At 65.2% G+C, this 55,792-nt stretch carries 56 protein-coding genes and 1 tRNA gene (2 of these 57 running past the window's edge); 33 read left to right on the top strand and 24 right to left on the bottom strand.

Annotated features, from left to right (window positions below; translation table 11 throughout):
• Positions 1-132: the beginning of a bifunctional DNA-formamidopyrimidine glycosylase/DNA-(apurinic or apyrimidinic site) lyase gene (gene mutM / locus U1707_RS07715; protein ID WP_332799494.1), read on the bottom strand. Its footprint begins 684 nt before the window's first position; the window shows 132 of its 816 coding nt (coding positions 1-132); it begins with the start codon at positions 130-132; its stop codon lies beyond the left edge, outside the window.
• A 56-nt stretch (positions 133-188) separates the two neighbouring features.
• Between mutM and U1707_RS07710 the strand changes: the two genes are divergently transcribed.
• From U1707_RS07710 to U1707_RS07680, 7 genes are read left to right on the top strand one after another with little or no spacing between them, the layout of a single operon-like run.
• Positions 189-953: a class I SAM-dependent methyltransferase gene (locus U1707_RS07710; RefSeq protein ID WP_332799493.1), complete on the top strand. Its 765-nt coding sequence runs from the start codon at positions 189-191 to the stop codon at positions 951-953.
• 22 nt (positions 954-975) lie between these two features.
• Positions 976-2,511 (top strand): 2-polyprenylphenol 6-hydroxylase, encoded by a 1,536-nt coding sequence (ubiB, locus tag U1707_RS07705; RefSeq protein WP_332799492.1) that lies wholly within the window; start codon positions 976-978, stop codon positions 2,509-2,511.
• Between the two features lie 22 nt (positions 2,512-2,533).
• A complete protein-coding gene (locus U1707_RS07700; RefSeq protein ID WP_332799491.1) occupies positions 2,534-3,634 on the top strand; it encodes a hypothetical protein in 1,101 nt (366 codons plus the stop codon).
• A gap of 10 nt (positions 3,635-3,644) precedes the next feature.
• Positions 3,645-4,844 (top strand): bifunctional phosphopantothenoylcysteine decarboxylase/phosphopantothenate--cysteine ligase CoaBC, encoded by a 1,200-nt coding sequence (gene coaBC, locus U1707_RS07695; RefSeq protein WP_332799490.1) that lies wholly within the window; start codon positions 3,645-3,647, stop codon positions 4,842-4,844.
• On the top strand, positions 4,841-5,278 hold the full coding sequence (dut, locus tag U1707_RS07690) for a dUTP diphosphatase (protein WP_332799489.1): 438 nt from the start codon (positions 4,841-4,843) through the stop codon (positions 5,276-5,278). The genes coaBC and dut overlap by 4 nt, the downstream gene beginning before the upstream one ends.
• Positions 5,275-5,739, top strand: a complete 465-nt coding sequence (locus tag U1707_RS07685; protein WP_332799488.1) for a hypothetical protein — start codon at positions 5,275-5,277, stop codon at positions 5,737-5,739. Before dut ends, U1707_RS07685 begins: the two co-directional genes overlap by 4 nt.
• Entirely contained in the window at positions 5,736-6,509 is a 774-nt protein-coding gene (locus U1707_RS07680; RefSeq protein ID WP_332799487.1) for a HesA/MoeB/ThiF family protein, read from the top strand. Before U1707_RS07685 ends, U1707_RS07680 begins: the two co-directional genes overlap by 4 nt.
• Positions 6,510-6,564: 55 nt before the next feature.
• Here U1707_RS07680 and galU read toward each other — a convergent pair whose 3' ends face one another.
• A complete protein-coding gene (gene galU, locus U1707_RS07675) occupies positions 6,565-7,437 on the bottom strand; it encodes a UTP--glucose-1-phosphate uridylyltransferase GalU (protein WP_332799486.1) in 873 nt (290 codons plus the stop codon).
• A 145-nt stretch (positions 7,438-7,582) separates the two neighbouring features.
• Between galU and wecB the strand changes: the two genes are divergently transcribed.
• Both wecB and wecC read left to right on the top strand, forming a co-directional pair.
• A complete protein-coding gene (wecB, locus tag U1707_RS07670) occupies positions 7,583-8,731 on the top strand; it encodes a non-hydrolyzing UDP-N-acetylglucosamine 2-epimerase (protein ID WP_332799485.1) in 1,149 nt (382 codons plus the stop codon).
• Positions 8,721-10,004, top strand: a complete 1,284-nt coding sequence (wecC, locus tag U1707_RS07665; RefSeq protein ID WP_332799484.1) for a UDP-N-acetyl-D-mannosamine dehydrogenase — start codon at positions 8,721-8,723, stop codon at positions 10,002-10,004. Before wecB ends, wecC begins: the two co-directional genes overlap by 11 nt.
• A gap of 88 nt (positions 10,005-10,092) precedes the next feature.
• On the opposite strand, the gene U1707_RS07660 is transcribed toward wecC, so the two are convergent.
• Both U1707_RS07660 and rpsU read right to left on the bottom strand, forming a co-directional pair.
• Entirely contained in the window at positions 10,093-10,689 is a 597-nt protein-coding gene (locus U1707_RS07660) for an FKBP-type peptidyl-prolyl cis-trans isomerase (RefSeq protein WP_332799483.1), read from the bottom strand.
• A gap of 130 nt (positions 10,690-10,819) precedes the next feature.
• Positions 10,820-11,026: a 30S ribosomal protein S21 gene (rpsU, locus tag U1707_RS07655; protein ID WP_055878578.1), complete on the bottom strand. Its 207-nt coding sequence runs from the start codon at positions 11,024-11,026 to the stop codon at positions 10,820-10,822.
• A gap of 180 nt (positions 11,027-11,206) precedes the next feature.
• Between rpsU and cysS the strand changes: the two genes are divergently transcribed.
• The 4 genes from cysS (at position 11,207) to U1707_RS07635 (ending at position 15,472) form a co-directional block, all read left to right on the top strand.
• The gene (gene cysS, locus U1707_RS07650) at positions 11,207-12,640 is read left to right on the top strand and encodes a cysteine--tRNA ligase (protein ID WP_332799482.1); all 1,434 of its coding nucleotides are present in this window, start codon (positions 11,207-11,209) and stop codon (positions 12,638-12,640) included.
• A 262-nt stretch (positions 12,641-12,902) separates the two neighbouring features.
• Positions 12,903-13,841: a D-2-hydroxyacid dehydrogenase gene (locus tag U1707_RS07645; protein WP_332799481.1), complete on the top strand. Its 939-nt coding sequence runs from the start codon at positions 12,903-12,905 to the stop codon at positions 13,839-13,841.
• Positions 13,842-13,939: 98 nt separating this feature from the next.
• A complete protein-coding gene (locus tag U1707_RS07640) occupies positions 13,940-15,313 on the top strand; it encodes a class II 3-deoxy-7-phosphoheptulonate synthase (RefSeq protein WP_332799480.1) in 1,374 nt (457 codons plus the stop codon).
• Positions 15,314-15,397: 84 nt separating this feature from the next.
• Positions 15,398-15,472, top strand: a tRNA-Glu gene (locus U1707_RS07635).
• Between the two features lie 269 nt (positions 15,473-15,741).
• On the opposite strand, the gene U1707_RS07630 is transcribed toward U1707_RS07635, so the two are convergent.
• On the bottom strand, positions 15,742-15,960 hold the full coding sequence (locus tag U1707_RS07630; RefSeq protein WP_332799479.1) for a hypothetical protein: 219 nt from the start codon (positions 15,958-15,960) through the stop codon (positions 15,742-15,744).
• Between the two features lie 320 nt (positions 15,961-16,280).
• Between U1707_RS07630 and U1707_RS07625 the strand changes: the two genes are divergently transcribed.
• The 6 genes from U1707_RS07625 to U1707_RS07600 all read left to right on the top strand — a co-directional run bounded on the left by U1707_RS07625 (position 16,281) and on the right by U1707_RS07600 (position 21,104).
• Positions 16,281-16,766 carry a TIGR02594 family protein gene (locus U1707_RS07625; RefSeq protein WP_332799793.1) on the top strand — a complete coding sequence of 162 codons (486 nt, stop codon included), beginning with the start codon at positions 16,281-16,283 and terminating at the stop codon, positions 16,764-16,766.
• Positions 16,767-16,908: 142 nt separating this feature from the next.
• Positions 16,909-17,427, top strand: coding sequence for a hypothetical protein (locus U1707_RS07620; protein ID WP_332799478.1), 519 nt, complete (start codon positions 16,909-16,911; stop codon positions 17,425-17,427).
• A 197-nt stretch (positions 17,428-17,624) separates the two neighbouring features.
• Positions 17,625-18,350 (top strand): DUF2490 domain-containing protein, encoded by a 726-nt coding sequence (locus U1707_RS07615; protein WP_332799477.1) that lies wholly within the window; start codon positions 17,625-17,627, stop codon positions 18,348-18,350.
• A gap of 280 nt (positions 18,351-18,630) precedes the next feature.
• A complete protein-coding gene (gene asd / locus U1707_RS07610; RefSeq protein WP_332799476.1) occupies positions 18,631-19,497 on the top strand; it encodes an archaetidylserine decarboxylase in 867 nt (288 codons plus the stop codon).
• Between the two features lie 106 nt (positions 19,498-19,603).
• Complete coding sequence (locus tag U1707_RS07605; protein ID WP_332799475.1) at positions 19,604-20,368, top strand: NUDIX hydrolase; 765 nt, start codon at positions 19,604-19,606, stop codon at positions 20,366-20,368.
• A gap of 4 nt (positions 20,369-20,372) precedes the next feature.
• Complete coding sequence (locus tag U1707_RS07600; protein ID WP_332799474.1) at positions 20,373-21,104, top strand: extensin-like domain-containing protein; 732 nt, start codon at positions 20,373-20,375, stop codon at positions 21,102-21,104.
• 12 nt (positions 21,105-21,116) lie between these two features.
• Here U1707_RS07600 and U1707_RS07595 read toward each other — a convergent pair whose 3' ends face one another.
• The 4 genes from U1707_RS07595 to U1707_RS07580 all read right to left on the bottom strand — a co-directional run bounded on the left by U1707_RS07595 (position 21,117) and on the right by U1707_RS07580 (position 23,924).
• On the bottom strand, positions 21,117-21,671 hold the full coding sequence (locus U1707_RS07595) for a hypothetical protein (RefSeq protein WP_443025665.1): 555 nt from the start codon (positions 21,669-21,671) through the stop codon (positions 21,117-21,119).
• Between the two features lie 236 nt (positions 21,672-21,907).
• Positions 21,908-22,207: a hypothetical protein gene (locus tag U1707_RS07590; RefSeq protein ID WP_332799472.1), complete on the bottom strand. Its 300-nt coding sequence runs from the start codon at positions 22,205-22,207 to the stop codon at positions 21,908-21,910.
• Positions 22,208-22,305: 98 nt separating this feature from the next.
• Positions 22,306-23,085: a transglutaminase-like domain-containing protein gene (locus U1707_RS07585; RefSeq protein ID WP_332799471.1), complete on the bottom strand. Its 780-nt coding sequence runs from the start codon at positions 23,083-23,085 to the stop codon at positions 22,306-22,308.
• A gap of 89 nt (positions 23,086-23,174) precedes the next feature.
• Positions 23,175-23,924: a Bax inhibitor-1/YccA family protein gene (locus U1707_RS07580; protein ID WP_332799470.1), complete on the bottom strand. Its 750-nt coding sequence runs from the start codon at positions 23,922-23,924 to the stop codon at positions 23,175-23,177.
• 122 nt (positions 23,925-24,046) lie between these two features.
• Between U1707_RS07580 and thpR the strand changes: the two genes are divergently transcribed.
• On the top strand, positions 24,047-24,589 hold the full coding sequence (gene thpR, locus U1707_RS07575) for an RNA 2',3'-cyclic phosphodiesterase (RefSeq protein ID WP_332799469.1): 543 nt from the start codon (positions 24,047-24,049) through the stop codon (positions 24,587-24,589).
• Positions 24,590-24,647: 58 nt separating this feature from the next.
• Positions 24,648-25,184: a superoxide dismutase family protein gene (locus U1707_RS07570; protein WP_332799468.1), complete on the top strand. Its 537-nt coding sequence runs from the start codon at positions 24,648-24,650 to the stop codon at positions 25,182-25,184.
• A gap of 109 nt (positions 25,185-25,293) precedes the next feature.
• Here U1707_RS07570 and U1707_RS07565 read toward each other — a convergent pair whose 3' ends face one another.
• The 3 genes from U1707_RS07565 to U1707_RS07555 form a co-directional block, all read right to left on the bottom strand.
• Positions 25,294-26,823 carry a spinster family MFS transporter gene (locus U1707_RS07565; RefSeq protein ID WP_332799792.1) on the bottom strand — a complete coding sequence of 510 codons (1,530 nt, stop codon included), beginning with the start codon at positions 26,821-26,823 and terminating at the stop codon, positions 25,294-25,296.
• A gap of 174 nt (positions 26,824-26,997) precedes the next feature.
• On the bottom strand, positions 26,998-27,816 hold the full coding sequence (locus U1707_RS07560; protein ID WP_332799467.1) for a hypothetical protein: 819 nt from the start codon (positions 27,814-27,816) through the stop codon (positions 26,998-27,000).
• Positions 27,789-29,036, bottom strand: coding sequence for a TIGR04063 family PEP-CTERM/XrtA system glycosyltransferase (locus U1707_RS07555; RefSeq protein ID WP_332799466.1), 1,248 nt, complete (start codon positions 29,034-29,036; stop codon positions 27,789-27,791). Before U1707_RS07555 ends, U1707_RS07560 begins: the two co-directional genes overlap by 28 nt.
• A gap of 103 nt (positions 29,037-29,139) precedes the next feature.
• On the opposite strand from U1707_RS07555, the gene U1707_RS07550 reads away from it, so the two are divergent.
• Genes U1707_RS07550 through U1707_RS07540 form a run of 3 tightly spaced genes read left to right on the top strand, consistent with a single transcriptional unit; the run spans position 29,140 to position 31,739 of the window.
• Positions 29,140-29,277: a hypothetical protein gene (locus U1707_RS07550; RefSeq protein WP_332799465.1), complete on the top strand. Its 138-nt coding sequence runs from the start codon at positions 29,140-29,142 to the stop codon at positions 29,275-29,277.
• On the top strand, positions 29,270-30,625 hold the full coding sequence (locus tag U1707_RS07545; protein ID WP_332799464.1) for a putative O-glycosylation ligase, exosortase A system-associated: 1,356 nt from the start codon (positions 29,270-29,272) through the stop codon (positions 30,623-30,625). Before U1707_RS07550 ends, U1707_RS07545 begins: the two co-directional genes overlap by 8 nt.
• A gap of 10 nt (positions 30,626-30,635) precedes the next feature.
• On the top strand, positions 30,636-31,739 hold the full coding sequence (locus U1707_RS07540) for an acyltransferase family protein (protein ID WP_332799463.1): 1,104 nt from the start codon (positions 30,636-30,638) through the stop codon (positions 31,737-31,739).
• A 27-nt stretch (positions 31,740-31,766) separates the two neighbouring features.
• Here the strand turns inward: U1707_RS07540 and U1707_RS07535 are convergent, their stop codons facing one another.
• Entirely contained in the window at positions 31,767-32,330 is a 564-nt protein-coding gene (locus tag U1707_RS07535) for a type 1 glutamine amidotransferase domain-containing protein (protein WP_332799462.1), read from the bottom strand.
• A 179-nt stretch (positions 32,331-32,509) separates the two neighbouring features.
• On the opposite strand from U1707_RS07535, the gene U1707_RS07530 reads away from it, so the two are divergent.
• The 5 genes from U1707_RS07530 (at position 32,510) to U1707_RS07510 (ending at position 37,432) form a co-directional block, all read left to right on the top strand.
• Entirely contained in the window at positions 32,510-33,466 is a 957-nt protein-coding gene (locus U1707_RS07530) for a DNA topoisomerase IB (RefSeq protein ID WP_332799791.1), read from the top strand.
• An 11-nt stretch (positions 33,467-33,477) separates the two neighbouring features.
• A complete protein-coding gene (locus U1707_RS07525) occupies positions 33,478-34,641 on the top strand; it encodes a mechanosensitive ion channel family protein (RefSeq protein WP_332799461.1) in 1,164 nt (387 codons plus the stop codon).
• Positions 34,642-34,774: 133 nt separating this feature from the next.
• The gene (locus U1707_RS07520) at positions 34,775-35,233 is read left to right on the top strand and encodes a MaoC family dehydratase (RefSeq protein WP_332799460.1); all 459 of its coding nucleotides are present in this window, start codon (positions 34,775-34,777) and stop codon (positions 35,231-35,233) included.
• 137 nt (positions 35,234-35,370) lie between these two features.
• Entirely contained in the window at positions 35,371-36,549 is a 1,179-nt protein-coding gene (locus tag U1707_RS07515) for an acetyl-CoA C-acyltransferase (RefSeq protein WP_332799459.1), read from the top strand.
• A 400-nt stretch (positions 36,550-36,949) separates the two neighbouring features.
• Positions 36,950-37,432: a pyridoxamine 5'-phosphate oxidase family protein gene (locus U1707_RS07510; protein WP_332799458.1), complete on the top strand. Its 483-nt coding sequence runs from the start codon at positions 36,950-36,952 to the stop codon at positions 37,430-37,432.
• 39 nt (positions 37,433-37,471) lie between these two features.
• Here the strand turns inward: U1707_RS07510 and U1707_RS07505 are convergent, their stop codons facing one another.
• Positions 37,472-38,704: a polyhydroxyalkanoate depolymerase gene (locus U1707_RS07505; protein WP_332799457.1), complete on the bottom strand. Its 1,233-nt coding sequence runs from the start codon at positions 38,702-38,704 to the stop codon at positions 37,472-37,474.
• A 163-nt stretch (positions 38,705-38,867) separates the two neighbouring features.
• Here U1707_RS07505 and U1707_RS07500 point away from each other — a divergent pair, with 163 nt between their 5' ends.
• Positions 38,868-40,643, top strand: a complete 1,776-nt coding sequence (locus U1707_RS07500) for an ABC transporter transmembrane domain-containing protein (RefSeq protein ID WP_332799456.1) — start codon at positions 38,868-38,870, stop codon at positions 40,641-40,643.
• On the opposite strand, the gene U1707_RS07495 is transcribed toward U1707_RS07500, so the two are convergent.
• Positions 40,640-40,978 carry a TfoX/Sxy family protein gene (locus U1707_RS07495; protein ID WP_332799455.1) on the bottom strand — a complete coding sequence of 113 codons (339 nt, stop codon included), beginning with the start codon at positions 40,976-40,978 and terminating at the stop codon, positions 40,640-40,642. The two genes, U1707_RS07500 and U1707_RS07495, sit on opposite strands and share 4 nt — an antisense overlap.
• Before the next feature lie 111 nt (positions 40,979-41,089).
• On the opposite strand from U1707_RS07495, the gene U1707_RS07490 reads away from it, so the two are divergent.
• A complete protein-coding gene (locus tag U1707_RS07490; protein ID WP_332799454.1) occupies positions 41,090-42,247 on the top strand; it encodes a saccharopine dehydrogenase family protein in 1,158 nt (385 codons plus the stop codon).
• A gap of 326 nt (positions 42,248-42,573) precedes the next feature.
• On the opposite strand, the gene U1707_RS07485 is transcribed toward U1707_RS07490, so the two are convergent.
• Positions 42,574-42,870 (bottom strand): hypothetical protein, encoded by a 297-nt coding sequence (locus tag U1707_RS07485; protein WP_332799453.1) that lies wholly within the window; start codon positions 42,868-42,870, stop codon positions 42,574-42,576.
• 51 nt (positions 42,871-42,921) lie between these two features.
• Positions 42,922-45,234: a ribonuclease R family protein gene (locus tag U1707_RS07480; protein ID WP_332799452.1), complete on the bottom strand. Its 2,313-nt coding sequence runs from the start codon at positions 45,232-45,234 to the stop codon at positions 42,922-42,924.
• Between the two features lie 271 nt (positions 45,235-45,505).
• On the opposite strand from U1707_RS07480, the gene U1707_RS07475 reads away from it, so the two are divergent.
• Positions 45,506-45,775, top strand: a complete 270-nt coding sequence (locus tag U1707_RS07475; RefSeq protein ID WP_332799451.1) for a hypothetical protein — start codon at positions 45,506-45,508, stop codon at positions 45,773-45,775.
• A 340-nt stretch (positions 45,776-46,115) separates the two neighbouring features.
• Here the strand turns inward: U1707_RS07475 and U1707_RS07470 are convergent, their stop codons facing one another.
• The 4 genes from U1707_RS07470 to U1707_RS07455 all read right to left on the bottom strand — a co-directional run bounded on the left by U1707_RS07470 (position 46,116) and on the right by U1707_RS07455 (position 51,370).
• Positions 46,116-46,835, bottom strand: a complete 720-nt coding sequence (locus tag U1707_RS07470; protein ID WP_332799450.1) for an SPOR domain-containing protein — start codon at positions 46,833-46,835, stop codon at positions 46,116-46,118.
• On the bottom strand, positions 46,835-48,559 hold the full coding sequence (argS, locus tag U1707_RS07465; protein ID WP_332799449.1) for an arginine--tRNA ligase: 1,725 nt from the start codon (positions 48,557-48,559) through the stop codon (positions 46,835-46,837). Before argS ends, U1707_RS07470 begins: the two co-directional genes overlap by 1 nt.
• Positions 48,560-48,671: 112 nt before the next feature.
• Positions 48,672-49,826, bottom strand: coding sequence for a DUF1501 domain-containing protein (locus tag U1707_RS07460; protein ID WP_332799448.1), 1,155 nt, complete (start codon positions 49,824-49,826; stop codon positions 48,672-48,674).
• Between the two features lie 2 nt (positions 49,827-49,828).
• Positions 49,829-51,370 (bottom strand): DUF1800 domain-containing protein, encoded by a 1,542-nt coding sequence (locus U1707_RS07455; protein WP_332799447.1) that lies wholly within the window; start codon positions 51,368-51,370, stop codon positions 49,829-49,831.
• Between the two features lie 216 nt (positions 51,371-51,586).
• Between U1707_RS07455 and U1707_RS07450 the strand changes: the two genes are divergently transcribed.
• The gene (locus U1707_RS07450) at positions 51,587-51,880 is read left to right on the top strand and encodes a hypothetical protein (protein ID WP_332799446.1); all 294 of its coding nucleotides are present in this window, start codon (positions 51,587-51,589) and stop codon (positions 51,878-51,880) included.
• A 193-nt stretch (positions 51,881-52,073) separates the two neighbouring features.
• Here U1707_RS07450 and U1707_RS07445 read toward each other — a convergent pair whose 3' ends face one another.
• The 3 genes from U1707_RS07445 to ftsZ form a co-directional block, all read right to left on the bottom strand.
• Complete coding sequence (locus U1707_RS07445) at positions 52,074-53,240, bottom strand: deoxyguanosinetriphosphate triphosphohydrolase (RefSeq protein ID WP_332799445.1); 1,167 nt, start codon at positions 53,238-53,240, stop codon at positions 52,074-52,076.
• Between the two features lie 25 nt (positions 53,241-53,265).
• The gene (locus U1707_RS07440; RefSeq protein ID WP_332799444.1) at positions 53,266-55,467 is read right to left on the bottom strand and encodes an SPOR domain-containing protein; all 2,202 of its coding nucleotides are present in this window, start codon (positions 55,465-55,467) and stop codon (positions 53,266-53,268) included.
• A 242-nt stretch (positions 55,468-55,709) separates the two neighbouring features.
• Positions 55,710-55,792, bottom strand: partial view of a cell division protein FtsZ gene (gene ftsZ, locus U1707_RS07435; protein WP_332799443.1) — the 3' end only. The gene runs 1,495 nt beyond the window's last position; only the last 83 of its 1,578 coding nucleotides appear in the window; its start codon lies beyond the right edge, outside the window; it ends in the stop codon at positions 55,710-55,712.

Here is a 55,792-nt window from a genome sequence, read left to right as displayed (position 1 = left end):
CCGCTGGCGCAGGTCGACCGGGATCGCTTTCCGCAGGTCGGCACGACGCGGCTCGACCGAGGTCAGGCGCTGGCCCTTCAACACGGGCTCCAGCCCGCGCACGGTGGTTTCGACTTCTGGTAATTCTGGCACGGTTTGCAGCTAGGTTGCGTTTGCTCGCGCCACAAGGCGCGGCTAGAGCGCAGGATATGAACGACTTGATCGCGCCCTCGGCTGCTCTCACGCCCGATACCGTCTCCTTCGGTTACGAAGATATCCCCGCGACCGAAAAGACCGCCCGTGTCGGTGGCGTCTTCTCGAACGTCGCGGGCAAATACGACCTGATGAACGATGCGATGTCGGGCGGCATGCATCGCCTGTGGAAGGACCGCTTTGTCCGTCGCGTGAAGCCGCGCGACGGCGAGCAGATCCTCGACATGGCCGGCGGCACCGGCGACATCGCCTTTCGTATGGCGCCGTCGGGCGCATCGATAACGGTCGCCGACATCAACCCGCAGATGCTCGACGTCGGCATGCAGCGCGCGCAGAAACGTGGCCTAGACGGCCTCGTCTGGACTGAAGCGAATGCCGAGACGCTCGCCTTCCCCGACAAGTTCTTCGATGCGTACACGATCGCGTTCGGCATCCGTAACGTGACCGATATTCCGAAGGCGTTGCGGGAGGCCCACCGCGTCCTGCGGCGTGGCGGACGTTTCTACTGCCTCGAATTCTCGACCACCGTGTGGCCGGGATTCGCCGAAGTGTACGACGCCTATTCGCACAAGATGGTCCCCAAGCTCGGCCAGTTGCTTGCACAGGATGCCGACAGCTACCGCTACCTGATCGAATCGATTCGCCGTTTCCCGGACATGCCAAAATTCAAAGGCATGATCGCGGACGCCGGGTTCGTGCAGACGAAGGTCGAGCCGCTACTGGGCGGTCTGGTCGCGATCCACAGCGGCTGGAAGATCTAGTGACCATGCGCAGGCGCGCCCAGTGACCGCCTCCACCACGCATGTCTGGCGTCTCTTGAAATGGGGCCGCATCCTTGCCCGCCACGGCGCCTTGCGGGGGATTGAGCGCGATCCGAACACGCCAGCCCCCGTTCGCCGCCTCGCGCGGATCGCTAGGTTCGGTGCACGCGTGCCTGCGGTGCCGCGCTATGCGGATGCGTTCCAGGCGATCGGACCGGCCGCGATCAAGCTCGGGCAGACGCTGGCCACGCGCCCTGATCTCGTCGGTGAGGATGCCGCGAACGACCTGCTGCGGCTACAGGACCAGCTGTCCCCCGTCCCCTACGAGACGATCGAAGCGGCGATGCTGGCGAGTTTCGGCAAGCCGCTGGAGACGCTGTTCTCGCGCATCGAACCGATCCCCGTCGGGGCCGCCTCGATCGCGCAGGTCCACCGCGCCGTCACCACCGACGGCCGCCAGGTCGCGGTCAAGGTCCTAAGACCGGGCGTCGAGGACGACTTCGCCCGCGCGCTCGACACGTATGGCTGGGCAGCAGCGCAACTCGAGGCGCTCAGCCCCGAGGCGATGCGTCTGCGCCCGCGCCTCACGATCGAGACGTTCAAGCGCTGGACCCTGCGCGAGTTGAACTTCCGCCGCGAAGCCGCGTCGGCCTCCGAACTCGCGGAGGGCATGACCGCCGAGCCCGATTTCGTCATCCCCGCGATCGACTGGGCGCGCTCAACCGCGAAGGTCATGACGATCGAATGGATCGACGGCATCAAGCTGTCGAACCGAACGGCGCTGGTCGAGGCCGGCTACGACCTCCCCGCACTTGCCCAGACCCTGGTCCGCGCGTTCCTGCGCCAGGCGATCGCCGACGGGTTCTTTCACGCCGACATGCATCAGGGCAACCTGTTCGCGCTGCCCGGCAACCGCATCGCCGCGATCGATTTCGGCATCATGGGCCGGATCGACCGCCGTGCGCGCGTCTGGCTGGCCGAGATTCTCTACGGCCTGATTACCGGCAATTATAAGCGCGTCTCCGAAATCCATTTCGAGGCGGGCTATGTCCCCGCGCATCACGACGTCGCCGAGTTCGCGACAGCGCTGCGTGCGGTCGGCGAGCCGATGCGCGGATTGCCGGTCAAGGACATGTCGATCGGCATGATGCTCGACAGCCTGTTCTCGATTACGCGCGATTTCGACATGGTGACGCAGCCGCATCTGCTGCTGCTCCAGAAGACGATGGTGATGGTCGAGGGTGTCGCGACCAGCCTCAATCCCGATATCAACCTGTGGGAAACGGCCGAGCCGTTCGTGCGCGACTGGATTCGCGGCGAGCTCGGGCCGGAGGCGATGCTCGCCGACCGCCTGATCACCGACTTCCAGACCCTCGCCCGCCTGCCCGAACTCGTCCGCCGGATCGAAGCGCAGTACCCGGCGCCCGCGGGTGCACCCCCGACCATTCCGCTGCGCGAGATCGAAGTGGTCCGGATCGGCGGCGGCTGGCGGTACATGGCCGTCATGCTGGCGACCGCGCTGGCCAGCGTGGGCGCGACCTGGCTCTTGCTGCGGTGATCGTCGCCTGCCGGACTTGACGATGCGCCGTCCAATAGCGCCTTTGTGGCTGACGACGCCGTCGCGGTTCACGGCGATTTCGCAGTCGGGCGCACGCGCGACGCTGGCACTGTTCGTCGCGATCATCGTGGCGACGTGGCTTGCGCTCGCCGTGCCCCCCGCCCTCCACTGGCCCGGCGCCGATCATGGAAGGGACATGGCGCTTTACGCCGGTATCGTCGATGGCGTTCGTCACGGGGGGACCTATTATGCGGTCGCAGCCGATGCGATGCGCGCGGGCGACTATCCGATGAAGCCGTTCGTCACGATGCGGCTACCGACGCTGGCGGTGACCACTGCTGCGATGCCCTCCTTCGCCGTGGTCACCATGCTGTACGCCTTGGCGATCGCGACGATGATAGCATGGTATGGCCGCTTGCAGGCTGTGTTGACACGGCCGGCGCTGGCGATTGCAATGATCCTGCTGCTCGGCGGGATGCTGGCGTTCTTCCAGTCGGGTCTGATGCTGTTTCACGAGATATGGGCCGGGCTGCTGATCGCGCTTTCGCTTGCTATGCATCGTCCCGGTCGATGGATCGAGGCGGTTGCGTTCGGCCTTGCCGCCGTGCTCATTCGCGAGACCGCCGCGCCGTATCTCGCGCTGATGGCCGCGTTTGCGTTTGTCGAGGGAAGTCGCCGGGAGGCCGCGGCCTGGATGGTCTCGCTCGTCATCATCGCGATCGTTTTGGTGCTTCACGCGCATGCCGTATCGCTCGTCGTCCGTCCTCTGGATCCCGCGTCGCAAGGCTGGGCCGGCATGCTGGGGTTCGGGTTCGTGATACGCGCGATCGTCGATGCCACCGCGCTCAGCCTGTTCCCGCTCGCGATCGCAGCCCCCCTGGTCGGCGTCGCGTTGTTCGGCTGGACGACGTGGCACGATCCGCTTGCCACGCGAATGGCGGCGCTGCTTGCGGGCTATAGCGTGATGCTCGGTCTCTTCGGTCGACTCGACACCTTCTACTGGGCTTTGCTGATCGCCCCCGTGTCGCTCGTCGGGATGGTGTTCGCGGTGGACGGGTTGCGCGATCTGGTGCGTGCCGCGCGCGACAGCCGACGCATTACCGTGACGCGGATTATCCGCTAGAGACGATCCCATGACGCGCATTCTCCTGATCGTCGGTGGCGGCATCGCCGCCTATAAAGCCGCAGAACTCATTCGCCTGCTCAAGACGAGCGGCCACGCGGTGCGGTGCGTCATGACCGAGGCCGCGCATCATTTCGTGACGCCGATGACCCTCGCGGCACTTAGCGAGGACAAGGTCTACACGACACTGTGGGACCTGAAGGACGAAGCGGAAATGGGCCATATCCAGCTCAGCCGGGAAGCTGACCTGATCGTCGTTGCGCCCGCAACCGCGGACCTGATCGCGCGTATGGCGACCGGCATGGCGAACGATCTTGCGACGACGCTGCTGCTGGCGACCGACACGCGCGTACTGGTCGCGCCGGCGATGAATGTCCGCATGTGGCAGCATGCGGCGACCGTGCGCAACGTGGCCCAGTTGCGTGCCGACGGCATCACCGTCCTTCAACCGGACGAGGGCATGATGGCCTGCGGGGAATATGGCCCCGGCCGATTGCCCGAACCGCCGGCAATCGTCGCCGCGATCACCGCGATGCTGACGCCTGTCGTGGCGCAGTCGACGACGGGGCGTCTGGCCGGTCGCCATATCCTCGTCACCGCCGGCCCCACCCATGAGCCGATCGACCCGGTTCGCTACATCGCCAACCGATCCTCCGGCAAACAGGGCTTCGCGATCGCGGCGGCGCTGGCGGACCGCGGCGCGCGCGTCACGCTGGTCGCCGGCCCGGTCATGCTCCCCACCCCCGCCGGAGTCGATCGGATCGACGTCGAGACCGCACGCGAGATGGCCAGCGCCGTCGATCGTGCGCTGCCCGTCGACGTCGCGGTGATGGTGGCAGCGGTGGCCGACTGGTACGTCGACGCCGCGGATCAGAAGATCAAGAAGAACGGCGCCTCGCCGCTGCTCTCGCTCTCGGAGAATCCGGATATCCTGGCAACGCTCGCACACGGGCCGCACCGGCCGCGCCTGGTGATCGGTTTTGCGGCGGAAACCGAGCGCGTGATCGAGCATGCGACCGCCAAGCGCGCCCGCAAGTCGGCGGACTGGATCGTTGCGAACGACGTATCGGGCGATGTGATGGGCGGTGCCGACAACAGCGTTCACCTGGTTACCGCGACCGGCGTGGAGAGTTGGGAGCAGCTGCCGAAGGATGTCGTCGCCGCCCGACTGGCGGAGCGCATCGCCGATGCGCTAGAAATGGCGTCATGATCCAGATCGAACTCAAACGCCTGCCGCACGGCGAAGGCCTGCCCCTGCCCGCCTACGTTACGGAGGGCGCCGCGGGGATGGACGTGGTCGCCGCCGAAGCCTTGACGCTCGCGCCCGGCGACCGTGCCGCGGTCGCGACCGGTTTCGCGATCGCGATCCCATCCGGGTACGAAGTCCAGGTCCGCCCGCGCTCCGGCCTCGCGCTCAAGCACGGCGTCACCTGCCTCAACACGCCCGGCACGATCGACAGCGACTATCGGGGCGAGGTTAAGGTCATTCTCGCCAATCTCGGTCGGGATCCGTTTCCCATCGCCCGTGGCGACCGCATCGCGCAGCTCGTTCCCGCGGTCGTCCTGCGCGCGACGCTGCACGAAGTCGCGACGCTGGACGAGACGGCGCGCGGCGCAGGCGGCTTCGGATCGACCGGCCAATGATCGGCGCCCTGCTCGCACTTCTCCAGGTTATTGCGCCCCCCGGCGCGGTCATATCGCCCCCGCCGGCGGCGCCGACCTCCCCAAAATCGCTATCAGGCGGGGGCAGTTCCGCTAGCGCACCGCTTGCGCCGCAGGATTGGAGTGCGCTGCCGGTTCTGCGCATCCGCCAACGCTCGACGACGCTGGCCAACACCTCCGCCTATGTGCACGGCGAAGTCGTGGCGGGGCGTTGCGCAAAGGCGATCCGGACGACGCAGGGCTGGACGCTGAGCATCGATCTTGCGGTGCTGATGACCCCCGACGGCCGCGTCCGCCGGATCACGCCGCGCGCGATAGACTGCCCCACGGTCGAGCAATATGCGGCCGGCGTCATCCTAGGCGCGCGCGATGCGATCGACGTGGTCGATGCGGACACCGACACCTGGTATCGTACCAGCCTGACATTCGCGTGGGGCGGATGATCCTCTCCGACGACGAACTCACAAGGTACGCCCGGCACATCGTTCTGAAGGAATTCGGCGGGACGGGCCAGGCGCGACTGAAAGCCGCGACCGTCGCGATCGTCGGTGCCGGCGGTATCGGCTCGCCTGCGCTGCAGTATCTCGGCGCTGCCGGGGTTGGACGCCTGATCCTGATCGACGACGACGTGGTCGAACCGTCCAATCTCCAGCGCCAGACCATTTTCACGACCGCCGATACGGGCATCGCCAAGGTGACGGCGGCGGCGGCGGCGATCGGGCGCATCAACCCCTATGTGACGGTCGATAGCCATCGCACGCGCATCGGGCCGAACAACGTGGCGGCGCTGTTGGCGGGCGCCGACCTCGTCCTCGACGGATGCGACAATTTCGCGACCCGGTTCTGCGTTGCGGACGCCGCCTATGCCCTGCGCATTCCGCTCGTGTCCGCCGCTGTCGGTCAGTTCGAAGGGCAGCTCGCCACCTATCGCGGGTGGGAAATCGACAAGCCGTGCTACCGCTGCTTCGTCGGCGAAGATCCCGAGCGCGCCGAGACAAGTTGCGCCGAGGATGGCGTGCTTGGCCCCGTCACCGGCGTGCTGGGAAGCCTTGCGGCGCTCGAAACGTTGCGGGCGATCGCACCGTTCGGCGACGATCAGGCGGGCAAGTTGTTGCTGGTCGATTTGCTGGGGCTGCGGTTCCGCACGATCCGCCTCCCCAAGGATCCCGGATGCCGCGGCTGTGGGCGAAACGCTTCGCAGCCGGGCGATTAGCCAGCTGACCGCCCCGCCCTATCCACCGAACGGGATAGGGCGGGGCGGGTGGGCATCAGCCTTGCAGCAGCCCCTTGGCGAAGTCGCGAACCGCCGGACCGATATCGGCACGCGACAGCGCGATCGCGAGATTGGCCTGGATGTACCCGGCCTTGTCGCCGCAATCATAGCGCTGGCCGTCGAACGTGAAGCCGTGGAACGGCTGGTTGCCGATCAGCTGCGCCATCGCGTCGGTCAGCTGGATTTCGCCACCGGCACCCTTTTCCTGCGTCTCCAAGATCCGCATCACGTCGGGCTGGAGGATGTAGCGGCCGGGGATCATCAGGTTCGACGGCGCAGTCCCCTGCTTGGGCTTTTCGATCAGCGCCTTCACTTCGGTCAGACGGCCATCGATCGCGCCCGGCGAGATGATGCCGTATTTGTCGGTCTCCGAATCGGCGACTTCGAGCGCACCGATGACGTTGCCGCCGACCTGGTTATAAGCTTCGACCATCTGCTTCATGAAGCCCGGCTTGCCCACCATCAGCTCGTCGGGGAGCAGGACGGCGAACGGCTCGTCGCCGACGATCTCGCGCGCGCACCACACTGCATGGCCCAGTCCCAGCGGCTCCTGCTGGCGTACATAGACCGGCGAACCCGGCTTCATCCGGATATGGCTGATCGCATCCAGCGACTTGCCACGCGCCTTCATCGTCGCTTCGAGCTCGTACGAGATATCGAAATGATCCTCGAGCGCGCCCTTGCCGCGGCCGGTCACGAAGATGATCTGCTCGATCCCCGCCTCCAGCGCTTCCTCGACAGCGTACTGGATCAGCGGCTTGTCGACCACGGTCAGCATTTCCTTGGGCATCGACTTGGTCGCCGGCAGGAAGCGCGTGCCGAGCCCGGCGACAGGGAATACGGCCTTGCGAAGCGGCTTGATCGTCATTGAAAGCTCCAATTATGTCTTCGGGTCGTCGGGTGCACCGCACCATTTACCGGTCGTTACGGACCCGCGCAATTCAGATCGCCCGAACAAAGAAACGCTGTAACCGGTTAGCGCGTCCTTAAATATCGTCAGCTAGAGAGGTTCCATGTCCAAGATCCTCGTCATTTTCGGGACCCGCCCCGAAGCGATCAAACTTTTCCCGGTCATCCGCGCTCTAGCGACAAAGCCCGGCCTGACGGTGAGAACGTGCGTGACCGCGCAGCATCGCGGCCTGCTCGATCAGGTGCTCGCGGTCGCCGGGCTTGCGCCCGACATCGATCTCGACCTGATGGAGCCGGGGCAGACGCTCGACCGCCTGACCGCGCGCCTGCTGACCGGGCTGGGTGAAGTCATGGACGCCGAACGTCCCGATCTGGTCGTCGTGCAGGGCGACACCGCTACTGCCATGACGGGCGCGCTGGCCGCCTATTACCGCAAGGTACCGGTCGCGCATGTCGAGGCCGGCCTGCGCTCGGGTGACATCTACCAACCCTGGCCGGAGGAAGTGAACCGTCGCATCGTCGCACCGATCGCTGCGCTGCACTTTGCGCCGACCGATACTGCGGCAGAGGCGCTGCGCCGCGAGACGATCGCCGCCGAGACGATCCACGTGACCGGAAACACCGTCATCGACGCCTTGCACTGGACCGCCGACCGGGTCGTCGCCGACGCGTCGCTGGCCGCCGGACTCGACGACATTGCACGGCGGTTCGCCGGCAAACGCCTGATCCTGGTGACGACGCACCGGCGCGAGAATTTCGGCGACGGCATGGCCGCCATCGCGCGCGCGATCGGCCGGATTGCGGAGCGCGAGGATGTCGCCGTCCTGTTCCCGGTCCACCCGAATCCGAACGTCGTCTCCGTCATGGACGCGATTCTCGGCGCACGGGCCAACGTCGCGCGGATCGAACCGCTCGATTATCCGCATTTCGTCCGCGCGCTCGGCATGGCCGACATCGTCCTGACCGATTCGGGCGGCGTGCAGGAGGAGGCACCCGCGCTGGGCAAACCCGTGCTGGTGATGCGCGAGACGACCGAGCGGCCTGAAGGCATAGCCGCCGGCACCGCCAAGCTGATCGGCACCGACGAACACCGGATCGTGTCTGAAATCTTCGCGCTACTCGACGATCCGACCGCCTATGCCGCGATGGCGCGCGCGCACAACCCGTTTGGCGACGGTCATGCCGCCGCGCGAATCGCCGACGTCATTGCCAGAACCCTCGCCCCAAAGGACGCCGCCGCGCATGCTCTCTGATACCGAACTCTCCGTCGTCGTCATGGGCCTCGGCTATATCGGCCTCCCGACCGCGGCGGTGATCGCCCGCACGGGCGCCCGCGTGCTCGGCGTCGACGTCACCGAATCGGTCGTCGAGACGGTGAATTCGGGTCGCGTGCACATCGAGGAGGTCGATCTCGACGGACTCGTGTCGGGCGTCGTCGCACGCGGCACCTTGCGCGCGTCGATGACGATCGAGCCCGCCGACGTGTTCGTGATCGCCGTCCCGACCCCGTTCGACGAGGATCATGCGCCCAACATCGGCTATGTGCTCGACGCTGCGAGGACAATCGCGACCGTGCTGAAACCCGGCGATACGATCATCCTCGAATCGACCTCCCCCGTGGGCACCACCGAACAGGTGCGCGACGTGCTGGCCAAGCTGCGTCCCGACATCCGCGTTCCGGGACGCGCCGGCGAACAGGCCGACATCGCGATCGCCTATTGCCCCGAACGCGTGTTGCCCGGTCGCATCCTGGTCGAGCTCATCGACAACGACCGCGTGATCGGCGGAATCACACCGCGCTGTGCGCGCAAGGCGCTGACCTTCTATCGCCGGTTCGTCCGCGGCGCCTGCGTCACCACCACCGCGCGCGCCGCGGAAATGACCAAGCTGACCGAGAATGCGTTTCGCGACGTAAATATCGCGTTCGCCAACGAACTGTCGCTGATCGCGGACACGATGGGGGTCGACGTCTGGGAGGTGATCCGCCTCGCCAACCGCCATCCCCGCGTGAACATTCTGCAGCCCGGCCCCGGTGTCGGCGGACATTGCATCGCGGTCGACCCGTGGTTTCTGGTCCACGCAGCCCCCGAGCAGACGCCGCTGATCCGGACGGCGCGCGAAGTGAACGACGGTAAGACCGACCATGTGATCGCGCAAGTCGCGGCGCTGGTCGAATCGATGCCCGACGCGGTGGTCGCCTGCCTTGGGCTGGCGTTCAAGGCGAACATCGACGACTTCCGCGAGAGTCCCGCGCTCAAGGTGGCGCAGGCCGTTGCGGACGCGTTCGGCGACCGCGTGAGGATCGTCGAGCCCTATGCGAAGGCGTTGCCGATCGCGCTGGCCGATACGGGCGCGACGCTGATCGACGTGGACAGTGCGATCGAGACCTGCGCGATCATGGTCGTGCTGGTCGACCACGACGTCTTCAAATCGATCCCGCTGGAGGAACGCGCGGACAAGACCGTGCTCGATACGCGCGGCATCTGGCCGGACCAGCCCCGCCCCCTACTTCCGACCCGCCACTGATCTGAGGACATAGAAAAAGCGCCCGACGGCAAGGCCGCGGGCGCTTTTTCTATGTGTAATGCGTGGCGACCCTTCCGGCCGCCATCGATTATGGCTGTGGCTGAACCTGGGGCTGACCCTGGGGCTGCATCTGTGCGCCGCCTGGTACGCCGCCCGGTGCGCCTCGACCCATCTGGGCCTGCGCCTGCATCTGCTGCACCACGCTCTGCGGCAGGAAGTCGAGCAGCTCGACATCGAACACCAGCGTCGAATTGGCCGGGATCGGGCCGGCGGCCTTATCGCCGTAACCGAGCGCCGGCTTCATCCAGAAGCGATACTTCGAACCCTTCGGCATCAGCTTCAGCGCCTCCGAGAAACCGGGGACGACGCCGGTCACCGGCATCGGGGTCGGCTGCTGCGACTTGTCGAAGGTCGTGCCGTTGAGCAGCTTGCCCTCGTAGTTCACGAGTGCGACGTCCGCGTCGGTAGGCTTGGCCGCACCGGGCTTGCCGGGCGCGATCACCTTGTACTGCAAGCCGGACGCGGTCACGACGACACCGCGCGCGCGGGCATTGCGCGCCAACGGATCGTCGCCCTGACGCGCCAAAGCCACCGCGCCGATCAGCGCTAGCGCGATGCCGATCCAGAGATAGACGAGATAGCTGCGCTTGGTGGGCTGCAGCGGCACTGCGGTGACGGTCGACATCGGATCAGGCCCCGGTCATCTGGTCACGCCGGAGCGCCGCGCGTGCCGTTGGAAAGCAAAACGGGGGCGCCGATCACGACACCCCCCGAAAATATCGGCCTACCCGTTCGCCGGGCTGGCCGACCAAATCTTACCGTGCGCCGTCGCGCTCAGCGCGCTTGCGGTCGAGCTTGCGCGAACGACGAATCGCCGCTGCACGCTCGCGCGCACGCTTCTCGGACGGCTTTTCGTAATGCCGGCGCAACTTCATCTCGCGATATACGCCTTCGCGCTGCAGCTTCTTCTTGAGCGCGCGAAGGGCCTGGTCGACGTTGTTGTCGCGTACGATGATCTGCATAAACCCGTTAAGCTCCGGTCGAATAGATTTTTGCCGTCGCGAATAGGTCCGCGCCGCATGAACTGGGGCCCATATCAGGGGACCGCAGGCGTTTCAAGCCAAACCGCGCGTTCGGCTGCGAGCATGCACCCGAAGTCGACGCCTTTGCGGGAGCGCCCATGCATCGCTAAGAGCAGCCGCATGACCCGCATCCCCCTGACACTGTATAACAGCCTCACGCGAGAGCTCGAGACGTTCCAGCCGATCGATCCGACCGATGTCGGGCTCTACACCTGCGGGCCGACCGTCTATAACTACCAGCACATCGGTAACATGCGCGCCTTTCTGTTCGCCGACACGCTGGGCCGCGTGCTCCGGTGGAAGGGGTGGCCGACCACGCACATCATCAACATCACCGATGTCGGGCACCTGACGTCCGATGCCGATGTCGGCGACGACAAGATGGAGAAGGCCGCAGCCGCCCAAGGCCGCTCGATATGGGAGATCGCGGCCTATTATACCGATGTCTTCAAGCGCGACGTCGCCCGCCTGAACATTGTGCCGCCGGCACGCTGGGCGGTCGCGACCGATCATATCGCCGAGATGATCGCATTCGCCGAACAGATCGCGCCCAAGCACTGCTACGTGCTCGACAACGGCCTGTACTTCGACGTGACGACGGTGCCCGACTATGGGCGCCTTGCACGGTCAGGCAATGACGACATCGAAAGCCGGATCGAGCCGGTCGCGGGCAAGCGCAACCCCCAGGACTTCGCGATCTGGCGCACGTCGACACCGGGCGAGAACCGCCAGATGGAATGGGATTCGCCCTGGGGCCGCGGTGCGCCGGGCTGGCATCTCGAATGCTCGGTGATGAGCAAGCACTATCTCGGCGCGCATTTCGATATCCATACTGGCGGGATCGATCACCGCGAGATCCACCATCCTAACGAGATCGCGCAGAATCAGGCGCACTGCGATTGCGCGGATACCGGCGCCAGCATCTGGATGCACAACAACTTCCTGGTCGAACGCGCTGGCAAGATGTCGAAGTCGACCGGTCAGTTCACGACGATGCAGACGATCGTCGACCGCGGCTTCCACCCCCTCGCCTATCGCCTGATGTGCCTTCAGGCGCATTATCGCAGCGAACTCGAATTTTCCTGGGAGAACCTCGCCGCCGCCTCGATTCGCTTGAAGCGCATGGTCCAGGCGGTCGAAACCTTGCGCGCCCGCCCACCCGGCGGGCCGTCGGGCCGTGCCGATGCCTATGGCGACCGGCTGGAAGAGGCTGTCTCGGACGATCTCGCAACACCCCGCGCGCTGCCGATCCTCGACGAACTGCTTGCCGACAAACGGGTCGCACCGGCCGACCGGATTGCCGCGCTCGACGATTTCGACGCGGTGCTGGGGCTCGATCTCGCGACGATCAGCCGGGAGGACCTGCGTATCCGCCCGGTATCGGCCACGATCGACGAAGCGACGATCGCCGCGCGCCTGTCGGATCGACGCGACGCGCGGGCAGCCAAGGACTTCGACCGCTCGGACGCGATTCGTGACGAACTCGCCGGCGCCGGTGTCGAAGTGATGGACGGCGACTCCTTAGGCTGGGACTGGAAGATCGCGGCAGTGTAAGCCCGTCCCGGGAGGCCGAAGAGTCGGGTAGCGCGATGAACAAGGCCATCATTGAGAATGGTCGTCATTCCATCGGAGGCGCGAACCCATACGGCTAGCTTCACGATCAGATCGGGAACCTCAGAGTATATGGATCCCCGCCTGCCCGGGGATGACGAAAATGGGTCGTAGCGGCCCAACCCGGCCAAACACGCGGCACGATCCCATCCGCCAATACTTCCGACGACTTGAACATGCCACGCTGCCGGGCGATGCTCTCGACATGAAAGCCGTCTTACCCGCCGCTGCCCGCCCGCTCCTGGAACCGCATCTGCCCGCGGACCTCGACGTCGCGTGGTTCGCCAAGCCTGCGGAAGCCAACGCGATGATCGCCGATGCGGACATCGCCTGGGTCGACATGCAGCCGACCGAACTGGTTGCCGACGCGATCCGCCATGCCGGGCCGAACCTGAAATGGGTCTCGACGATCTACGCCGGGCTCGACGCGTTTCCGCTCGACGTGCTTCGCGGCAACGGCGTCACGCTGACCAACGGTGCCGGGATCAACGCCGTCGCCGTCGCCGAATACGCCGTAATGGCGGTGCTGGTCGCCGCGAAGCGCTTCGACACCGTCTTACGCGCGCAAGACCGCCACGAATGGCTGAAGGACGCCCCCGGCAAAACCGAACTCGCCGGCACGAAGGCGCTCGTCATCGGCTATGGCACGATCGGTCGGATGATCGGCGACCGGCTGGCGGCGTTCGGCGTCGACGTCACCGGCGTCACCCGCACCGGCCGCGACGGCACGATCACGCCCGATGCGTGGCGCGACCGGCTCGGCGAGTTCGACTGGATCGTCCTTGCCGCCCCTTCGACCGGCGCCACGCACGCGTTGATCGGCCGCGACGAACTCTCGGCGATGAAGCCGTCCGCCTGGCTGATCAATATCGCCCGCGGCGATATGATCGACGACGACGCGCTGATCACCGCGCTAACCGACGGCGGCATAGCAGGCGCAGTGCTCGATCCGACCAACCCCGAACCCCTGCCCGCCGCGCACCCGCTCTGGTCGACGCCCAACGCGATCGTCACGATGCACCTGTCGGGCCGCAGCCAAACGACGATGTTCGCGCGCAGCGCTGCCCTGTTCCTCGAAAACCTCGCCGCGTTCCTCGCCGGCGCGCCGATGAAGAACGTTGCGGACCTCGAAGCTGGCTATTGAAACCAACTGCCAAACCCGCCCCAAAGCTTTACTTCATTGCGTGAAAAGGCATTTTCCCGCATGGCCAGCCTCACAATTCACCAATCGGACGACATGATATGGCCGCGAACTGGGCCCCCGACAGCTGGACGCGTCACGAAGCACGACAACTCCCCACCTATCCCGACGCCGCCGCGCTGACCGCCGCAACCGACCAGCTGGCGACCTTCCCACCGCTGGTCTTCGCGGGCGAAGCGCGCAACCTGACCGCGTCGCTCGCCGAAGTCGCGGCCGGCAAGGCGTTCCTGCTCCAGGGCGGCGACTGCGCCGAGAGCTTCGCCGAGCATAGCGCGAACAACATCCGCGACACGTTCCGCGTCATCCTCCAGATGGCCGTCGTGCTCACCTACGCGTCGAAGCTTCCGGTCGTGAAGCTCGGTCGCATGGCGGGCCAGTTCGCCAAGCCGCGCTCGACGGACACCGAGACGATCGGCGGCGTCGAGCTGCCGTCGTACCGCGGCGACAACGTCAACGATATCGCCTTCACCGCGGAATCGCGCGCACCTGATCCGCAGCGGATGATCCGCGCCTATTCTCAATCGGCCGCCACGCTCAATCTCCTGCGCGCGTTCGCCCAAGGCGGCTACGCGAACCTGCACCAGGTCCACCGCTGGACGCACGACTTCATGGGCCGCAGCCCCTGGTCGAAGAAATATGCCGAGACCGCGGACCGGATCGGCGAGGCACTCGAGTTCATGGCAGCATGTGGCATAGATCCCGAGACCGTGCCGCAGCTCGCGCAGACGCATTTCTACACCAGCCACGAGGCGCTTCTGCTCCAGTACGAGCAGGCGCTCACACGGCAGGATTCGCTGACCGGCGACTGGTACGACACCAGCGCGCACTTCCTGTGGATCGGTGACCGGACGCGCTTCGAGGGGTCTTCGCATGTCGAATACCTCCGCGGCATCGGCAACCCGATCGGCATCAAATGTGGACCAAGCCTAGAGCCCGACGCATTGTTGAGGATGCTAGACACGCTCAACCCCGGCCGTGTGCCCGGCCGAATGACGCTGATCACGCGCTATGGCTATGACAAGATCGAGGCGAACCTGCCCCGCCTCGTCCGCGCCGTTACGCGCGAAGGCCATCCAGTGGTGTGGAGCTGCGACCCGATGCACGGCAACGTCGTCAAGGCTGCCAACGGCTACAAGACGCGGCCCTTCGACCGCATCCTGGCCGAAGTCCGCGGCTTCTTCGCGGTCCACCGTGCGGAGGGCACACACGCTGGCGGCATCCATGCCGAGATGACCGGGCAGAACGTGACCGAATGCACCGGCGGCGCAATCGACGTGACCGAACAGTCGCTGGCGGATCGTTACCACACGCATTGCGACCCGCGGCTTAACGCCAGCCAGAGCCTCGAGCTTGCGTTCCTGCTGGCCGAGATGCTCAACGAGGAAATGGCCGAGCGCAAGAAGGTCGCCGCCTGACGAATATCGCGGGCGTCCTCAGGAATGTGCGGTAACCGTCTTGACGGCCGCCGGCCCATTCCGTAGACGCCCGCTTCTGCTAACGGCCCCTTCGTCTAGCGGTTAGGACGACGCCCTCTCACGGCGTAAGCACGAGTTCGATTCTCGTAGGGGTCACCAGCTGGTCATAGAATTTACGAACTCAAGTCATTCGTTAAGCGATTAACTTTGGCTATGGATGGGTGCGTCGATGCCATTCGCCATGCCTCTTGCAATCTTTCACGCAAAATTAACTACGCGAGGTTAGTGCCGGACTCGAGGCTTTCGCTTCCAGTGTAGAGTACCTCAGCGCCCCGCCTGCTTCAGTCACACGGACATGCGGGGCGCTTATAACCGAGGTATATGAACGTCGTAGTCGTTAAGGCCGACGCCATCGGTGCGGACCAAATCTAGCGAACGTCGAAGCCTGCCCTGCTATTCGCGCCATCGTCGGTGCGCTCTCGACCAGCCAGGACGTTCTCCAGCTCCGACAATGAATGGGGCACATCAATGTGTTGAGCCCCGATGAATAGGCGTGACCCGTCACCCTCGGGCACCGCATGGGTCAGCTTTTCGATGTCCACCAGCGCCTTGCCCGTTGGCAACATCTCGATCTGAACAAACCGCATCATCGTCTCCTGTTTTGCATACCGCGGCACCGCGGCCTGCCTTGGATAACGGATAATGGCCCCCGAAAGCTGCGCCGCGCGTTGAACAGGCGAGGAGAAGATGATGATCGATGATCCAAAAACCGACGACGTGTCCGAAGACGAAAAAGCCAAGGAAATGGAAAAGGTGCAGAAAGACGCCGCAGAAGAGCGTGAGGATGAAGGCGGTTATCAGTAGGCAGCGCTATGTGGCCACCGCCACGCGAGCGCTCGCGTGGTGTGGTCAACACCGCCGCGATCTCTGCAGTACAAGGGTGCACGGACGTGGCGAATGACCCGGCCTGGCTGAAGGCAGCAAGGAAGAAACTGGGTACCAGGGAGGCGGCGGGATTTGCGAACAGCCAGCCATTCTCGCATGGGCCAAACGGCTTGGTACGAAAGTGCTGGGTATCATCTACAATGCGGATAGCGTCCCCTGGTGCGGCGTATTCGTTGCGTACTGCCTTCAGGAAGACGACATCGAACCGGCAAGCATCGCTGTTCGCGCGACGTCATGGTCGACCTGGGGACAGGCACTGAGGCCGGAGCGTTTGGCGCCCGGCGCGGTGTTGACGTTCGAGCGACCGGGCGGGGGCCATGTCGGGTTTTATGTCGGCGAAGATGCGGAGGCGTATCACATTCTCGGCGGCAACCAGGGCAATGCGGTCACGATCGCCAGGATCGCAAAGCAACGATGCATTGCGCGGCGATGGCCAACCGGTCGCCCGGTCATTGGCAAGCCAGTGCAGTTGGGATCCAGCAAGCCGATTTCCGTCAACGAGGCGTAGCATGACTTATGCTTCTGCCCGCCAGATGGCCGTTGGTATGCCGATTATGGGTTACGCCGTTGCTAACCCTCATTCTCGGGAACCAGCGACGGTGGGTGCGGCTTTTAGGAACATCTGCAACCCTGCCTCGACTGGATTGATCATGAGCACGAACTTAGTATCCGCCGTCTTTGACAACCACGCCGATGCGGAGCGCGCCGTATCTCAGCTTCGTAGCGCGGGTGTCGCCGACAGTGCGATTTCCATCGTCGCGCAGCACGACGGCAAGAACACCACCACCGACGGCAATGGCGATACGCAGGAGTTCGTCGGCAAGGTCGCAGCGGGCGCCGGGATCGGTACCCTGCTCGGCATAGCGGCGCTGGCGATCCCAGGCGTCGGCCCACTTGTAGCCGCAGGTGCAATCGCATCGGCTGCCATTCCCGCTGCGGCCGTCACCGGCGCAGCGCTCGGCGGCGCGGTCGGAGGCCTGGAGAAGGTGATGACGGACCACGGCGTCAGCCGCGTCGATGCGAGCTACTATGAGGGCCGTATCAACGAGGGCGGCGTGTTCGTGTCGGTCGATACCAGCGCTACGAGCGTCACCGCGGACGAGGCGGCCGAATTCCTGTATCGCTCGGGCGGCCATAGCTCGACCCGCACCAAGGTTGCTCTCGCGTAATCGGGACCGTGGTTTAGCGCTCGCGACGGGGGACACGCAGTTCGTGTTCCTCGTCGTCTATCCAATCATATCCGCTGGCAAATGCGTCTGGATATGCAGTCCGCATGTCCAGCACCGTGATGCAGCCCGCGACGCGGTTCTCGCCACCGTCTGTCTTGCCAGCAATAGAGTTGGCCGCTGAACCAGCAGCGTAGTCATTGCATGACATCGCCAAGCCGTGCGAACCTGACGGAATGCCGCGCTCGTCATTCGTATTAGCCTCGCCGCTGCTTTTCGCCGCGACCCCGGCATTGGCGCAGCAACAGGATGCGCAGGCATGGGAGCAGATCAACCTCGTACTGCCTGTCGCGCCACAGTGGCGGGTGACATTGGAAGAGATTGCGCGGATCAGCGACCGACAGCGCGGACTATATACGACCGAATTTGGCGCGCTCGTCGGCTGGCAGGTGGCGAAGGGTGTCGAACTTGGTTTCGGATACCGCCACGTCGGATTTTACAACGGCAACACGGCACCGGACGAGGAACGCCTCCGCCAGCAAGTAGTGTTTACGCAAGGACGCTTCGCGGGTCGCTTGCGCCTGGACGAACGCTTCAATCCCGACGGCAGCGAGATCGGTTTCCGTGTCCGCCCGCTGCTACGCTACAATCTGCCACTCGGGCCGAAGGATGTGGCCCTGTTCGTAAGCCATGAGAGCTTCTTCTTGCCGAACAGCACAAGCTGGGGCCAGCGGGCCGGATACGAGCGCATGCGCAACATCGTCGGGTTCGCGTTTCCGCTCAGCAAGGCGGTGACGGCTGATATCGGCTATCTCAACCAATACCGCTTCGCACGAGGCGGCGCACGCGCCCAGATGGATCATGCGCTGAACGTACAAATGACCTTGAACCTTGGGACGCTCGGAGTGGCAGGTCTTCACGACTGAGCGCTCACGCTAAGCCACATCGCCCGGTTTGCGACGCCCATATCTGACGTCAAAGCAGCGCGACCCATATCCGGCCAGAGCCAGTTTTCTGACCCGCTGCCCCCAAGTAGAGCATGCTCGACGCGAGTGCTCGAACCTGCAGCCAAAAGTTTCTACATCGTCACGTCCGGGCGGCGTAAATCTAGGTGCATCGGCACATTTAAATTATCGAACGCGGCGATCCCAAACGTCGACCTGCCTGTTATGACAGTAGAAAATACGTCCAGGGTTTAGAGGGTCTATGTCTGATCGCCTTACGATAATGCTCCAGTACATGCTGCCGAAGCGGGGCCTGACTGCCTTTGCCGGCCGCATTGCCGGCGCGCGGGGCGGTTCGATGACAACCGGCCTGATCCGCTGGTTTGTCGGCAGATACGCCGTCGACATGACCGAAGCCGCAAATCCCGACATCGCTAGCTACAAGAGTTTCAACGACTTTTTCAGCCGCCCGCTCAAGCCCGGCATTCGCCCATTGGCAGCGGCAGATTTCGTCTGTCCGGTCGATGGCGCGATCAGCCAGTTCGGCGCCATCGACGACCACCACATGCTGCAGGCCAAGGGGCACAGATTTACCACCACGGAACTGGTCGGCGGAGACAGCACGTTGGCGGCACAGTTCCGCCATGGGAGCTTTGCCAATCTGTACCTCTCCCCAAAGGATTATCACCGCCTGCACATGCCCTGCGATGGCAAACTCATGCGCATGATCTACGTGCCGGGGGCGCTGTTCTCGGTAAATCCGACCACGGCGCGTGGCGTACCGAATCTGTTCGCGCGAAACGAGCGGGTTGTGTGCGTCTTTTCATCGCCGGACCACGGCCCGTTCGTGATGGTGCTCGTCGGTGCGACTATCGTCGGAAGCATGGCGACCGTGTGGCACGGCGTGGTCAATTCACGCCGCGCCAACACGGCGTCCGAATGGACCTATGGCGATCAGGACATCGTGCTGAAGAAGGGTGAGGAGATGGGCCGCTTCCTGCTCGGGTCCACGATCGTGATGCTGTTCAGACAGGGCGCCATTGCCTTTAACGAACTCTGGGCGCCAGAGCGGCCGGTGCGCCTCGGCGAGCGGATGGGCAATCGTGCCGCACGAGCCATGCCAGGTTGATGGCCTTTACCCGCGACCCTTCTGCCGACGTGTATCTAACCAGGGAACTAGTAGTGAATTTTCGGCGTCCGCTACCGGTTCGGGACGTCGCGCGTTGTCGCAAGCGATGACCGATCCAGCCCCGACGCCGTCGATTCCCGCGGCAACGCTAATCTTGCTCCGCGCTGCATCGGCTGGTCCACCCGAAATCCTGATGGTCGAACGCGCGAAGGCCATGGCGTTCGCCGGCGGTGCACTCGTGTTTCCCGGCGGGCGGGTCGATCCCGGCGATCACGCCCTGGCATCGTTGATGGGGCGCGACGACGACGATACTGCCGCACGCATCGCCGCAATCCGCGAGACGATCGAAGAGGTGGGGCTGGCGATCGGCCTGTCGCCTGCGCCATCGACCACGGTGCTTGCGACGCTGAGAACTGCTCTCCACGCCGGCATGCCGTTCGCGCAGGTGCTGGCGGACGCAAACTTGCAGATTGACGTCGATGCGCTTGCATATTTCGCACGCTGGCTGCCTGCGCATGCCGCCGCCCGGGTCTTCGACACGCGGTTCTATATGGCGCGTCTGCCTGACGACGCGCCTGCGCCACGTGTCGATGCGACGGAGAATGTCCGCCTCTTCTGGTCGACTGCAGCGGACGTTCTGGCGGACGCCGATGCGGGTAGGGTGACGATCATCTTCCCAACCCGCCGCAACCTGGAACGCCTTGCCCAGTTCGCCGATGTCGATGCCGCGTTCGCGCATGTGGATCGGTATCCGGTCCGCACGGTCACGCCGTGGATCGAAACGCGCGATGGCATCGACCACCTCTGCATTCCCGACGATCTCGGCTATCCAATAACCACGGAGCGGCTGACCGACGCCGTGCGCGGCTGATCACATGCGCGGGGTTCGCCGGGCGATCGGTTGGCTTTTCGGCGTCGCGATAGTCACTATGCTTTCCGTCATGCTGTGGGCTGGGCTGCGCGGGCGTCCGCAGGATCTGCCTTGGACGCCGCTGGACCTGGGTGAGTCACTCGGCGCGTTCACCGGGCGCAAGCTTACCGCACTTACCGGCGATTTTCCGGCCTGCCGAGCGCTCCTGGAACAAGCAGGCGTTCGCTATACGATAGCGCCGCCCCGTCGCGGCAAAGGGCAATGCGGCTATGCCGATGGCGTACGGTTAGTGAATGGCGGCGTCCGGCAGATCGTTTTCAGCCCGGCAGGACTAAGCGTCTCCTGTCCGATCGCAGCGGCGCTATCGGTGTGGGAATGGACCGTGGTGCAGCCCGCAGCCCAGCGGCATTTCGGCGCGCACGTGGTCGGCATCGATCACTTCGGCAGCTATAGCTGCCGGCCCATCGCCGGCAGCACCGCGTCTACCTTGAGTGAGCATGCCACAGCGGATGCCATCGATATCGCCGGATTTCGCCTGGACGACGACACGCGCATCACGGTCACGCGCGACTGGAAAGGCGGCTCAGCCAAAGCGGCGTTTCTGCGCGACGTTCGGGACGGCGCCTGCCAACTGTTCGCGACGACATTGTCCCCAGATTACAATGCCGCCCACGCCGACCACCTCCACCTAGATCAGGCCGAACGCGGGTCGACCGGTTGGCGTGCATGTCGCTAGCGCGCCTGCTGATCAGTTTGCGAGCGTCGTTCCCGAATCGACCTTCTCGACCCAATAGGGGAAGAACGCTGGCTGGCGGTTGGACCACCCCGACGCGGTCGCCGCGGCCTCGCTGATCGACTGCAGCAGTTTGCGGCGCAATTCCGGATGCAGATGCGGCAATGCGGCGGCCGCACAGAAAGCTGATGGCAACCAAGGCCGAACCTCCGCGCCGATCAGGCGTTCGTACAGGAAGCGCAAGGCAGAAAAGCTGGTCAACCGGCCCTGTCCCAGGTCGAACGCGACCAGCGTCATCAGTGGTGCCAAGAACGGCTCGATCGCGTCGAGACCGCTATCGTCAGGGACCGTCGCGCGCAAATCCGGCAGGTGATTGTATAGCCGGGACTGCGCCCGAATGCTCGCAGCCTCGACGACGTCGCGCGACCAGCGCTGCGTCGCGTCTTCCCGATCCAGCCCAACGTCGAGCGAGCGGCGGATGTACCGCTGCGTCGAACTCGGAAAAGCCGCGAATTCCTTCATCTCGGCCAAGGTCATCGACCCCTGTGCCGGTTTCATTCTGGAAGCCATGTCGTCACCCCGCTCTCGTCAAGGAACCGGCAGACTATGCGCCCGGATGGTTAACAACGACCCTATCACGCGTCATCTTTCCGTAACGCCAAGCGACCATGAAAGCTGTTGCGCTGCAACAACGCTGCGACGAAGCGAACCAAATCAAGCGGTTTGATGGATTTGCGAGGCGTTCAGGCAACAGAAAGGCGCCGATCGCTGCGGACCGGCGTCAATTTATTCGACAGGCGAGAGAGCTACGCCTGCTTGTCGCGCAACGCCCGCTCGGCATCTTCGTCATAACCCGACGATGTCGCCGGTTCACGATTCGACCCCGGTTGCGTAGCGGAGAGCGGGTCGCTTCCGTCCATCGACTCATCGAGGCCGTTGTCGAGACGCGCATCCGCACTGTCGGGATTCTTCTGGAGGCGCTTGGCAATGGACTTGTCCTGGCCCGCTTCCTGGCGCGGATCGCGACCCGAGCTCTTGCCCTCGGCGTCCTTGTCGTCGGGCGCAACGGAAAGGCTGTCCAGCGCGCGCTTGTCTATGTCGGTCATTGCGACGTCCCTTTTTAATCTTGGCGATGGTCAACGGTCCAGGCCGCAGACCGTTCCTGCTCAGTTCCACCAGGCGGTCGCTCCGACGCGGGCACGCGTCAATCGAGCGGAGTAACCTTGACCGTCTGCTCCCAGAGATACGCCTGGCCGAACACGGTCATGAACGCGATGTCCGTCGCATCGCGCCCGACGCAGACCCGTGCGATATCGCTGCACGTCGCCATCTTCGTCGCATCGATCAGCCGCCAGTCGCCCGCCAGCCACAGTTCCGCCACCGCGTGGAAATCGGGCGGGTCGACGCCGGGCGCATAGGCCGACACGCACCGCGCGGGGATCCCGCCCGCGCGCGCCAGCGACACCAGCAGATGCGCGTAATCGCGACACACGCCAGAGCGCGACGCGAACGTATCTAGTGCAGTCGTCTCGCCACTGCTCGATCCACATCGATAGTCGAGCGACTGGTACACCCACTCGGTCATCGCCGCCGCCAACGGACCGCCTTCCAACCCGCCGAACTCGCGCGCAACGAAGCCTTCGAAACGGTCGGAGGGACAATAGCGGCTCGGCATCAGGTACGGCGTCAGCTCGCCGTCGAGCATCCGCGGCGGCGTCGCTGGATACAGCTCGAGCTGCACCCGCTCGCGATTAACAGCGACGATGGCCTTATATTCGGCAGTGAACCGCCCATGTCCGCGCGACCAGCAACGCTGGCCGATCCCGTCCTCGCCGCGCACCGCACGGATCGGACTGTCCGACCAGAGGGTGAGCGACTCCGACACGATTCTCTGGTCGGCCATAGCCGCTGCTTCGATCTGAAGGAGCACGTCGGCGTCCCCCGTGATTCCGTAATCCAGACGCACGTCGATCGAGAGCCGCATCGCGCGTCCCATTCCTGTCTCAGAGCCATAAGAAAAAGGGCCCGGCGGTGTCCCGCCGAGCCCTGCGTTCGTCACACCCTTAGCGGGAGTTAGTTGCGGCTGCTACCGAACAGACGCAGCACGAACATGAACATGTTGATGAAGTCGAGGTACAGGCTCAGCGCCGACATGATGACGACCTTGCCAACCATGTCCGTACCGGCAACCTGCGCGTACAGGCTCTTGGTACGCTGCGTATCGTAGGCGGTAAGGCCTGCGAAAAGCAGCACGCCGACACCGCTGATGACCAGCTGCATGACGCCCGACTGCAGGAAAATGTTGATCAGGCTCGCAACCAACAGGCCAACCACGCCGATGATCAAGAACGTCCCAAAAGCCGAGAGATCACGCTTCGTGGTGTAGCCATAAAGGCTGAGACCAGCGAAACCGGCAGCAGTCGCAAAGAACGCGCCGGCGATCGACGTACCGCTATAGACCAGGAAGATGGTCGACATCGACAGGCCCATCAGCACAGCGAAGCCCCAGAAGAGCATCTGCATCGTACCGGTCGACATCTTGTTCTGGCCGTAGCTCATGCCAAACACGATCGCGAGAGGCGAGAACATGATCACGTATTTCAGCGGGCCGCCATTCATGAACACCTGCGCGGCAGGCGACTCGGCACCACCCCACGCAAACAGCATCGCGACGATGCCGGTCAGCAGGACTGCCGAGCCCATGTAGTTGTACACGGACAGCATGTACGAGCGAAGGCCAGCGTCATAGGCCTCGGTACGCTGCCCCGTGGCCGTCGTACCAAACGACGCGGCGCGGGGCCGGGGGTCAGACCAATTAGCCATGGTGAAATCAGCTCCTTTGTCCGGCATCGTGCCGGTTATCCGCAATATCGTCTTTAACATGACGCTTTTCAAGCAGAGTGGTTGCATCACACCCATAGATGACGGCTAACATCGCTTACGTCATGATCCGACTTTTCGTCGCCCTTCGCCCGCCACGCGCTCTCCGTCGCAGCTTGCTGGACATCATGGAAGGCGTACCGACAGCACGCTGGCAAGACGACGAGCAACTACATATCACGCTCCGCTTCATCGGCGCGGTCGAGCGGCCGGTCGCGGAGGACATCGCGGTCGCGCTGAGCCATGTGACTGCCCCTGTTCCAACCATAGCAATGGCAGGAGTCGGCAGGTTCGAGAAGCGTGGGCGGACCGACACCCTGTGGGTGGGCGTGGCGCCGCATGATGCGCTTGCGGCACTACACCGCAAGGTCGATCAGGCCTGCATTCGCGCCGGGCTCGAACCTGAACGCCGCGCATATCATCCCCATATCACCGTCGCGTGGCTCGCGCGGTCTTCGGGCGTCGACTTTGCGATCGAGGAATGGCTGGCGGCCCATGCCGGTCTCGACAGTGCCCCCTTCCCGCTTCACCATCTCGTCCTGTACCAAAGTCATCTCGGACGCGACGGCGCGATCTACGAACCAGTTGCGCGGTGGCCGCTGGGATAGGGGACGGAACCCGACGCGCGGCGGAGGGTTCGCAAAGAGACCAACAGGGAGAGACGACATGCGGATTGCGACACTGGCGCTACTCGGCGCGGCGACCATCGGGCTGAGCGCCTGCGACAAGAACGGGATGACTACGGGTATGCCGACAGCGGGGGGCCAGCGTGCAGTGGCGATGCTGCAGACCGCGACCGGCGTCGACGTCGGCCGCGCGACCGCAACCGAAGTAGCGGGCGGTATACGCTTTACGCTCGATGCAAAGGCGATGCCCCCCGGCACGCACGGCGCGCATGTTCATATGGTCGGCCGCTGCGACGCGCCCGACTTCACGACCGCGGGCGCCCATTGGAACCCGACCAACATGAAGCATGGCAGCATGAACGCCCAGGGTCCGCATGAGGGCGACCTGCCCAACCTGATCATCGGTACCGATGGTCGCGGGACGATCGGCGTCACGATCCCGGGTGCGACGATGGCCGGGCTGATGGACACGGACGGGTCTGCGTTCGTGGTACATGCCAACCCGGATGACTTGATGACGGATCCATCGGGCAACAGCGGGGGACGTATTGCCTGTGGTGTGTTCCAGGCAGGGTGAAACGATCGCACCTCTCTTCCGGTCGGCAGAGAGGTGCTTACCCACTCCGCGTTGCGTTCGTGCTGAGTGATCGGCAGCGACCAAGCACTAACGCTCGCGAACGGCCTCGTTAAATCTCTTCACCAGCGGCACGCGCGCGAGCCTCCCGCGTAGCCTCGGCTCGCGGCGCCAGTCGATACGCTGCGATTGCACAAGCCAACGTGATCGGCGTCACCACCAGCAGCGACAGCATGCCGATCGACAGACTGCCGGTCAGCGTCGATACCCGCCCAGCCATGTACGGCCCGAGCGCCAGCCCGATCAGCGTCGTCCCGATGAAGAACGTCGCGGTCGCGGTGCCCCGCATTCGTGGCAGCACCATGTCCTGCGTCGTCGCCGCCGCAGCACCCAGCGCGCACGATGCGGTCAATTGCGCGAGGAATATCCCCGTATAGAAGGCTGTGGGCGACGAGGCGGTAAAGGCCAGGATCAGGAACGGAACCGGCACCACGGCACCGAAGATCACGATCCACAACCGCCCGGCAGGATTGCTCCGCCGCAATCGATCCGACACCACCCCGCCGATCGTCAGCCCGAGAAATCCCGCGGTTGCCCCAAGGCTACCGATCATGAACCCCGCCGACGCCGGCGTCGCACCAAGCTCACGCAACGCATAAGGGGCCGCCCAGAAACTCGCCGCATAGCTTAGGAACGCGTTCAGCCCGTAAGCTACGACCGTACACAAAAATGCGGGCGTCCCCGCGATCAGCGCGAAGGTCGGCGGATCGCGTCGTTTCAGCGCCGACGCCCATGAGAACACCGCATACACGCCGATCCCGATGGCCACCCATTGCGGCCAAGGCTCGCCCGCCGCGACCAGACCCGACACCGCCGCGACCACGAGCGCAAGAGCGACCAGATTATACCCAAGCGCCCGTGCGCCCCCCATCGCCGCACCGATCAGCGTCAGCGGTGGGACGATGGTCACCAGTTCGGCGCCGAACGCACGAAACGGCGCGGGGTGTTTGTCGGGTTCGGGCAGGCCCTCGACCAGGCCGCGGATCGGCTCCTTGAGCGTCGCGATCCACACCGCGAGCAACAGCCCTGGCAAGCCGACCGCCATGAAAGCCGCCTGCCAGCCGACCAACCCAAGCGGCCCGCCCGCCGGATACGCCCGGTTCCAGCCCTGTACGATCAGGCCGCCGATAAACAGCGAACAGCCGCCGCCCACGTACAACCCGGCGGAATAGATCGACAAGGCCGTCGCGCGCAGCCGCTTCGGGAAATAATCAGAAATGATCGAATAGGCCGACGGACTTGCCGTGGCCTCGCCGATGCCGACCCCGATCCTCGCCGCCGCAAGATGCCCGCCAGTCTTTGAAAAACCCGACAGCGCGGTCATCACCGACCAAAGCGACAGCCCGATCGTCATCAGCCTTATGCGGTGCCAATTGTCCGCGAGCCGACCGAGCGGGATCCCGAACAGCGAGTAGAACACCCCGAACGCGGTGCCGTACAGGAACCCGAGATCCTGGTCCTTCAGGCCGAGGTCACGCTTGATGTCCTCCGCCAGGATCGAGATGATCTGCCGGTCGACGAAGTTCAGCACGTAGACGAGGAACAGGATGGACAGCACGTACCACGCATAGCGCGAGGCCATCTGTTCGGAGGGCGGGATAGCCTCGGCAGGATGCCCCGATCGGCCGGCAAGCTCGTCTACGCCTAGCTTGTCTACGGTCACGGCCATGATCCCTCCTCGATATTTTCGAAGCTTGGGTATCAGAGCCTACACAATAGAAAAAGTGGTTTCGGCGGTATCGGGTACGCCCAGTGCTTAGTGCGCGCCGATCCGTCGCCGGCGACTCGCACCCTGCTCCAACCGCCGCAACAGGGCCTCGATCGTTTGCGGTTGCGTCGGCTCCGACCGCGGTTCGGTCGATTCGATCGGCTTCGGCGCCTCGGTCTGGAAAGTCGTCTGCGTGACGACGGTCGGCTCCGCGACCGGCGATTCAGTATCCGGGTGCCCTGACTCCACCCGCGGATCCGAAGACCTGTGCAACTGCCCCGCGTCGGCGATTTCAGAGACGACCGCGACGCTTGGGGCAATGCCCTCCTTGGCGTTCAGCGCGATGTGGATCAGCGACGAGACACGTCGAGCCGGGGCCATCGGCGCAGGCAGGATCGCTGCCGGATCGAACGACGCCAGCGGCAGATCGAGATCGACCGGAATGGCACGCTCGTCACGCGCGGTGCCGACGCCGACCTCCATCATCGGCGTGCCTAGATCGGCGGCCGACATCGGTTTGCGCGGCGGCGCGTCGGGATGGGCGTCGGCGCGGCGGACTACCGGCAGATCGTCGTCGCGCCGCGCGCGTCCGACCAGCAGACCACCCGGCCCGAACAGTAGGTACAGCGACGACCAGAGCAGTGCAGCAGTCAGCGCGCTGCCCCCGAACGCGAGCAACAGACGTGCCGTCGTACCGAGCGGCGGCGCCGCCGCCGGGATCAGCGCGGCGACCCCGGTCGTCCACACTAGGCTTTCGAGCGTGGTCGTCGGTAACAGAAAGACGCCGATCATCACGATCGCCGCACCGATGCACGCACCATAGACCGGTACCGAACGGATCAGGCTTTTGCGGAAGAACGCGACCATGGAATTTCCCGTGCTGCGGCGGAAACGAGCCGCTGATATACCGGTGCATAGCGTAGAATGTTTGACGACCAGTTACGCTCCGCCTGGACGAACGCACGGCCCTGTGCACGCCGCGCGTCCCAGCCGGTGCGGTCATCGAACATAGCACCCAGCGCCGCGGCGATTGCAGGGGGATCGTCGGGCGCAAACAACGTACCGGTATCGGTCTGCGTACCATCGGCGCGGATCAGTTCGCGGTGGCCGCCGACGTCCGACGCGGCAACGAGCCGTCCTTGCGCCATCGCCTCCAGCGGCTTCAGCGGCGTTACCAGATCGGTGAGGCGCATGCGCTTGCGCGGATAGGCGAGGATGTCGACCAGCCCGTAATAGCGTTCGACCTCGTCGTGCGGGACCCGGCCGATGAAACGGATCGCGTCCGCGACCGGCGATGCCGCCGCCTGCTCACGCAACGCCGCCTCCATCGGGCCACCGCCGACCAGCAGCAGGCGCGCGTTCGGACGCCGGGCGACCAGCATCGGCATCGCTGCGATCAGGTCGTCCAGCCCCTCGTAATCATAGAAGCTACCGATGAACCCGACCACGTCCGCGCCGTCGAGCCCCAGTTCGGCGCCGAGCGCGTCGTCGCGCGGTGGCGCGGTCCCGAACAGGTCGAGGTCGACGCCATTGGGCGAGACGATGATCTTGTCCGCCGCGATCCCGCGCGCGATCAGGTCGCCGCGCAAGCCTTCGCAGATGACCGCGACCGCGTCCGCGCGGCGCACTGCCCAGGTCTCGAGCGCGCGCGTTGCCCGGTACCTGAGCGAGTTTGCGGTCCCGGTGCCGTTGCCGACTGCCGCATCCTCCCAGAATGCCCGGATCTCGTACACCAGCGGTAGCTTGCGTTTGCGCGCGACGATCAGCGCGGCGAGCGCATCGATCACCGGTGAATGCGCATGCAGGATATCTGGCTTGAACGCATCGACGGCAGCCTCGATTCGCCTGGCGAACGCGGCGATCCCCGCGAGTTCGCCGACCGGTCCGGCCGTGCGGCCTGCCGCCGTGCGGTGAAAAATCAGGCCATCGACCGACTCGACCGAGGCCGCCGCGGTGCCGTGCCGCGGACCGGTCACTGCCGCGACGGTCCACCCCAGCCCCTCCTGCGCCTTGAGGATCGCCCGCGTGCGGAACGTGTAGCCGCTTTGCAGTGGCAGGCCGTGATCGAGGATATGAAGAATGCGCATCGTGCTATCCGCTTGCCACCACATCGCTTAACGGCGCGTCAACCGACCCGCCGTAAAGCTGTTGGTCCAATATGCGTGTATCGTACCCGGAAGGAGGCCGCCCATGATCGACAATCTCGCGCTCGGCCTCAGCCACGGCCTGATGATGCTCGCCGCGTTCCTGTTGCTCAAGCGCCCCGATCTGGATCGCGAGCCGAGCCCGCACGACAAGCCTGACAAGAGGCGCGGCCCCGTTGCGTGATCTCGCGTTCATCGCGTTTCTGCTGGCGTTCTTCGGGATGGGTTTCAGGCGGCCGTTCCTGCTGGTGCTCGTCTATGTCTATATCGATATCGTGTCGCCGCAGCGGCTGACGTACCTGCTGCTCAACACCATACCGATCTCGTTGATCGCGGTCGCGCTCGCGGTCGGCGGCTGGGTCCTCGCCGACGACAAGCGCGATACGCGGGTCGGCGCGCGGTCCGTCCTGATTGTCGTGCTGATGCTCTATTGCTGGGCCACCACGCTCGGCGCCGATTTCCCGGTGGAGGCGCTGGAGAAGTGGGACTGGGTGTGGAAAGCGCTGATCTTCGCCGCCTTCCTGCCGCTGACGCTGCGGACGCGGTTGCGGATCGAGGCGCTGCTGGTGTTCATGGTCCTGTCCGCTTCGTCAATCATCATCGTAGGCGGGATCAAGACGATCGCCAGCGGCGGTGGCGGTTACGGCCAGCTGAACCTGATGGTCGACAATAATTCCGGCCTGTACGAGGGCAGCACGATCAGCACGGTCGCGATCGCGATCATCCCGGTGATCTTCTGGTTCATGAGCTACGGTACGATCTTCAAGCGCGACTGGCGGCTGAAGGCGTTCTGTCTCGCTCTCGTCTTTTCGTGCCTGCTGATCCCGGTCGGCACGTCGACCCGGACCGGGCTGTTGTGCATCGGTTTGCTGGCCGTGCTGTCGCTGCGCGCGGTCAAGCGGAAGGGCCTGTATCTGGCGGGGATCGCCACCCTCGGGCTTGCCGCCGTGCCGTTCCTGCCGTCGACCTTCACCAACCGGATGAACACCATCAAGACCTATCAGGCGGACGAGTCCGCCTCGACGCGGTTGGCCGTGTGGAAATGGACGATCGACTATGCGAAGGATCATCCGTTCGGCGGCGGGTTCAACGCCTTCCTCGGCAACCGGATTCGCTACGACCTGAAGACCGCCGAGGGTGGCGCGATCACCGGCGGGTCGAAGGTCGAGGTCGACAAGGCGCGCGCCTATCACAGCGCCTATTTCGAAATGCTCGGCGAACAGGGCTATCTGGGGCTGGCGCTCTGGCTGGCGATCAACTTGATCGGCATCGTCCGGATGGAAGTGCTGCGCCGCCGCTACCGCGATCCCGAAGACGAACTCGCCTGGGCCGGGCCGCTCGCCGCAGCGTTGCAGAGCGCGCACCTCGTCTACCTGCTCGGCGCCGCCTTCATCGCGATCGCGTTCCAGCCGTTCATCTACATGCTGATCGGTGCGCAGATCGGCCTCGACACGTATCTCGGTCGCAAGCGAAGCGAGCAGACGTTCCGGCCGATGCGCGGCACGCAGCAACAGCAGGCAACCACCGCTTGAAGGTCGCCGCGTGAGGACCGAACTTCGGGCACTGACCGGAGCCCGCGGCCTCGCCGCCTGGTTCGTCGTCCTCTATCATATCCGCTTGTCGATCGCAGGCCTGCCGCAGGCGGCGCTGGATATCCTCGCCAAGGGCTATCTCGCCGTCGATTTCTTCTTCCTGCTGTCCGGCTTCGTGATCTGGCTGACCTGGCACGAGCGACTGCGTGCGCAGGGCATTGCCGGGATCGGCCCGTTCCTGCGGAAACGGATCGCGCGGATCTGGCCGCTGCATATCGTCGTGCTGGCGGGTGCGGTGGCACTGGCGCTCGTATTCGTCGCGACCGGCCGCGCCGACCCGGTCGACTATCCGTTCGGGCAACTCCCGCTCAACATCCTGCTTGTGCAGAATTGGGGGTTCACAAACCGCCTCGCCTGGAACAATCCTAGCTGGTCGATCAGCGCGGAACTCGGTGCCTATCTGCTGTTTCCGCTGCTGATGGCCATGGTCGACTGGCGGCGGATGGCCAGTCCGGTGCTGATGGTCGTCGCCGCGGCGATTCTCGTGCTGCTCCACATGACGATGGCCGCGCCGACGCTCGGCACCGATATCCCGCGCTACGGGTTGCTGCGATGCCTGACCGAGTTCGCGACCGGCACGATCGTGAGCGCGCTCTGGCTGCGCTGGCACGCCGCGCAGCCGATGCGAGCAGCGATCGCTGCGTCGACCGCCGGCATCGCGCTCCTGGGGGCATGGGCTGCGGGCGCGCCCGAGACGCTAATGGTCCCGGCCGCCTGCGCCTGTCTGCTACTCGTATTGGCGCTCACGTCCGCCGCAAAGCGCAATCCGCTCTCGAGCCGGCCGATCCACTATCTCGGCGAGATCAGCTACGCGACGTATCTCGGCCATTTCATGCTGTGGGTCGTGTTCAAGCTGCTGTTCGTCAGCAATGCGGACGCGGTCCCGCCGACCTTGATCGCACTCTACCTCGGCCTGGTACTCATAGCATCGGTCACGCTCTACCACCTGATCGAACGCCCAGCACAACGCAAACTCAACCGGCTCCCCTCCCGCTCGCGGGAGGGGTCGGGGGAGGGCGACCGTAACATGTCGGCACCCACTCCCCTCCCCTAACCCGTCCTAAAAGCGGGAGGGAGCAAATCAGTCAACCGGCTCGTCGGCCAGTTCTTCTTCGAGCGCGTCGATGATCGCCTTGTTGAAGGCCGGGATATCGTCCGGCTTACGGCTGGTGATCAGATTACCGTCGACCACGACCTCCTCGTCCACGACGTCCGCGCCCGCATTCTCGAGATCCGTCCGGATCGAGGGGAAGCTCGTGAGACGACGCCCGTCGATCACGTCGGCCTCGGCCAGCAACCACGGCGCATGGCAGATCGCAGCGACGATCTTACCGTCCTCCATGAACTCGGTGATGATCTCGATCGCGCGCTCCTGCTGGCGCATCGTGTCGGGGTTGGCGACACCGCCCGGCAGGATCAGCGCGTCGTAATCGTCGGTATCGACCTCGTCGAGCGTCAGGTCGGGCGTCGCCGTCTCCGCCTTGTTGATGTCGCCCCTCATGCCCTGGATGGGGTCCATCTTGATCGACGCGAGGGCGACCTTGGCTCCTGCCGCTTCCAGTGCCTTGCGGGGTTCGAACAGCTCGACGGTTTCGAAACCGTCGGCGGCGAGCATCAATACGCGTGCCTGTGAAAGGTCGGCCATGTGCAATCTCCAGTGAAATCCCGTGCCCCCTCAACACCGCCCGGCGCGCGACGTTCCGGAACGATGCGCCTTGCCGAACATTTCCAAGGCTAGTTCGAGAGCACCCTCAAGGGACCACCGCATTGTCCACCAAGATCGTGTATTCCGATGACTCCAAGCCCGGCATCACCCGCAAGAAAATGCGGAACGGCTGGGGCTATTGGGATGCCAAGGGCGAGCGCATCACCGACCGCGACGAGATCGACCGGCTGAACGCGGTCGGCCTGCCCCCCGCCTACCGCGACGCGTGGTTCTGCCCCAAGCCCAACGGCCATATCCAGGCGGTCGGCTGGGACGAAAAGGGCCGCAAACAATACCGCTATCACCTCGGCTTCCGCGAAGCGCAGGAGGCCGCCAAGTACGAACGCTGCGCCGATTTCGGCCACGCCCTCCCCAAGATCCGGAAGGCGGTCGAGGCCGACCTCCGCAAACGCTCGCTGACTCGCGAACGCGCTGTCGCCGCCGTCATTCGCCTGCTCGACGGCGGCCATATCCGCATCGGCAACGAAGCCTATGCCGAGGCGAACGAGAGCTTCGGCGCCACCACGCTCCGCAAGCGTCACGGCGAAGTGAAGGGCGCGATGCTGAAGCTCCAGTACAAGGGCAAGTCGGGCAAGATGCGGACGCTCAGGATCACCGATCGGTCGCTGAGCAGCTTCGTCAAGAAATGCCAGGACCTCGACGAGCAGCATCTGTTCGCATGGCTCGACGATGCCGGCGTTGCGCATCCGGTCACCTCGACCGACGTCAACTGCTACATCCGCGAGGTCACTGGTACCGATTTCACCGCCAAGAATTTCCGCACCTGGGCCGCCAGCGTCGCCGCGTTCGAAGCACTCGCCTCCGCCGAACGCGATCTCAGCCTGAAGACGATGCTCGAACCCGTCGTCGCCCGCCTCGGCAACACCCACGCGATCGCGCGGAAGAGTTACGTTCACCCCTCGCTCATCGCGCTGGTGAAAACTGGCCAATCAACTTTCCGCAAGGCGCTCCGCCTCCCGCGCGCCAAGCGCTATCTCAGCCGCCAGGAATGTGGCCTGATCACGTTCCTCGAAGCCGGCGCCTGCCCGACGGCGGTTATCGCTAAGGCAGCCTGACGAGTATCCCCATGTCCAATTCTACTGCCGCCAAACAGCCCATCTTCGACGCGGGCAACGTCGGCGATCAAGCCCACGGCTTCGTCTCCGCCAGCGTCGCCTGGGTTCAGGCCTATTGGCTTCAGATCCTGATTGCATTCGGGATCGGTGCGGCGATCGTCGTCGTGCTTCACACCGCACGCCGGTTCGGCAGCAAGCTCTGCGAACGCCCGCGCGCGCTTAACGGCTGGGGCATCGTCGTCGGCAAGGCGATCGCACGCACCGGCAACTTCTTCATCGTCATGCTCGCCGCCAAGCTGGTCGCCGGATACTCCGCCGCCCCCGGCGAGGTCGCGACGACGATCAACTTCCTCTTCACCGTTGCCGCCGTGTTCCAGGCGGCGGTCTGGGTGCGCGAGATCATCCTCGGCGCGATCGAGCACCGCACCCAGTCCGAGCATTATTCGGGCGAAGCCCTGCTTTCGGCGATGGGCCTGATCCGCCTGCTCGTGACCTTCGTCGTCTTCGCAGTCGCGCTGGTCGTGGTGCTCGACAATCTCGGCGTCAACGTCACCGGTCTGGTTGCCGGCCTGGGCGTCGGTGGCATCGCGATCGGCCTCGCCGCGCAAGGCATCTTTGCCGACCTGTTCGCCGCGCTCGCGATCATCTTCGACCGCCCGTTCCGCCGCGGCGACTCGATCAGCTACGACACCGCCTCCGGCAGCGTCGAGGCGATCGGCCTCAAGTCTACGCGTATCCGCGGGATCGACGGCGAAGAGCGGGTCATCTCGAACAAGAATCTCCTCAACAAGGAGATCCTCAACAACACGCAGCGCAACCACCGCCGCGCGAAGTTCGTCATCGGCGTCACCTATTCGACGCCCCCCGAAGTCTGCTCGCGCATCCCCGCGATGCTGAAGGAGATCGTGGAAGCCAACGACAAGATCTTCACGCGCGCAGGCTTCACCGGCTTCGGCGCCTCAAGCCTCGACTTCGAGGTCCAGTTCGACAGCAAGGGGCCGGATTATGCCAGCTTCTACGACGGCCGCACTGCCGTCGGCATCGCCATCCTGAAGCGTTTCAACGACGAGAAGATCGAGATCGCCTTCCCCACCCAGGTCAACATGATGGCCGCACCCGATGGCTCGGTAGTGATGCCATACCCCGAGGCCAATTCGGCACCCGCGGCGAATTAGAACATCGGGTTCGTCGCTCTGCCATAGCAAACAGGAGGTTTTCCATATTTCGGTTGGTCGAGGCTTGCGGTGACGGCGTCTCCGCGGTTAGAGACGCGTCAGGGCCAAGGCGCCAATCAACAAGGGGAATCCCGTGGCGACGATCACCACCGCCGAAATGCAGGCTCGTGTCGGGACAGAGTCGGTTTCCGACTGGGTCGACGTCACGCAGGCCATGATCGACAAATTCGCCGATGCGACCGGCGATCATCAGTTCATCCACCTCGATCCGGTACGCGCGGCGCAAACGCCGTTCGGCGGCACGATCGCACACGGTTTCCTGACGCTATCGCTTATGCCGCTGCTGTCCTCGAAAGTGCCGGACGCACCGACCATCGAGGGCGCCAAGATGGGCGTCAATTACGGCGGCAACTCGGTCCGCTTTCTGACCCCCGTCCGGTCCGGCTCGAAGGTCCGAGGCCGCTTCAAGCTGCTCTCGTTCGACGAAAAGCGCCCCGGCCAGTGGCAGCAGACCAACGCCTTCTCTGTCGAGATCGAGGGCCAGGAAAAGCCCGCCCTGATTGCCGAATGGATCAGCCAGATCTTCGTTTGACGCTTCTCCCCCGCCCGCTTGCGGGAGGGGGCCGGGGGGTGGGCTGCCGCTCTCCACGACCGTTTCGCTCGCTTTGGCCGAGCGCCCACCCCCAACCCCTCCCGCATGCGGGAGGGGAGTGAAGAAGAGGAATATCCATGCGTTCAGCCGTCATCGTCTCCACCGCCCGCACCCCCATCGGCCGCGCCTATCGCGGTGGCTTCAACAACACCCCCGCCCCGACCCTCGCCTCGCATTCGATCAAGGCCGCGGTCGAGCGCGCCGGCATCGACGGGGCGGAAGTCGACGACGTCGTGTTCGGCTGCGCACTTCAACAGGGGCATCAGGCGGGCAACATCGCGCGCACATCGCTGCTTCGCGCAGGCTTGCCGACGACGGTCAGCGGCATGTCGCTCGACCGCCAGTGCGCCTCCGGCCTCATGGCAATCGCCACCGCCGCCAAGCAGATCATCACCGACAACATGGACATCACGATCGGCGGCGGCGTCGAAAGTATCAGCCTCGTTCAGACCCCGCAGATGCGCGTCGCACCCGATCCGCAGCTGATCGCGATGCACAAGGACGTCTACATGCCGATGCTGCAGACCGCCGAGGTCGTCGCGAAGCGCTACGGCATCAGCCGTGACGCGATGGACGCCTATGCGCTTCAGTCGCAGCAGCGGACTGCCGCCGCACAGGCCGCCGGGTATTTCGATGCCGAGATCGTGCCCGTCGACGCCAACATGGCGATCATCAACAAGGAGACGAAGGAAGTTACGTACAAGGACGTGACGGTCACCAAGGACGAGGGCAACCGCGCCGACACTACGCTGGAAGGTCTCCAGTCGCTAAAGCCCGTGATGGGCCCCGACTTCACGATCACCGCCGGTAACGCGTCGCAGCTGTCGGACGGCTCGTCGTCATCGGTGCTGATGGAAGAGAAGATCGCCTCGCAGCGCGGGCTCCAGCCGCTCGGGCGCTACGTCGGCATGGCAGTCGGCGGCACAGAGCCCGACGAGATGGGCATCGGCCCGGTCGTGGCGATCCCCAAGCTGCTCAAGCGCTTCGGCCTGAAGATGGACGATATCGGCCTGTGGGAGCTGAACGAGGCTTTCGCAGTGCAGGTGCTGTATTGCCGCGACAATCTCGGCATTCCCGACGAGTTGCTCAACGTCAGCGGCGGCGCGATCTCGATCGGCCACCCGTACGGCATGACCGGCGCCCGCGCGACCGGGCATGCGCTGATCGAAGGCAAGCGCCGCGGCGCCAAGTACGTCGTCGTCACGATGTGCGTTGGCGGCGGCATGGGCGCAGCCGGGTTGTTTGAAGTGCTGTGACCTTGCAAGATATGTCGAGAAGCGATATTTAGTCTCTCGGCAAAGGACATTCTTGCCTTTCTGTGCGAGCCCTGGTTGTGTCAGCAGCCGGGGCTCAACTGCGTTTGGGGCCCGAGTGTCAGCTCGAACCCCGCCCGTGTGCTTATCCTCGACGTGCCACTTCGATGATCTTCACGACCAAGGTCGCAAAGGCGAAGAGCACGCCTAGTATCAGACACAGATCGACAAGAGACATTCTCGATCCTTTCACGTGCGACAGCAGACTTGCTGCCGCCGCCACCATGACGCGTCGCATGCGCAATCACCAAGCGGCATCGCGCGCGCCGATCGGCCGCCCCCGCGCAACCAACCTCCGCCCCGCCCGTTCTCAGTGGCAATCCAAGCCAATAGGAGAATGACGATGGCCGACAAGGATACCCCGCAGGAAGTCGCAGCGAAGTTCATCGACAAGCTGAAGGCCAGTCCGTTCGTGATGATCGGCTTGCATGACGGCCAGCATTCCGAGCCCATGACTGCGCAGATCGACGACGATCAGCCAAACACGCTGTTCTTTTTCGCCGGCCGCGACAACCGCATCGCCAAGGGCGGCGCGGCGATGGCGCAGTTCGTTGGCAAGGGCCATGATTTCTTCGCCTGCATGGCAGGCGACGTCTCGACGTCGAACGACCGCACGCAGATCGACAAGCTCTGGAACAATCAGGTCGAGGCTTGGTTTCCGGGCGGCAAGGAAGACCCCAACCTCACGCTGCTGCGCTTCGACATCGACAGCGCGGAGCTTTGGGAGACCGACATCTCCATCGGCGGCCGTCTCAAGATGCTGTTCGGCGGCACGATCCGTTCGGACGAATCGAGCAGCCACGCGGTTGTGGACTCGATCGCCTGACGCGAAATGGGCAGCCTCGGGAGGGGCTGCCTATCCTCCTCACCCGTTCGCGGTGATGAACTCTTCGACCACCGGCGCGATCTTCTCCCGCCAGCGCGACCCGTTGAAAATACCGTAGTGGCCAGCACCCTCCGCCATCAGATAGCGCTTCTTTTCGTCCGGTAGCGCCGTAGCCAGAGTTAGCGCCGCTTTCGTCTGCCCCAGTCCCGAGATATCGTCGCGCTCGCCCTCGACCGCGAGCAGGCCCACATCGGTAATCACAGCCGGATCGACCGGCCGTCCTCGATGCGTCATGATCCCCCGCGGCAGCGCATGGCTCTGGAACACGACGTCGATCGTCTGTAGATAGAATTCCGCCGTCATGTCGCATACCGAGCGATATTCCTCGTAAAAATCCTGGCTCTGCGACGCGCTCTCGCCGTCACCCTGAACGAGATGCTTATACATCTCCCAATGCGAGACCATGTGGTTGCCGAGATTCATCGACATGAACCCGGCGAGTTGCAGGAACCCAGGATACACCTTCCGTCCCGCACCCGGATAATTGCCGGGCACCGTCGCGATCACGTTCTGCTCGAACCACGCATGCGGCCGCTCGGTTGCTAGCGTATTTACAGCTGTCGGCGCCTCCCGCGTATCGACGGGCCCGCCCATCATCGTCAACGTCTTCGGACGGCACGGGTTGTTGTCCGCACTCATCAGCGCAACCGCAGCATAGCACGGCACTGATGGCTGGCAGACGGCGAGCATGTGCGTGCCCCCCTGCCCTTCGTTCGCGCCGATCGTCTCCAGATATTCGATCAGATAATCAATATAGTCGTCGAGATCGAACCGTCCCGCCGACACCGGCACGCTGCGCGCATCGCGCCAGTCGGTGACGTAGACGTCCGCAAACGGCAGCATCCGCTCGACCGTCCCACGCAACAGCGTCGCATAATGGCCAGACATCGGCGCCACGATCAGCAGCTTTGGCCCGCCCTCGATACCTTCGCGTACGAACCGCTTGAGTTGACCAAAGTCCTTGCGCAGCACGATCTCCTCGCGGACCGCGACCTCGCGTCCGTCGATCGCCGTATGGTCGAGGCCAAAGGCAGGCTTTCCGCGGGTCGCATTCGCATGTGCGAACACCTCCAGCGCGGAGCCGATCACCGCGCCGCCACCCAAATAAGAGAACGGGTTTGCCGGGTTGTTGAGCATTTCGGCGCCGAAACTGGCCATCTTGCTGGCACCGGCCATCATCGAACGCTGGAATTCATAGGCATCGTAGAGCATGCGGTATCCTCTCGCCTCATCGGGCTTTCGCACGGTCGTAACGCAATTCTACCGCAGTGCAACGCGCGATCGACCGGTGACCCATCGCGCGCGACCGGATCACCGCCGTTCTCCACGCCCGGTTCCCGTTGAGCGCCACCCCCGCCACTGCTAGGCACCGTGCATGGCCAAGCCGATATCCGATGAGAAGACGTCCCGCCGGATCGGCGACCTTGCGATGGTGTGGCATCATGCCTCCCAATATCCCCGCCAGATCGTCTTCGCCGGCTTTGCGCTCATGATGACGTCGGCGGCGACGATCGGCATCCCCTATGGCTTCAAGCGCGTAATCGACCGCGGCTTCGGCCCCGGCTCGGGCGGGTCGGTCGCCAACTCGTTCCATTACCTGCTGATGATCGTTGTGGTGCTGGCGCTCGCGACCGCGGTGCGCTTCTACTACGTCTCGTGGCTGGGCGAGCGGGTTGTCGCCGACATCCGTACCACCGTCCAACGCCACCTGCTCCGCCTGACGCCGCGCTTCTTCGAGGAGAATCGCCCGTCCGAGATCGCCTCGCGCCTGACCTCGGACACCGCGCTGATCGAACAGGTCGTCGGCAGCACCGTATCGATCGCGCTGCGCAACACGTTCACCGGGATCGGCGGGCTGATCTACCTGTTCGCGATCTCCCCGAAGCTGGCCGGCATGCTGATGATCGGCATCCCACTGATCATCCTGCCGATCGCGCTGCTCGGCAAACGGGTCCGCAACTACTCGCGGACCTCGCAGGACCGCGTTGCCGATGTCGGCTCGATCGCCACCGAGACGCTGGGCGCGATGAAGGTCGTGCAGGCGTTCGGCCAGGAAGACCGCGAGGCGATCCGGTTTTCGGACGCGGTCAGCGCGACGTTCGCCGCTGCGCGCGCACGTATCATGTTGCGCGCGGTGATGACCGCGATCGTCATCGGGCTCGTGTTCGGGTCGATCACACTGGTGCTGTGGGAGGGCGCGATCGACGTGGCGGCCGGGCGGATCAGCGGTGGCGCCATCGCCGCCTTCGTGCTGACCGGTGGGATCGTCGCAGGCGCATTCGGTGCGCTGACCGAAGTCTATGGCGACCTGTTGCGCGGAGCGGGCGCGGCGGGGCGACTGTCCGAACTGCTCCGCGAAAAGCCCGAGATCGCCGCACCCGTACATCCGGTCGCCTTGCCACAGCCACCGCGCGGCGCGCTGGCGTTCGAGGGCGTGCGCTTCCACTACCCGACACGCCGCGATGTCGCCGCGCTCAACGACTTCTCGCTCGACATCAAGCCCGGCGAGACGGTCGCGGTGGTCGGCCCGTCGGGCGCCGGCAAGACGACGCTGTTCCAGCTGGTCCAGCGTTTCTACGATCCCGACGCCGGGCGCGTGACGCTCGACGGCATCGATCTGCGCGACGCCGATCCGGCCGAAGTTCGCGCGCGCATTGCGATGGTGCCGCAGGAAACGATCATCTTCGGCGCCTCGGCCCGCGACAATCTGCGCTACGGCGACTGGTCAGCGACCGACGACCAGCTGTGGGCCGCTGCCGAAGCCGCCAATGCCGCCGAGTTCCTTCGTAAGCTCCCCGAGGGACTCGACACGTTCCTGGGCGAGGGTGGCGCGCGGCTGTCGGGTGGCCAGCGCCAACGCGTGACGATCGCCCGCGCGCTGCTCCGCGACGCGCCGATCCTGCTGCTCGATGAAGCGACGAGCGCACTCGATGCGGAAAGCGAGCGGCTGGTGCAGGAAGCGCTCGAGCGGCTGATGGCCAACCGCACGACGCTGGTGATCGCCCACCGCCTGGCGACGGTGCGCGCGGCCGAACGGATCATCGTGATGAGCGACGGGCAAATCGTCGAGGAGGGTTCGCACGGGTCGCTGATGACCAACAGCGGACTTTATGCGCGATTGGCGAGCCTGCAGTTCAACGAGGCGGCTTAGACCTTCTTAAGCTTGGCCTTCTTGGGTTTCGGCAGGGGCAGTTCCGCAGTCGAGACCCGGACGAGTTCGGCCAGCCAGTCGGCATCGTCCCAACGATCGGCATCGATCAGCAGGCACGGATTCGCACCCGGATACGGCGCCGCTTCGTCGATCGCACCGGCGAATGCGCGGCCGGCCGGGGTCGGCTTCACAAAGAGGTGGTCGTCGCAGATCATCGCGACCATCTTGCCGTCGCAATAGACGCCGTATTCGCCGAACATCGGCCTGGCGGACACATCGCCAGCCGCGGCAAGCTGATCGACGATGAACGCAACGGTCTTGGGATCGGATGCCATCCGCAGGTTCTCGCAGATCGCTATAGCATTGGCGAGGCGAACCTCGCGCCGCCGTCCCACTTGCGATGCTGCGCCGGCACAGGCAAAACTGCCGCGAAACAGGAGATGGACATGCGCGACTTCGACATCGTCATCTACGGCGCGACCGGGTTCACCGGCCGCCTCGTCGCCGAGTATCTGACACAGACCTACCCTACCGGTGTCCGCTGGGCGATGGCTGGCCGTTCGCTCTCGAAGCTGCAGCAGGTCCGCGACCTGATCGGTGCGCCCGGCGATACGCCGCTGATCACCGCCGCCTCCGACGATACCACCAGCCTGCGCGCGATGGCCGGGCGCACCGCCGTCGTCATCTCGACGGTCGGGCCGTACCAGCTATACGGCTCGAACCTCGTCGCCGCCTGCGTTGCGACCGGCACTGGCTATGTCGACCTGTGCGGCGAGCCCGCCTGGATGCGCCACATGATCGACGCGCATGAAGGCGAAGCGACGCGCACCGGCGCACGGATCGTGTTCTCCTGCGGGTTCGACAGCATCCCGTTCGATCTCGGCGTACTGACGTTGCAGGACGCAGCGAGAGCGAAATACGGCGCCCCCGCGCCCCGCGTAAAAGGCCGCGTGCGGAGAATGCAGGGCACGTTTTCGGGCGGTACGGCGGCGAGCCTCAAGGCGACACTCGCCGCCGCCGCACGCGATCCCGGCATCGTCAAGCTGTTGACCAGCCCGTTCGCGCTCACGCCCGGTTTCAGCGGTCCGCACCAGCCGACCGGGCTGATCCCCGAATACGACACGACCCTCTCCGCGTGGGTCGCGCCGTTCGTGATGGCGCCGATCAATACCAAGAACGTCCACCGCACCAATTTCCTGCTAGGCACGGCGTACGGTGCCGACTTCGTCTATGACGAGATGATGGTCGCGGGGCTCGGCGATATGGGCAAAGCGGCGGCCGAAGCGATCGCCAAGTTCAATCCGTTCTCGGGCGACAAGGGCCCCAAGCCCGGCGAGGGTCCCTCGAAGGAGGAGCGCGACGCCGGGCATTACGACCTGTTGTTCGTCGGGATCATGCCCGGTGGCGAACGGATCGACACGGTCGTCACCGGCGACCGGGATCCCGGCTATGGCTCGACCAGCAAGATGATCGCCGAGGCGGCATTGTGCCTGGTGCAGGACGTCGAAGGCGACGGCGGAATCTGGACGCCGGGGGCGTTGATGGGGACGAAACTGCGCGATCGGTTGGTAGCGAAGGCGGGGCTCACCTTCACGGTCGGCTGATCAGCCGCGGAAGAACCGCGTTGCGATCCACGCGATCAGCACCGACGCGAGGATCGCGATCGGCACGATGAGGCCTCGGCGTCGCTCGGCCGCGGCATAGTGCGCGTCGAGATCGTAATAGAAGCGGCCGGGTGCGGGTCGCGGACGATGCCACGAGCGCGCAGCCGATCGAACGTGGTTTGCTCGTGCGCATGGGGCTGGAAAGCGATCGCATCGTCGGCTGCAATGCATGTCGCGCCAGGAACAGCGCAGGTACGGCCCCACGGATCCGGTGAGGCCGCAACGCCAGGGGCATACCGCCCGAACGCCGCGCTCGCGGCAACAGCTTATTCGGCAAGCGCAAATACCGTCGCGGCCGCGGCAGCGCTGGCGACCATGCCCGATATGCCGACGATCGCCGCTGCCCGGACACGGACGGCACCACGGAATGCGCCGAGCTTGCGCGCGTCGAGATGATAGCGGTCCATGCCATTATCGACGATCGCACCATAAAGGCGAAGGCGTCGGAATATCCGCACGTCCTTGGCGACATACGCGATCGCGCGGTCCGGCGACGTAGCCTGGGCCGCAACGAAATCCTGGACGATCCGCCGCCGCGATCGGCCTAGAATGAAACCCCACATGACACTGTCCCCCGCAATGATGTCGCATAGCGCGAGGGACTTGCGCAAATGCTAACGCCGCTTGCCCTGATGGCGGACGTTCGCCGGCCGCCCGCGCCGTTTGATCTCGCGCACGGGTTTACGTCCGCCGCGCATCGGCGGCGCGGCACCCTTCCCCTCGGGCATCTCGAAACGCAGCGCGCCGGACACGGGGTTCGCCTCCGCCAGCCTAAGTTCAAGCGTCTGCCCCTGCGCGAAGACGTCGCCGCTATGCTCGCCGGTCAGCGTCCGCGCGCCCTCGTCGAAGCGGAAATACTCGCCACCCAGATCGCGTACCGGCATCAGGCCGTCGCCACCGATCCCCTCGACCGTCGCGAAGAAACCGAAGTTCGTGACGCCGGTGATCCGTACGTCCATCACCTGCCCGACGCGCTCCGACAGGAACGCCGCAACGTAGCGATCGGTGGTGTCACGCTCGGCCTCCATTGCGCGACGTTCGAGCCGGCTGATGATCTCGCCGACCGACTCCATGTTGGCCGCATCGTCCGCCGGCAATCCGCCCTCGCCAAGCCCGTACGCCGACACCAGCGAGCGGTGGACGAGCAGATCGGCATAGCGTCGGATCGGCGAGGTGAAGTGCGCGTAGCTGCCAAGACTGAGGCCGAAATGCCCATGATTGCCGGGCGCGTAATAGGCCTGGGTCTGCGTGCGGAGGATCTGCTCCATCACCTGCGGGCGGAAGTCCGCATCGCCGATCCGCTCGATGATGTGGTTGAACGTTGCCGGGCGCACCACCTGCCCGAGTGCGAACGGCACGTCGAACGTTTCGAGATACTCCTTCAACGCCATCAGCTTCTCGCGGCTCGGCGGCTCGTGAATGCGGTACATCACCGGCGCCTTCTTCGCCTCCAGCGCCTTGGCGGCGGCGACGTTGGCGGCGATCATGTAGTCCTCGATCAACCGGTGCGCGTCGAGCCGTTCGCGCGGCGACACCGACATGATCCGCCCCTTTTCATCGAGGACGACGCGACGTTCAGGCAGATCGAGATCGAGCGGCGCACGCGCGTCCCGCGCCTTCGCCAGCGCGTGCCAGCAGGCCCAAAGGGGTTGCAGCACGCTGAGCATATCTCCCCTCCCCTCCACGGAACGTGTCGAGGAAGGGGCTTCCTGACCTACCGTCGGATCGAGTGAGGCACCGCCGTCCTTCGCCCCCTCCCGCAAGACGGGGGAAGAGCACGCGTCGATGATCGCCTGTGCCTCTTCATACGCAAGGTTCGCGGCGATCCGCACCACTGCACGTGTAAAGCGCCACGACTTCAGCGAACCGTCCTTGCCGATCCGCAGGTGGCACGCCAGCGCCGCCCGATCCGCGCCTTCTTTCAGCGAACACACCTCCGCCGACAGGATCTCAGCCAGCATCGGCACCACGCGGTCGGGAAAATATACCGAATTGCCACGCCGCCGGGCTTCGCGGTCGACCTCAGATTTCGGCCGCACGTAGAAGCTGACATCCGCGATCGCGACGATAGCCTTCCACCCACCGAGATTAGCAGGATCGTCGTCCGCCTCGGCCCACACGGCGTCGTCGTGGTCGCGCGCATCCTCGGGATCAATCGCGACGATCGGCAAGTTGCGCAAGTCCTCACGCCCCTCACCGAGCGGAAGCTTCGAGACCCGCTCCGCCTCGTCGAGCGCCTCCTGCGAGAATACGTCCGGAATGCCGAGCTTGTGGATCGCGATCAGCGAAAAGCTGCGCGCTGCGAACGGATCGCCGAGCTTCGACACGACGCGCGCCGCGATCTTCGGCGGCTTGCCCGCGAGTTCCGCCAGCACGAGATCACCCGGCGCGGCACCGCCCGCATCCGCCACCGCGAACTCGCGCCGCTCGCGCTTGTCCACGCCCGTCAGCCAGAGGCGCCCGGCCTCCTCGCGCAACACGCCCAACACCTGTTCGGAGGCAGGTGCGAGCACCTTCATCGGATGTGCGACCCAGCCGTTCCCCGCTTCCTCTGTCCGTGCCAGGATCCGCTCTCCGACACCGAGCGCGCCGCGCTTGCGTTCCCGCACGCGCAGTCGCGGCGGCGGGATGCCTTCGGCTTCCCAGCGTTCGGGCACCGCCCACACGTTGCCGCCGTCGTCGACATCGGCGATCCGCAACACCGTCACCTTGGGGATGCCGCCCATCTTGTGAAACGCGCGACCGGGGGCGCTGTCTATCAACCCCTCGTCGGCCATGTCCTTGAGCAACGCCTTCAGCCCGATCTTGTCCTGCGCGCTAAGCCCGAAACCCTTGGCGATCTCGCGTTTGCCCGCGGGCACGTCGGAATTGGCGATGAAGTCGAGGATTTGCTCGCGCGTCGGAAGACCGGCTTTTGGTTTGTACATGGCACAGAGATAAGCATGCCAACTCGTTCCGTCACCCCGCAACCGCTCCCCAGTACGGGTCGCTAACGCGTTCTGTGCCTTGGTCCGATTATCCGGAGACATGCGAGCATCGCCTTGTCTATGCTCAATCGGGTACGCTCATTTTCGGCGAACCTCGCCGGCAAACGGACGTGCGCGCAGTTTGTTTCGATTATTCGGTATGCTTTTGCACGTTTTCGCTTGCAACGAACGCCGATCGGCATAGTCTGAAAGACAGTGAAGGAGAGAGAGCATGGCATCGTCCCTAAAGCTCGAAGCAGATCCCGAGGACAAGAACCTCGTCATCCTGCAGAGCCTTATCTGCCTGCTGCGTGAGAAGAACGTCCTGTCGCGCGCGGATATCGAGGAGTTATGCGACAAGGTGCAGGCGCGGGTCGCCGATCACGACAGCGATCCGCTACCGTGCCAGGTGGAAGGTGCGCGCGCCGCAGCAACCGAAGTCGCTCAGATCGGCGACTATATCGGTCGCAAATACGGCGGGAAGCATCGTCGTTCGCTCTAACGTCGCCGGTTTATTACTACGATTAGCGGCGCCCGTAGTTTGGCGGGCACGTCGGCTAGTCAGAGATACGACCCGTCGAGCGCCTGTGCTCCGTCGACCGGTGCCGTGGCGACGCTCGGGCAACCGGGAAATTCAGGACACACAGCGTTCCGACACTGGAGCGCCCAAGTCCGTGGCCACCGTCAATCGTAACGCTGCCGACCTCGCAGGCGCGGCTGCTTCTCGCTGTCGCCGGAAATGCGCTGGTCGACGGTGCCGCCACCGCAGCACCACCGTAACGGGCCGGCCAGCTATATCAGTGGTGCGACTAACCCGGCCCAGGCCGGATCAGCCATAACGCTCAACTCGCGACGAAGCACGTCTCGCCCGCGACGCGCAACCGACCGCAGATATCCGCTGCCTGGTTCGCACTGCCGGCATTGACGCGCAGGCGATACAGCGTGCGACCGCCCGTCGCGACCGGCTGGACCGATTTGCCGAGCGCGCCGACATACGCGAATCGCTTCGAGAAGTTGGTCCAGGCCGCGTTGGCGACCGCTTCGCTCGGGTACGCACCCAGCTGGACCAGCGAACCGCCGGTAGCCGTCCCGGCACCGTTCGATTTCGACGGCGCGAGGGGAGCCGCAGCAACCAGCCGGCCACCGGATGCCGGCACTTGCGCGACCGCGTTGCGTCCGGCCGCATCCTCGGCCTTGGGGGCGGCGGCGCGTTTGCCGGCAACCGGTGCTTCCGGCACGCCGCGCAAGTCGATCGCGCCGTTGCCAGACTTGCCGGCACTCGTCGCAATCGCCGAGTCGCCTTCGCCGGTGACCTTCAGCCCACCAGCGTCGTCGGGCTTGACCTTGTAGTCGCCTTCCTGCGCGGCGATCAGCTGGCCGTCGCCCGTCGGGGCGCGCTGTTGCAGCGTGTAGATGCCGAAGATGATCGCTGCGAGTACCGCGAGGCCGAGCACGACGAGCGCGATGACGCGACCGATACCGACGGTTTCCTGCTCGTCCGGTTCGACGGTTTCGAGCCAGGGGAGACGGTCTTCCTCACGCAGATCCATGTTCTCGGCCATCACTTCATCTCCGAAACCGCCTCGACGCCCATGATCGCGAGGCCGTTGCGGATAATCTGCCCTATTGCGGACGCCAAGAAAAGCCGTGCCGCGGTCGCCTGCGGATCCTCGATTACGAGGAAGCGCCGGTCCGGACGGTCGTTGCCGACGTTCCACAAGGCATGGAAAGCGGCAGCCAAGTCATAGAGATAGAACGCAATTCTATGCGGTTCGCGCGCGGTCGACGCGATCTCTACGAGCCGTGGAAACTGCGCTGCGAGCTGCACGAGGGCGAGTTCGTCCGTATCAAGCCGGGACAAATCGGCCGAAATCGGCGTGATTCCAGCCTCTTGCGCGCGCCGGTGCAGCGATGCGATTCGCGCATGCGCATACTGGACGTAGAAAACCGGGTTGTCCTTCGACGCCTCGACGACCTTGGCGAAGTCGAAATCCATCTGCGCATCGGACCGCCGTGTCAGCATCGTGAAGCGCACGACGTCCTTGCCGACCTCGCGCACTACGTCGGCCAGCGTGACGAAATTGCCCGACCGCTTCGACATCTTCACGGGCTCGCCGTTGCGCAGCAGGCGGACCATCTGCACGAGCTTGACGTCGAACCGCGTCTTGCCGCCGGTCAGCGCCGCTACGCCCGCGACGATCCGCTTGACCGTGCCGCCATGATCCGCGCCCCAGATATCGATCAGCTGATCGGCATTCTGGCTCTTCTGGAAGTGATAGGCGAGATCGGCGCCGAAATACGTCCAGGACCCGTTCGACTTCTTGATCGGCCGATCCTGATCGTCGCCGAACTGCGTCGAGCGGAACAGCGGCAGTTCGACCGGCTCCCAATCGTCGGGCGTCTCGCCCTTCGGCGCCTCGAGCACGCCGTCATAGACGAGATCGCGCGACCGCAGTTCCGCCTCGGCCGCCTCGGGCTTCTTCGCGGCCTGGAGTTCGGCCTCGGACGCGAACACCTCGTGCTCGATCCCGAGCAGGGCGAGATCGGCGCGGATCATCACCATCATCGCGGCGACCGCCTGCGTACGGAAAATGACGAGCCATTCGCTCTCGTCGGCGCCGACATAGCGGTCGCCAAACTCGGTCGCGAGCGACTGGCCGACGGGGACGAGATAGTCGCCGGGATACAGGCCCTCGGGGATCTCGATCGTCTCGCCGAGCGCCTCGCGATAGCGGAGGTGGACCGAACGCGCGAGCACGTCGACCTGGCCGCCGGCATCGTTGACGTAATATTCGCGGATCACCCGGTGTCCGGCGAATTCGAGCAGGCTGGCAAGCGCATCGCCGACCACCGCGCCACGGCAATGGCCCATGTGCATCGGTCCGGTTGGGTTTGCCGAGACATATTCGATGTTGACGGTGATCCCGTCGCCCTGCTTCGAGCGGCCGTAGTCAGCCCCTGCCTCCGGGATCGCGGCCAGTTCGGCGCGCCAGGCATCATCGGTCAGCTTCATGTTGATGAAGCCGGGGCCGGCCACACTCGCCGAGGCGACGTCATCGAGCTTCGCCAGCTCGACGACCAGCGCATCGGCCAGCACGCGCGGATTGGTCTTGGCGGGCTTGGCGAGCACCATCGCCGCGTTGGTCGCGAGATCGCCGTGGCTCGTATCGCGCGGCGGCTCGACCGTCACGTTCTTGCGGTCGAGCCCCGCCGGCAGGGTCCCCGCCGCGGTCAGCGTGTCGAGCGCCGCATCGATATGCGCGGCGAAACGGGTGTAGAGCGTCATGGCAGTCCCGGTACGTCAAGGAAACGCGCGCTCTAGACCAAAGCCGGGTAACGCTCAATTTAATCCGGCGGCGTGAGTGTCCGCCCGCCAATCCTGTCGCCATCCCGGACCATCAAACCCGAACCAGGCCCTCGACCGCCGCCGTGCGCGCACTTGCCGGGAACAGCGCCGCCATCGCCCGCGCCGGCTCCACCCCGAAATGCGACGAGACCGCGCCACCGATGAACGCATCCAGCTGCATCGTCGGCTTCAGGTCGCGCGCCTCGTACAGCGCCGCAGGTGCGAGCCCCGGCCAGTCGGACACGACGCGACCACCCTTCACCCCGCCGCCGAACAGCATCGCCGCGGTCCCCGTGCCGTGATCGGTGCCGCCGGTGCCGTTGATCGCGACGGTCCGCCCGAACTCGGTCGCGACCAGCACCAGCGTGTCCGCCCATAAGGGACCCAACCCGGTCTGCAGTGACGCGACCATCGCATCGAGCCCCTTCAATTGCGCGGTCAGCCGCCCACGCTGGCCGGTATGCGTATCCCAACCGCCAGTCTCGATCATCGCGATCCGCGCGCCGCTGTCGGGCTTGAGCAACCGCGCGGCGAGCGCACCGGTGGCCGCCGCATTGCGCCCGCCATCCTGCGCGAGATCGCTCGTGAGCTGCCGCGTTGCCATCGCCTCGCTCCACAGCCCGTGCAGTTGCTTATCGCCGTCATACAGCATCGCCACGCGCTGCAGCAGGTCGTCGGACGCGTCGGGGAGGCTTGATGGCGCATAGGACGCCACCTCGCGCCGCCCCCGCAACGCCATCGGCACCGTCGCGGCCACCGCGATCGCACGCGCCTCGTCGGCAGGCAGCACTCCCAGCAACCGGTTGAGCCAGCCGTCGCGCACCTGGTACGCGCTCGCACCGCCGGTCTCGAGCACGTTCTGCCCGTCGAAATGCGACCGATCGCGGTAGGGCGAGGCGATCGCGTGCGCGAACAGCGCTTGCCCCTGTTTGTAGAGCTCCGCGCTCGCCGTCATCGCCGGGTGCAGCGCGAACATGCCGTCGAGCTTCGTACCCGTGGCGACGTCTGCCGCGAGATCCGCGCGCACGCCCGCAAACGCCGGATCGCCGATCGCCCCGATCGTGCCGAGACCATCAGCCGCCCCCCGCTGGATGATGAACACGAACCGCTTTTCGGTCGCTGCCCGCGCAAAGGCGATGCGCGGCGCGAATGCGGAGGCCAGCACGCCGAGCGTACCGGTAGACAGCAAGGAACGACGGTCGAGCATGACTATCTCCGCATCGATTCGGGCGCGACGAGCAACAGGGCGAGCGCCTGCGCCGGGCTTTCCGCATGCGACAGGCCTTGCAGGGTGGTGGCGCTGAGCGAGGCGGGAAACAGCGTCGGCGCCAAGGCTCGCGCATCGACCGGCCCCGCACGTGCGGCAAACCGTTCCGCCGCCTCGACCCTGCGCAGGATCGCATCGGGCCCGGCCCAGGCACCGGCGATATCGTCGTAGCCGACGGGTTGTCCCGGCTGCCAGACCGGCTGGCCGAGCTGGTTCATCATGCCCACCGTCACGCCGGGCTGGACCGTGATCGTGCCAAGCGCACGCTGCGTCGACAGATACCATTCCCACGGCGACTTGAACTTGACCGGCTGCGGCACCCACGCCTCGGGCGATGCCACGAGCGCGTGGTACACCGTCGGCAGGTCGCCGCCGGATTTGAGGAACGCCGCCTTCAGCCGCGCGACCATCGCCGGCGGCGGCGTATCGCCCGCGAAATGCCGCGCAAGCTTGGTCGCGATGTGAGTCGCGGTCGCCGGGTGGACCGCCAGATCGGACAGCACCGCCTGCGCCTGCGCTTCGCCCGCCGCAGGGTAGAGCTTGCCCATCACGGTGCGATCACCGGGCTGGTGCACATCGTCGAGGGACAGGAAGGCGCCTGCGCGTGAGTCGTCTTGCATGCGGGCGCCGGGACCACGACCGATGCCCGCGACCGTCCAGCCGGTCATCGCACGCGCGAACTCTGTGACGTCGGCCTGAGTGTAGCCGCTGCGGACGCCCAGCGTATGCAACTCCATGATCTCGCGCGCGAGATTCTCGTTCAGCCCGGTGCGCCGCCTGGTTTTCCGAACGGCGAACGGACTGTCCGGTCCGATCGACACCGCCTGGTCAAGATACAGCAGCATTGCCGGGTGCCGCTCGACCGCGTTCAGCATGTCGCCGAAGCTGCCCAGCACATGCGTCCGGATCGCCTCGAACTCCATCGGCCCGGCCAGCCCCATCACCTCGAACTTCTCGGTCGACACCGCGAAATGGTTTGCCCAGAAATGCACCAGACGTTCGACGAACGGCGCCTCGCCGGTCAACGCCGCCATCGTCCGCGCCGCAACCGCCGCACCGTAATCGTTGCGACTTTGCTTGCCGATGACTTGGCGCGCTTCCTGCCGCGCGGCCGTACCGGGATCGATCGCACCGGGCATGGCGGGAGGCTGCGTGGTCGCCAGGGGCGCGACGCCGGGAGACAGCGGACCGGGGCTCGTTGCGCCGGACAGCGTCGGCACAGCAACCGCGGGTCTCCCGTCCATGCCGATCGCTGCTTTCGGCACACGAGGCCCGAACTGCGCCTTGATCGCCTTTTCCTGCGCGTAATAAGCGACGAGGCCGGTCGAGATGCTAGCCGTCGAGGGTGCGCTCGCGATTACCGCCGGCCGCGGGTCGAACCGGTCGCACTGCGCCAGCACCCACTTCGCCGGGTCGCCAGCAATGGTATCACCCGGCCTGGCGCCGAGACCGAACCGATTGAGCGCGATACTGGAAGCAGACACGACACTTCTCCTTCATTGCCGGCTATGCGCGCCGAATGTCGTGGAAGTATGTCACCAGCACCGCTCGTCGCATCCTAACTGCGGCTCGTCGTTGCATGCCGCGCAAGCGTGACGGATAGGTTTGCAATTGCACCTTATGCTGCACCGCAATATTTTCCTGGTCCGAGAGTTGGGTAGAGACCTGATCCGGCTCGACGCACCGCGGGAGATACGATCATGCGCTATACCATCAAGATCATCGCAGCAGCAGCTGCCGCCCTGACATCGACGATCGGCATGGCCGCACCCGCCGAGCAACGCTTCGTCCACGAGGGCAGCACGTACGTCTACACCTCGACGCAGGACAATGGTCATCAGGTCATCGATGGCCGCCGCTATCCTTCGGGCCAGAAATTCCACCTGATCGTCCGCGGCGACCGCGTATCGGGTGTCTCGGGCGGCGTACCGGTCGCGTTCAAGACCGCAGAGGCCAATGGCGCTGCCGGCGGGATCGCTTCGGTTACGCGCTGAACTGATTGGCTTTTGGAAATTGCAGCGGCGGTCGGACCTCGGTCCGGCCGCCGTTTTTGCGTTTGGCTTCGACCTACCACAACACGCCCGTCATCCTGACGAAAGTCAGGATCCAGAGCCACCGAGGACGTCGTTCGTTACCCTGGATCCTGACTTTCGTCAGGATGACGGAGGGGAGCCGGCTACGCTTCCCTCAGAACCCTTCGGGCAAGTCGATCGGACCGACCAGTTCACGGTATCGCGACACCGCGTACCGGTCCGTCATCCCCGCAATGAAATCCGCGATATGCCGGCTTCGGTCGGGATCCGCCGCTGGCATCCGCTCACGCCACTCCTCGGGCATCGTCGCCGGATCGTCGCGGTACACAGCGAACAACCCGGATACGATACCGTGCGCCGCATCCGCCGCCGCCAACTGCCGCGGGTGATGATAGAGATTTGCGTACATGAAGCGCTTCAGGTCGCGCTCGGCCTCGCGCATCTCGGGTGAGAAACCGACCAGGCACTGGCCTGCATCGCGGACGTCGTCGACACTGCCGACACCACTCGCCGTGATCCGCGTGCGGGTTTCGGCGATCAGGTCGTTGACCATCGTCCCGATCTGCGTGCGGATGAGTTCGCCGACCAGCCGCTTCGGTGCGATGTCCGGAAACCGCCGCCGCACATCGTCCCAGCCGCGCGCGACCAGGGGTACCGCCAGCATCTGGTCGAGCGTCAGGAGCCCGGCACGCAGACCGTCGTCGATGTCGTGATTGTCGTAGGCGATGTCGTCGGCGATCGCCGCGACCTGTGCCTCCAGCGATGAAAAGCTCGTCAGCGCGAGCCCGAACTCCGCGTCTGCCGCCGCCAGCGCCCACCCCGTATGCCGCACAGGCCCGTTATGCTTGGCAAGCCCCTCAAGCGTTTCCCAAGTCAGGTTCAACCCGTTCCATAACGGATAGGGCCGCTCGATCGTGATCAGTGTGCGCAGCGTGTGACCGTTATGATCGAACCCGCCCTGCCCGGTTAGCGCCGCCTTTAGTGCATCCTCGCCGGCATGCCCGAACGGCGGATGACCGATGTCGTGTGCGAGACACAGCGCCTCGGTCAGGTCCTCGTTAAGCGCCAAGGTCCGCGCGATCGTCCGGCCGATCTGCGCGACCTCCAGGCTGTGTGTCAGGCGAACGCGAAAATGGTCGCCATCGGGTGCCATGAAGACCTGCGTCTTGTGGCGCAGTCGTCGGAAGCTGATCGAATGGATGATCCGGTCGCGGTCGCGCTGGAAGGCATCGCGGGGGCCGCGGACGGACCCGTTCTGTTCCTCGTGAAGCCGTCCTTTGCTGCGCGCCGGGTCCGATGCCCAGGGCGCGCGGTAACTCACTTCGCGGGCCGGAGTGCGAATGCGCTCATTTCGAAGGGAGCTTCGTGATGATTTCACCCGGATCGCTGGTGAAGGTGAACGTCGAGACGCCTTCCTTCGCGAGCTGATTGACGAAGGTGCGCGCCTCGGTATCGGTCTTGAACGGGCCGGCCAGCACGCGGTTCGTTGCCTTCCACGGCGCGGTCCAGCCGCCGCGACTGCCGAACACGGTCGGCGCCTTGGCCTTCGCCTTCTTCCACGCCTTGGGCAGATCGCCCTCGGAGGCGCCGGTCGAGACCTGAACCCAGATCCGCTCGGGATTGGCACGCGCGATGCGCTTTTCCTCGGCTGCGGCCTTGTCGGCGGCGAGCTTCTCCGCGGCGGCGGCCTTCTTCGCGGCGAGCGCCTTCTTGTCGGCAAGGGCCTTGCGCGCCGCGATTTTCTTGTCCGCAGCAGCCTTCCTGCTCGCGGCGATCTTATCCGCAGCGGCCGCCTTGGTCTCCGCTTCGAGCCTCGCCGCGGCGTCGCGCTCGGTCTTGGCCTTAGCCTCGGCCAGCACGCGCTCCGTATCCGCCGGAACGGGGACGGCGGCGGGCGTCACGACCGGCGCTTGACGCATCGGCGCGACGTCGAGCTCGGATGCGGGGATCGACAGGCCCGCGACGATCCGCGCCAGGATCGAATCCTCGCTCGCCGCCACCGCTTGCGTCTGCGGTATCGCAGCAACTGCGGTCGACGCTGCCGGTGTGGGCGGAGGTGAGCTGGAGAAACCGGGCGTCGGCGTAACGGCACTCGCGGTCTGGATCGGTGCCGGCTGTCGTGCGGGAGACGTTTGCACTGGAGCCTGTTGCGCCGGAGCCTGTTGCGTCGCGACTTGCTGAGTCGAAACGGACGGCAAGGCCGCCGCCGGCGCCGCCAGCGCATTCGCCGCGCGGGTCGGATCGGTCCGCGCCTGACCCGCAGGGATCGCCGCCATCTGCGTGGCAACACTTGGCGGAAGAGTACCCGCGACCGACGGCGCCACCCGCGCCACTGTGACCGGCGGTAGCGGACCAGTCGACGACGGGCGCGGTTGGATGGTGGTCGCCACCACGGAGTTCGCTTCGGCCGCCGGCGTCGTACGGGCATTCTGCACCACGCTGGGGGCGGAATAGCTCGGCCGAGGCGTCGGCTGGACGGTGCGCAGCGGCGTCTGAACCATCTGCATCGGCGCCGCCGCAAGCTGGACCGGCGCGGCGTAAGGGGTCGGGGCCGGAACGCTGGTTGTCGTACGCGCAGGCGTCGCCGATGGAGTGGCCGCCACCGTCGTCGTCGGCGCGCGCGTCGCCATCTGGACACGGTCACGCTTCGACCGTCGATCCCGCTTGTTCGTCTTGCCGGTCGTCGCCGCGACCGCTGGCGATGGCGGCGCGGCGGCCAGCATCACCGGCGCGGTCGGATCGGCGGCGAGCACGCCTAGTGGCGGCGCCATCCGTGCATCGGCGAGACGCGCGGGCGTTGCATGGACCTCGCCGAAATGCACCGCGAACGCACGGTCGCTTGCCGGCAGCGACGGCAACCGCTGGAAGAACGGCTGCAGGCCCTGCGCGGTGCCCGCAGGCATCATCGTCGTCGCGATTTTCGCGGCGCCGGCGACATCGCCGTTCATCGCCATGATGAACGCGCGCGACCGCCATGCCCCGCGATCGCTTTTGAGCAGAAGCGGGCCGAGCTGCTGCAACGCCAAATCCTGCTTGCCCGATATACCGAGCGACAGCGCATAGCGGCGGGTCGTCTCGTCGTCGGGCGCAGTGCGCAGCGCCACGCGGTAATCGCGCTGCGCCCGGTCCTGCTGGCCGATCAAATCGTAAGCCAGCCCACGATCGGCGGCGAACTTGCGCGGATCGAGCCCGAGGCTCTCCGCCTGCGCATAATAGCGCAACGCCTCGCCCGGCCGCTCCGACCGCACCAGGATCGACGCCATCCCTGCCTTGGCTCGACCGTCACGCGGGTTCACCTTCTCGGCACGCGCGAACAACGCCGCGGCACCGCTGAGATCCCCAACCCCCATCGACAGATCACCTGCGCGAATCAGCGCATCGACATCGCGGGGATTGCTCGCGAGCTTGCGCATCTCGTCGCCGAGCCGATCGGCATCGGTCGTTCCAGGAAGCGCCTGTACGACGGCTTGAGCGAACGCGGAGGACGGCGCGGCCGCAAGCACGAGCGCCAATGCGGCGGTCAGAAGATGATGGGAGGACCTGGTCATGAGGATCATCTGTCTAGACGCCAGCCCGACCGAACCGGCAATATCCGCGACGCACGGGCGCGGCGAACTGGGCTGGCGCAACGACGAGTGCAGGGATTTGTATACTCAAGCGCGGTGGGCTTGCTCGACGTACCCTCACACTTTGCGGCCTTCGGCCCTCTCCCGATGGGAGAGGGCCGGCAACCACTCGACCGAGAGGCCAATAATCAAGCAAGATATTGATACGTAATGACTGTTCCGACTTACTGGTTGTTCTGCCGATGCAGAAAGCGCGGGATGTCGAGCGGGTCCTGGGGAGCCGCTTCGCCATCTTCCTTCGCCGCGC

This window comes from Sphingomonas sandaracina, assembly GCF_036663695.1.
Classification (GTDB): Bacteria; Pseudomonadota; Alphaproteobacteria; order Sphingomonadales; family Sphingomonadaceae; genus Sphingomonas.
This window is presented reverse-complemented; position numbering and strand designations above follow the sequence as displayed.

What these genes read in the sequence shown, in the direction of transcription:
- U1707_RS07710 (WP_332799493.1), top strand. Translation starts at nt 189, where the DNA reads ATGAACGACTTGATCGCGCCCTCGGCTGCTCTCACGCCCGATACCGTC.
- U1707_RS07700 (WP_332799491.1), top strand. Translation starts at nt 2,534, where the DNA reads ATGCGCCGTCCAATAGCGCCTTTGTGGCTGACGACGCCGTCGCGGTTC.
- coaBC (WP_332799490.1), top strand. Translation starts at nt 3,645, where the DNA reads ATGACGCGCATTCTCCTGATCGTCGGTGGCGGCATCGCCGCCTATAAA.
- dut (WP_332799489.1), top strand. Translation starts at nt 4,841, where the DNA reads ATGATCCAGATCGAACTCAAACGCCTGCCGCACGGCGAAGGCCTGCCC.
- U1707_RS07685 (WP_332799488.1), top strand. Translation starts at nt 5,275, where the DNA reads ATGATCGGCGCCCTGCTCGCACTTCTCCAGGTTATTGCGCCCCCCGGC.
- U1707_RS07680 (WP_332799487.1), top strand. Translation starts at nt 5,736, where the DNA reads ATGATCCTCTCCGACGACGAACTCACAAGGTACGCCCGGCACATCGTT.
- galU (WP_332799486.1), bottom strand. Translation starts at nt 7,437, where the DNA reads ATGACGATCAAGCCGCTTCGCAAGGCCGTATTCCCTGTCGCCGGGCTC.
- wecB (WP_332799485.1), top strand. Translation starts at nt 7,583, where the DNA reads ATGTCCAAGATCCTCGTCATTTTCGGGACCCGCCCCGAAGCGATCAAA.
- wecC (WP_332799484.1), top strand. Translation starts at nt 8,721, where the DNA reads ATGCTCTCTGATACCGAACTCTCCGTCGTCGTCATGGGCCTCGGCTAT.
- U1707_RS07660 (WP_332799483.1), bottom strand. Translation starts at nt 10,689, where the DNA reads ATGTCGACCGTCACCGCAGTGCCGCTGCAGCCCACCAAGCGCAGCTAT.
- rpsU (WP_055878578.1), bottom strand. Translation starts at nt 11,026, where the DNA reads ATGCAGATCATCGTACGCGACAACAACGTCGACCAGGCCCTTCGCGCG.
- cysS (WP_332799482.1), top strand. Translation starts at nt 11,207, where the DNA reads ATGACCCGCATCCCCCTGACACTGTATAACAGCCTCACGCGAGAGCTC.
- U1707_RS07645 (WP_332799481.1), top strand. Translation starts at nt 12,903, where the DNA reads ATGAAAGCCGTCTTACCCGCCGCTGCCCGCCCGCTCCTGGAACCGCAT.
- U1707_RS07640 (WP_332799480.1), top strand. Translation starts at nt 13,940, where the DNA reads ATGGCCGCGAACTGGGCCCCCGACAGCTGGACGCGTCACGAAGCACGA.
- U1707_RS07630 (WP_332799479.1), bottom strand. Translation starts at nt 15,960, where the DNA reads ATGCGGTTTGTTCAGATCGAGATGTTGCCAACGGGCAAGGCGCTGGTG.
- U1707_RS07620 (WP_332799478.1), top strand. Translation starts at nt 16,909, where the DNA reads ATGAGCACGAACTTAGTATCCGCCGTCTTTGACAACCACGCCGATGCG.
- asd (WP_332799476.1), top strand. Translation starts at nt 18,631, where the DNA reads ATGTCTGATCGCCTTACGATAATGCTCCAGTACATGCTGCCGAAGCGG.
- U1707_RS07605 (WP_332799475.1), top strand. Translation starts at nt 19,604, where the DNA reads ATGACCGATCCAGCCCCGACGCCGTCGATTCCCGCGGCAACGCTAATC.
- U1707_RS07600 (WP_332799474.1), top strand. Translation starts at nt 20,373, where the DNA reads ATGCGCGGGGTTCGCCGGGCGATCGGTTGGCTTTTCGGCGTCGCGATA.
- U1707_RS07595 (WP_443025665.1), bottom strand. Translation starts at nt 21,671, where the DNA reads ATGGCTTCCAGAATGAAACCGGCACAGGGGTCGATGACCTTGGCCGAG.
- U1707_RS07590 (WP_332799472.1), bottom strand. Translation starts at nt 22,207, where the DNA reads ATGACCGACATAGACAAGCGCGCGCTGGACAGCCTTTCCGTTGCGCCC.
- U1707_RS07585 (WP_332799471.1), bottom strand. Translation starts at nt 23,085, where the DNA reads ATGCGGCTCTCGATCGACGTGCGTCTGGATTACGGAATCACGGGGGAC.
- U1707_RS07580 (WP_332799470.1), bottom strand. Translation starts at nt 23,924, where the DNA reads ATGGCTAATTGGTCTGACCCCCGGCCCCGCGCCGCGTCGTTTGGTACG.
- thpR (WP_332799469.1), top strand. Translation starts at nt 24,047, where the DNA reads ATGATCCGACTTTTCGTCGCCCTTCGCCCGCCACGCGCTCTCCGTCGC.
- U1707_RS07570 (WP_332799468.1), top strand. Translation starts at nt 24,648, where the DNA reads ATGCGGATTGCGACACTGGCGCTACTCGGCGCGGCGACCATCGGGCTG.
- U1707_RS07565 (WP_332799792.1), bottom strand. Translation starts at nt 26,823, where the DNA reads ATGGCCTCGCGCTATGCGTGGTACGTGCTGTCCATCCTGTTCCTCGTC.
- U1707_RS07560 (WP_332799467.1), bottom strand. Translation starts at nt 27,816, where the DNA reads ATGGTCGCGTTCTTCCGCAAAAGCCTGATCCGTTCGGTACCGGTCTAT.
- U1707_RS07555 (WP_332799466.1), bottom strand. Translation starts at nt 29,036, where the DNA reads ATGCGCATTCTTCATATCCTCGATCACGGCCTGCCACTGCAAAGCGGC.
- U1707_RS07550 (WP_332799465.1), top strand. Translation starts at nt 29,140, where the DNA reads ATGATCGACAATCTCGCGCTCGGCCTCAGCCACGGCCTGATGATGCTC.
- U1707_RS07535 (WP_332799462.1), bottom strand. Translation starts at nt 32,330, where the DNA reads ATGGCCGACCTTTCACAGGCACGCGTATTGATGCTCGCCGCCGACGGT.
- U1707_RS07530 (WP_332799791.1), top strand. Translation starts at nt 32,510, where the DNA reads ATGCGGAACGGCTGGGGCTATTGGGATGCCAAGGGCGAGCGCATCACC.
- U1707_RS07525 (WP_332799461.1), top strand. Translation starts at nt 33,478, where the DNA reads ATGTCCAATTCTACTGCCGCCAAACAGCCCATCTTCGACGCGGGCAAC.
- U1707_RS07515 (WP_332799459.1), top strand. Translation starts at nt 35,371, where the DNA reads ATGCGTTCAGCCGTCATCGTCTCCACCGCCCGCACCCCCATCGGCCGC.
- U1707_RS07510 (WP_332799458.1), top strand. Translation starts at nt 36,950, where the DNA reads ATGGCCGACAAGGATACCCCGCAGGAAGTCGCAGCGAAGTTCATCGAC.
- U1707_RS07505 (WP_332799457.1), bottom strand. Translation starts at nt 38,704, where the DNA reads ATGCTCTACGATGCCTATGAATTCCAGCGTTCGATGATGGCCGGTGCC.
- U1707_RS07500 (WP_332799456.1), top strand. Translation starts at nt 38,868, where the DNA reads ATGGCCAAGCCGATATCCGATGAGAAGACGTCCCGCCGGATCGGCGAC.
- U1707_RS07495 (WP_332799455.1), bottom strand. Translation starts at nt 40,978, where the DNA reads ATGGCATCCGATCCCAAGACCGTTGCGTTCATCGTCGATCAGCTTGCC.
- U1707_RS07490 (WP_332799454.1), top strand. Translation starts at nt 41,090, where the DNA reads ATGCGCGACTTCGACATCGTCATCTACGGCGCGACCGGGTTCACCGGC.
- U1707_RS07485 (WP_332799453.1), bottom strand. Translation starts at nt 42,870, where the DNA reads ATGTGGGGTTTCATTCTAGGCCGATCGCGGCGGCGGATCGTCCAGGAT.
- U1707_RS07480 (WP_332799452.1), bottom strand. Translation starts at nt 45,234, where the DNA reads ATGTACAAACCAAAAGCCGGTCTTCCGACGCGCGAGCAAATCCTCGAC.
- U1707_RS07475 (WP_332799451.1), top strand. Translation starts at nt 45,506, where the DNA reads ATGGCATCGTCCCTAAAGCTCGAAGCAGATCCCGAGGACAAGAACCTC.
- U1707_RS07470 (WP_332799450.1), bottom strand. Translation starts at nt 46,835, where the DNA reads ATGGCCGAGAACATGGATCTGCGTGAGGAAGACCGTCTCCCCTGGCTC.
- argS (WP_332799449.1), bottom strand. Translation starts at nt 48,559, where the DNA reads ATGACGCTCTACACCCGTTTCGCCGCGCATATCGATGCGGCGCTCGAC.
- U1707_RS07460 (WP_332799448.1), bottom strand. Translation starts at nt 49,826, where the DNA reads ATGCTCGACCGTCGTTCCTTGCTGTCTACCGGTACGCTCGGCGTGCTG.
- U1707_RS07450 (WP_332799446.1), top strand. Translation starts at nt 51,587, where the DNA reads ATGCGCTATACCATCAAGATCATCGCAGCAGCAGCTGCCGCCCTGACA.
- U1707_RS07440 (WP_332799444.1), bottom strand. Translation starts at nt 55,467, where the DNA reads ATGACCAGGTCCTCCCATCATCTTCTGACCGCCGCATTGGCGCTCGTG.